40 protein-coding genes and 1 pseudogene are annotated in these 45,300 nt (G+C 73.0%); 17 read left to right on the top strand and 24 right to left on the bottom strand.

All coding sequences use genetic code 11. The features are described 5' to 3' along the window. The 10 genes from OO63_RS34740 to OO63_RS34785 all read right to left on the bottom strand — a co-directional run. The coding region (locus OO63_RS34740) for a serine/threonine-protein kinase (protein ID WP_033264746.1) at nt 1–1,052 on the bottom strand (1,052 nt) is incomplete at its 3' end. 453 nt (nt 1,053–1,505) lie between these two features. Further along, a complete protein-coding gene (locus tag OO63_RS34745; protein WP_030358851.1) occupies nt 1,506–2,735 on the bottom strand; it encodes a TerD family protein in 1,230 nt (409 codons plus the stop codon). 323 nt (nt 2,736–3,058) lie between these two features. Beyond that, nucleotides 3,059–3,280 (bottom strand): hypothetical protein, encoded by a 222-nt coding sequence (locus tag OO63_RS34750; protein WP_030358852.1) that lies wholly within the window; start codon nt 3,278–3,280, stop codon nt 3,059–3,061. Between the two features lie 122 nt (nt 3,281–3,402). Next, on the bottom strand, nt 3,403–4,392 hold the full coding sequence (locus tag OO63_RS34755; protein WP_030358853.1) for a zinc-dependent alcohol dehydrogenase family protein: 990 nt from the start codon (nt 4,390–4,392) through the stop codon (nt 3,403–3,405). Further along, complete coding sequence (locus tag OO63_RS34760; protein ID WP_234311190.1) at nt 4,389–5,297, bottom strand: carbohydrate ABC transporter permease; 909 nt, start codon at nt 5,295–5,297, stop codon at nt 4,389–4,391. Before OO63_RS34760 ends, OO63_RS34755 begins: the two co-directional genes overlap by 4 nt. After that, the gene (locus OO63_RS34765) at nt 5,294–6,244 is read right to left on the bottom strand and encodes a carbohydrate ABC transporter permease (RefSeq protein WP_030358855.1); all 951 of its coding nucleotides are present in this window, start codon (nt 6,242–6,244) and stop codon (nt 5,294–5,296) included. Before OO63_RS34765 ends, OO63_RS34760 begins: the two co-directional genes overlap by 4 nt. After that, nucleotides 6,241–7,611, bottom strand: coding sequence for an ABC transporter substrate-binding protein (locus tag OO63_RS34770; protein WP_030358856.1), 1,371 nt, complete (start codon nt 7,609–7,611; stop codon nt 6,241–6,243). Before OO63_RS34770 ends, OO63_RS34765 begins: the two co-directional genes overlap by 4 nt. A 194-nt stretch (nt 7,612–7,805) precedes the next feature. Then, on the bottom strand, nt 7,806–8,567 hold the full coding sequence (locus tag OO63_RS34775; protein WP_030358857.1) for a DeoR/GlpR family DNA-binding transcription regulator: 762 nt from the start codon (nt 8,565–8,567) through the stop codon (nt 7,806–7,808). A 350-nt stretch (nt 8,568–8,917) separates the two neighbouring features. Further along, entirely contained in the window at nt 8,918–10,171 is a 1,254-nt protein-coding gene (locus OO63_RS34780) for an alpha/beta hydrolase family protein (RefSeq protein ID WP_030358858.1), read from the bottom strand. Nucleotides 10,172–10,272: 101 nt separating this feature from the next. Beyond that, a complete protein-coding gene (locus OO63_RS34785) occupies nt 10,273–11,082 on the bottom strand; it encodes an NAD-dependent epimerase/dehydratase family protein (protein ID WP_030358859.1) in 810 nt (269 codons plus the stop codon). A gap of 213 nt (nt 11,083–11,295) precedes the next feature. On the opposite strand from OO63_RS34785, the gene OO63_RS34790 reads away from it, so the two are divergent. The 3 genes from OO63_RS34790 to OO63_RS34800 all read left to right on the top strand — a co-directional run bounded on the left by OO63_RS34790 (nt 11,296) and on the right by OO63_RS34800 (nt 14,859). Further along, nucleotides 11,296–12,237, top strand: coding sequence for a 5-dehydro-4-deoxyglucarate dehydratase (locus tag OO63_RS34790; protein ID WP_031192656.1), 942 nt, complete (start codon nt 11,296–11,298; stop codon nt 12,235–12,237). Next, nucleotides 12,234–13,400, top strand: coding sequence for a hypothetical protein (locus OO63_RS34795; RefSeq protein ID WP_030358861.1), 1,167 nt, complete (start codon nt 12,234–12,236; stop codon nt 13,398–13,400). Before OO63_RS34790 ends, OO63_RS34795 begins: the two co-directional genes overlap by 4 nt. Nucleotides 13,401–13,503: 103 nt before the next feature. Continuing rightward, complete coding sequence (locus OO63_RS34800) at nt 13,504–14,859, top strand: S28 family serine protease (protein WP_030358862.1); 1,356 nt, start codon at nt 13,504–13,506, stop codon at nt 14,857–14,859. On the opposite strand, the gene OO63_RS34805 is transcribed toward OO63_RS34800, so the two are convergent. Next, nucleotides 14,834–16,051: an MFS transporter gene (locus OO63_RS34805; RefSeq protein WP_030358863.1), complete on the bottom strand. Its 1,218-nt coding sequence runs from the start codon at nt 16,049–16,051 to the stop codon at nt 14,834–14,836. The two genes, OO63_RS34800 and OO63_RS34805, sit on opposite strands and share 26 nt — an antisense overlap. A 140-nt stretch (nt 16,052–16,191) precedes the next feature. On the opposite strand from OO63_RS34805, the gene OO63_RS34810 reads away from it, so the two are divergent. From OO63_RS34810 to OO63_RS34835, 6 genes are all read left to right on the top strand, one after another. Beyond that, nucleotides 16,192–16,794, top strand: a complete 603-nt coding sequence (locus OO63_RS34810; RefSeq protein ID WP_030358864.1) for a TIGR03086 family metal-binding protein — start codon at nt 16,192–16,194, stop codon at nt 16,792–16,794. 140 nt (nt 16,795–16,934) lie between these two features. Next, nucleotides 16,935–17,948, top strand: coding sequence for a dihydrodipicolinate synthase family protein (locus tag OO63_RS34815; protein WP_078619546.1), 1,014 nt, complete (start codon nt 16,935–16,937; stop codon nt 17,946–17,948). Nucleotides 17,949–18,043: 95 nt separating this feature from the next. Then, entirely contained in the window at nt 18,044–19,756 is a 1,713-nt protein-coding gene (araD, locus tag OO63_RS34820; RefSeq protein ID WP_030358866.1) for an L-arabinonate dehydratase, read from the top strand. A 72-nt stretch (nt 19,757–19,828) separates the two neighbouring features. Then, nucleotides 19,829–20,581: a CPBP family intramembrane glutamic endopeptidase gene (locus tag OO63_RS34825; RefSeq protein WP_030358867.1), complete on the top strand. Its 753-nt coding sequence runs from the start codon at nt 19,829–19,831 to the stop codon at nt 20,579–20,581. Continuing rightward, on the top strand, nt 20,578–20,916 hold the full coding sequence (locus OO63_RS34830; RefSeq protein WP_030358868.1) for a PadR family transcriptional regulator: 339 nt from the start codon (nt 20,578–20,580) through the stop codon (nt 20,914–20,916). Before OO63_RS34825 ends, OO63_RS34830 begins: the two co-directional genes overlap by 4 nt. A 1-nt stretch (nt 20,917) precedes the next feature. Continuing rightward, nucleotides 20,918–21,676 carry a hypothetical protein gene (locus tag OO63_RS34835; protein ID WP_051811464.1) on the top strand — a complete coding sequence of 253 codons (759 nt, stop codon included), beginning with the start codon at nt 20,918–20,920 and terminating at the stop codon, nt 21,674–21,676. A 180-nt stretch (nt 21,677–21,856) separates the two neighbouring features. Here OO63_RS34835 and OO63_RS34840 read toward each other — a convergent pair whose 3' ends face one another. The 5 genes from OO63_RS34840 to OO63_RS34860 all read right to left on the bottom strand — a co-directional run bounded on the left by OO63_RS34840 (nt 21,857) and on the right by OO63_RS34860 (nt 27,513). Further along, on the bottom strand, nt 21,857–23,302 hold the full coding sequence (locus OO63_RS34840; RefSeq protein ID WP_030358870.1) for a penicillin-binding transpeptidase domain-containing protein: 1,446 nt from the start codon (nt 23,300–23,302) through the stop codon (nt 21,857–21,859). Nucleotides 23,303–23,392: 90 nt separating this feature from the next. Further along, on the bottom strand, nt 23,393–24,058 hold the full coding sequence (locus OO63_RS34845) for a response regulator transcription factor (protein ID WP_030358871.1): 666 nt from the start codon (nt 24,056–24,058) through the stop codon (nt 23,393–23,395). A gap of 64 nt (nt 24,059–24,122) precedes the next feature. After that, the gene (locus OO63_RS34850; protein WP_030358889.1) at nt 24,123–25,460 is read right to left on the bottom strand and encodes a sensor histidine kinase; all 1,338 of its coding nucleotides are present in this window, start codon (nt 25,458–25,460) and stop codon (nt 24,123–24,125) included. 20 nt (nt 25,461–25,480) lie between these two features. Then, nucleotides 25,481–26,518, bottom strand: coding sequence for a hypothetical protein (locus tag OO63_RS34855; RefSeq protein ID WP_033264745.1), 1,038 nt, complete (start codon nt 26,516–26,518; stop codon nt 25,481–25,483). Between the two features lie 221 nt (nt 26,519–26,739). Continuing rightward, on the bottom strand, nt 26,740–27,513 hold the full coding sequence (locus OO63_RS34860; protein ID WP_030358873.1) for an IclR family transcriptional regulator: 774 nt from the start codon (nt 27,511–27,513) through the stop codon (nt 26,740–26,742). Nucleotides 27,514–27,697: 184 nt separating this feature from the next. On the opposite strand from OO63_RS34860, the gene OO63_RS34865 reads away from it, so the two are divergent. Both OO63_RS34865 and OO63_RS34870 read left to right on the top strand, forming a co-directional pair. Beyond that, nucleotides 27,698–29,239 (top strand): aldehyde dehydrogenase (NADP(+)), encoded by a 1,542-nt coding sequence (locus OO63_RS34865; protein WP_030358874.1) that lies wholly within the window; start codon nt 27,698–27,700, stop codon nt 29,237–29,239. 4 nt (nt 29,240–29,243) lie between these two features. Further along, nucleotides 29,244–29,870: a DUF1349 domain-containing protein gene (locus OO63_RS34870; protein WP_030358875.1), complete on the top strand. Its 627-nt coding sequence runs from the start codon at nt 29,244–29,246 to the stop codon at nt 29,868–29,870. An 18-nt stretch (nt 29,871–29,888) separates the two neighbouring features. Here OO63_RS34870 and OO63_RS34875 read toward each other — a convergent pair whose 3' ends face one another. Beyond that, on the bottom strand, nt 29,889–31,010 hold the full coding sequence (locus tag OO63_RS34875; RefSeq protein ID WP_030358876.1) for a Gfo/Idh/MocA family protein: 1,122 nt from the start codon (nt 31,008–31,010) through the stop codon (nt 29,889–29,891). 62 nt (nt 31,011–31,072) lie between these two features. On the opposite strand from OO63_RS34875, the gene OO63_RS34880 reads away from it, so the two are divergent. The 3 genes and pseudogenes from OO63_RS34880 (at nt 31,073) to OO63_RS41765 (ending at nt 33,543) form a co-directional block, all read left to right on the top strand. Further along, on the top strand, nt 31,073–31,456 hold the full coding sequence (locus tag OO63_RS34880; protein ID WP_030358877.1) for a winged helix-turn-helix transcriptional regulator: 384 nt from the start codon (nt 31,073–31,075) through the stop codon (nt 31,454–31,456). Between the two features lie 87 nt (nt 31,457–31,543). Next, complete coding sequence (locus OO63_RS34885) at nt 31,544–32,281, top strand: DsbA family oxidoreductase (protein ID WP_030358878.1); 738 nt, start codon at nt 31,544–31,546, stop codon at nt 32,279–32,281. Between the two features lie 76 nt (nt 32,282–32,357). Beyond that, nucleotides 32,358–33,543: pseudogene (locus OO63_RS41765) on the top strand (aminotransferase class V-fold PLP-dependent enzyme). A 64-nt stretch (nt 33,544–33,607) separates the two neighbouring features. Here OO63_RS41765 and OO63_RS34895 read toward each other — a convergent pair. Next, nucleotides 33,608–34,150, bottom strand: a complete 543-nt coding sequence (locus tag OO63_RS34895; protein ID WP_030358879.1) for a MarR family winged helix-turn-helix transcriptional regulator — start codon at nt 34,148–34,150, stop codon at nt 33,608–33,610. A 165-nt stretch (nt 34,151–34,315) separates the two neighbouring features. On the opposite strand from OO63_RS34895, the gene OO63_RS34900 reads away from it, so the two are divergent. Further along, complete coding sequence (locus tag OO63_RS34900) at nt 34,316–35,386, top strand: alkene reductase (protein ID WP_030358880.1); 1,071 nt, start codon at nt 34,316–34,318, stop codon at nt 35,384–35,386. Nucleotides 35,387–35,461: 75 nt separating this feature from the next. On the opposite strand, the gene thpD is transcribed toward OO63_RS34900, so the two are convergent. The 5 genes from thpD to OO63_RS34925 all read right to left on the bottom strand — a co-directional run bounded on the left by thpD (nt 35,462) and on the right by OO63_RS34925 (nt 40,318). Beyond that, nucleotides 35,462–36,361: an ectoine hydroxylase gene (gene thpD / locus OO63_RS34905; protein ID WP_030358881.1), complete on the bottom strand. Its 900-nt coding sequence runs from the start codon at nt 36,359–36,361 to the stop codon at nt 35,462–35,464. A gap of 64 nt (nt 36,362–36,425) precedes the next feature. Then, entirely contained in the window at nt 36,426–36,830 is a 405-nt protein-coding gene (locus OO63_RS34910) for an ectoine synthase (protein WP_030358882.1), read from the bottom strand. A 39-nt stretch (nt 36,831–36,869) separates the two neighbouring features. Then, nucleotides 36,870–38,141: a diaminobutyrate--2-oxoglutarate transaminase gene (gene ectB / locus OO63_RS34915; protein ID WP_030358883.1), complete on the bottom strand. Its 1,272-nt coding sequence runs from the start codon at nt 38,139–38,141 to the stop codon at nt 36,870–36,872. A gap of 109 nt (nt 38,142–38,250) precedes the next feature. Then, nucleotides 38,251–38,808: a diaminobutyrate acetyltransferase gene (gene ectA, locus OO63_RS34920; protein WP_078619547.1), complete on the bottom strand. Its 558-nt coding sequence runs from the start codon at nt 38,806–38,808 to the stop codon at nt 38,251–38,253. Nucleotides 38,809–39,217: 409 nt separating this feature from the next. Further along, nucleotides 39,218–40,318: a pyridoxal-phosphate-dependent aminotransferase family protein gene (locus tag OO63_RS34925; protein ID WP_030358885.1), complete on the bottom strand. Its 1,101-nt coding sequence runs from the start codon at nt 40,316–40,318 to the stop codon at nt 39,218–39,220. A 144-nt stretch (nt 40,319–40,462) separates the two neighbouring features. Here OO63_RS34925 and OO63_RS34930 point away from each other — a divergent pair, with 144 nt between their 5' ends. Beyond that, nucleotides 40,463–41,551: an amidohydrolase family protein gene (locus OO63_RS34930; RefSeq protein ID WP_030358886.1), complete on the top strand. Its 1,089-nt coding sequence runs from the start codon at nt 40,463–40,465 to the stop codon at nt 41,549–41,551. Between the two features lie 742 nt (nt 41,552–42,293). Here the strand turns inward: OO63_RS34930 and OO63_RS34935 are convergent. After that, on the bottom strand, nt 42,294–43,748 hold the full coding sequence (locus OO63_RS34935; protein WP_030358887.1) for an arylsulfatase: 1,455 nt from the start codon (nt 43,746–43,748) through the stop codon (nt 42,294–42,296). A gap of 349 nt (nt 43,749–44,097) precedes the next feature. Here OO63_RS34935 and OO63_RS34940 point away from each other — a divergent pair, with 349 nt between their 5' ends. Then, a complete protein-coding gene (locus tag OO63_RS34940; protein WP_030358888.1) occupies nt 44,098–45,030 on the top strand; it encodes an SCO1860 family LAETG-anchored protein in 933 nt (310 codons plus the stop codon). Nucleotides 45,031–45,300: the final 270 nt, after the last annotated feature.

The following is a 45,300-nucleotide window of genomic DNA, read 5'->3' on the forward strand; positions in this document are numbered from 1 at the left end:
GGGCCGGTGGGGGGAGGGGTGCTGGTGGGGCTGGGCGAGGTGCTGGGGGTGCTGGTGCGAGGGGTGTCGGCGGGGGTTGATGTGCCGCTGGGAGGCGGGGAGCCGACGAGGCCCTCCCCTTCCCCCTGCCCCTCCCCCTCGACCGCCCCGGAACCCCCCAACAGCCGCACCACATCATCCTCGTGACGCCGTATCAGCTCGGCGACGGCGCCCCGCTCCCACCACGGCGCTCCTGCCGTTCTCGCCGAGCACCGGTCAAGGACCTGCCGGACCGTCGGCCGGTCGGCCGGATCGCGGGTCAGGCAGCGGGCCAGGAAGGCGCGCAGGTCGGGGTCGGGTACGCCGTCGAGGTCCGGGTCCTCGTGGAGGGTGCGGTACAGGACGCGGGCCGCGCCGTCCGTGCCGAAGGGGGCGCGGCCCGTGACCGCGAGGGCGAGGAGGGCGCCGAGGGCGAACACGTCGGCGGGCGGCCCCGGGCGGGCGTCGTCGGCGCCGCGCGCGAGCTGTTCCGGGGCGATGAAGCCGGGGGAGCCGATGGCCTCGTCGGTGGCGGTCAGGCTGTCGTCGGCGGCGCCCTTGGCGATGCCGAAGTCGAGGACCTTGGGGCCGTCGCGGGTGACGACGACGTTGGACGGCTTGAGGTCGCGGTGGACGAGGCCCACCGCGTGCACGGCGGCGAGGGCCTCCGCGAGCCAGGCGCCGAGCGCGGCGAGGTCGGCGGCGGAGAGGGGGCCGTGCGCGGAGACGGCGTCGGTGAGGACGGGGCCCGCGCAGAACTCGGTGGCGAGCCAGGGCCGTTCGGCGTCCGGGTCGGCGTCGAGGACGGCGGCGGTGCAGGGTCCGGTGACGGCGCGGGCGGCGGCCGTCTCACGGCGGAAGCGCTCGCGGAACTCGGGTTCGGCGGCGAGGTGCGGGTGGACGGTCTTCACGGCGACGGGCCGCCCGGACGCGGAGCGCGCCAGGTGCACCTGCCCCATGCCGCCCGCCCCGAGCCGGGCCACGAGCCGGTACCCACCCACATCGACGGACCCCCCACGCCCGGCCCCAGCCATGCCCCGCGCACCCCCTCGTCCCCATCGGTCCCCGGACCCCCTCGCCCGGCCGAACTGTGCGACGCCTGTGGGGCATCGTACGGTTGCGCGGGTCGGTGGACCGGAGCCTCATCGGCTCACAGCCGAAGCCTCACCGGTTCACAGGTCGCCGCGTCCGTCGACGACGGCAAGGGTCCAGTGGGCGCCGCCTTCGGCGCTGATCGCCCACCGCTGCTTGCCGGGTGCCGTGTGGAACCGGCCCACGGTGAGGGGTTTGTCGCAGCAGACGGTTGTCGGGGCGCCCTGGCCGCGCCCCGACGACCGGCCCCCCCGCCTTGGCGCGCCCACGACGCCCCCCCGCCTCGGCGCCACGACGACGGCCCCCGCAGCGACTCGCGCCGCGGAGGCCGTCGTTCGGTGCCGACCACGCGGGTCGACCACGGGCCGGGGAGCCTGGTCGAGGCGCCCCGCCCGCTACAGCGCCTGCGCCGCAGGCTTCACCATCCCCCGCACCGTCCGCGACTTCACGAACTCGCCCATCGCCGTCATGTCCCACTCGCCCGTGAACTGGCGGATCAGCTTCGCCATCATCACGCCCGTCTGCGCCTCGGCGTTGGTCAGGTCGAAGCGGACCAGCTCCTCGCCCGTGGCGCCGTCGATCAGGCGGCAGTACGCCTTCGCGACCTCCGTGAACTTCTGGCCGGAGAAGGAGTTGACGGTGAAGACCAGGCCCGTGACCTCCTGGGGGAGCGCGCCGAGGTCGACCACGATCACCTCGTCGTCGCCGCCGCCCTCGCCCGTCAGGTTGTCGCCGGAGTGCTTCACGGCGCCCTTGAGGATCTTCAGCTTGCCGAAGTAGCAGCTGTCGATGTGGTTGCGCTGCGGGCCGTACGCGATGACCGACGCGTCCAAGTCGATGTCCTTGCCGCGGAACGCGGGCTCCCAGCCGAGGCCCATCTTGACCTGGGAGAGCAGCGGGCGGCCGCCCTTGACCAGGGACACCGTCTGGTTCTTCTGGAGGCTGACGCGGCCCTTGTCTAGGTTGATCTTCCCGGCGCCGGGGGTGGGGGCCGCCGGGGCGGCGGGCGCCGACGGGGCCGGGGGCTGCTGGGCCAGGCGCGGGTCCGCCGCCGGGGGCGGCGGCATCTGCACCGGAGGGCCGGTCGGCGGGGCCATGGGGGCCGCGGGCTGAACGGGGGCGGCCGGGGCCGGCTCCTCCACCGTCACGCCGAAGTCCGTCGCGATGCCCGCCAGGCCGTTGGAGTAGCCCTGGCCCACTGCTCGGGCCTTCCAGGCGCCGTTGCGCAGATAGACCTCGACGATCACCAGGGCCGTCTCCGCGCCCAGCTGGGGCGGGGTGAAGGTGGCGAGGACCGAGCCGTCGTCCGCGTTGCGGATCGTGGCCGTGGGCTCGACGCCCTGGAAGGACTGGCCCGCGGCGTCCGGGCTGGCCGTGACGACGATCTTCTCGATGCCCGGGGGGACGGCCGAGGTGTCGACCGTGATCGCGTCGGGGGACGTGCCACCGCCCGAGCGATAGGTCACGCCCGGGCCCGCGGGCTGGTTGTAGAAGATGAAGTCGTCGTCGGAGCGCACCTTGCCGTCGGCGGTGAGCAGCAGGCCCGATACGTCAAGACGCACGGGGGCGGTGACGTCCACCGTCACGCGGGCCGCGGTCAGGGGGATGTTCGAGCCAGGGGTCATAGCTGTCATGCCTGGGGTAACGAGCGAGGGGACTTTGCCGTTCCCTTACCCGGGGTGAATTTCGGTGGCGGGTGCGGTGGGCGGGTGCGCTGTCCTTCGCGGGGCGCCCCAGTCCCGCCCCTTCACCGAAACCGGGGTGCTGCGCCCCCTGGGCCCCAGCCTCGCGCCGATGTCCCGTTCGGGTGGGACCGCCTCCGCCGATCGGCCTGCGGCCTCGTCCTCAAACTCCCCCAAGCTCTTAAGGAGCAGGGGGGACCCCCACGACGGGCTGAAATCTTGCCGGGGCGGGCCGGAAAGTCCCGGGTGGACCGGGAGTACGCGGCTCAGCGGGCGTTTCGTGGGTGAGCCCGCGACACCCTCTCGTTGCCCCGCTTGTAGTTCCCCGTCCAGCGCGCCATCACCAGCTGCGCGTCGCCGGACCCCGCCTCCGCGAGGAACTGCTCGGCCCGGGGGCCGCGCAGGGTCGCGGCGGTGCGGGCGCCGTGGGTGATGACGACGGTGCCGTCGCCGCGCTGCTCGTACTGGAATCCATGTGGTCTGGGCATGACCGGGATGGTAGGTCCCGGTCATGCCGGGGCGGTACGGAATTTCGGTCCGGTGGCCCGGCGGTCCGGCCGAGTCCGGACAGGGTCAGCTCACGCCGCCCACGACCCCGGACGGGGCCCGCTCACGGGACCACGACGATCTTGCGGCCTTCGCCCGCGGCGAACTTGCTCAGGGCCTCGGGGTACTGGGCAAGGGACAGCCGGTCGCTGATGAAGACGTCGGGGTCGAGGACGCCCGCGGCGAACAGTTCGGCGGCGCGTTCGAAGCTGTGCAGGACGGCCATGGAGCCGGTGATGGTGATTTCCTGGTTGTAGATGCGGTACGGGTCGATGGTGACGCGGGTGGCGTAGTCGGCGACGCCGAACTGGAGGAACGTGCCCGCCTTGGCGACGCGGTCGAGGCCGTCCTGGATGGCGGCGGCGTTGCCCGTGGCGTCGATGACGACGTCCCAGCCGCGCGGGCGGTCAAGTTCGTCGGGGTTCGCCCCGGAGCCGCTCACGCCGAGGCGCTCGGCGGTGGCGAGCCGTTCGGGGTTGAGGTCGACGACGTCGACGCTCGCGGCGCCGGTGCGCTTGGCCAGCTCCAGCATCATCAGGCCCATCGTGCCGGAGCCGTAGATCAGGACGCGGGCGCCGAGCCGGGCGCGCAGCACGTCGTAGCCGCGGACCGCGCAGGACAGCGGCTCGATGAGGGCGGCGTCCTGGGTGCGGATGTGCTCGGGCAGGCGGACGCAGTTGGCGACCGGCGCCACCGCGTACTGGGCCGCGCCGCCCGCCGTGGTCACGCCGATCGCGGCCCACCGCTCGCACAGGTTGTTGTGGCCCTCGCGGCAGTAGCGGCACTCGTGGCAGTACAGGGAGGGGTCCACGGCGACCTGGTCGCCGATCGACACCTCGGTGACGCCCTTGCCCACGCCGACCACCTGGCCGGCGAACTCGTGCCCCGGCACCACCGGCAGCGTCGGCGCGAACTCGCCCTGCAGAATGTGCAGATCGGTGCCGCACAGGCCGCACGCGGCGACCTCCACGACCACGTCGCGCGGTCCGGGCGTGGGGTCGGGGACCTCGGCGACCACGGCCTTGCCGACGGACTCGATGATGGCGGCTTTCACTTGACGGCTCCCAACGACAGGCCCTGGACCAGTTTGTCCTGGGCGGCGAACCCCGCGGCGAGCACCGGCAGGGAGATCACGAGGGACGCGGCGCACACCTTCGCCAGGAACAGGCCCTGGCTGGTGATGAAACCGGTCAGGAAGACGGGCGCCGTCTGGGCGACCACACCCGTCAGGACCCTGGCGAAGAGCAGTTCGTTCCAGGAGAAGATGAAGCAGATCAGGGAGGTCGCGGCGATGCCGGGCAGGGCGATGGGGGCGACGACCCGGGTGAGGATCGTGGGCAGCCGCGCACCGTCGATCTGCGCCGCCTCGATGATCGCCACCGGCACCTCGGACAGGAACGACTGCATCATCCAGACGGCGATCGGCAGGTTCATCGACGTGTAGAGGATGACCAGGAGCCAGATGTTGTCCAGGAAGTCCGTGTTCTTGGCGAAGAGGTAGATGGGCAGGAGGCCCGCGACGACCGGCAGCATCTTCGTCGAGAGGAAGAAGAAGAGGACGTCCGTCCACTTCTTCACCGGCCGGATCGACAGGGCGTACGCCGCCGGCAGCGCCAGGACCAGGACGAGCAGCGTCGACGCCGTCGACGCCACGAACGAGTTGATGAGCGAGGGCCAGGGGCTCGCGCCGCCGCCCGCGCCGAAGAACTCCCGGTAGCCGTCCAGGGTGAGGGACGCCGCCACCGAGGGCGGGTTCGTCGCCGCGTCCTGTTCGGAGTGGAAGGACGTCAGCGCCATCCAGGCGATGGGCAGGAAGAACAGGAGCCCGGCCACCCAGGCGGCGAGCGCGAGGCCCGCGCCCCTGGCCCGTCCCGGCCGCCGGTCCCGGAGCGCCTTGGGCCGGGGGGCGTGCACGGCGGCGCCGCGCGTACGGATGTCGCTCACGCGGACGTCGCTCATGCGCGGGACACCTCCTCACGGAAGAGGGACGACACCACGCGGAGCGCGAAGGTCGCGATGATGATCGAGCCGATGACGACGAGCACACCGGCTGCGGACGCCAGGCCGTTCTCGTGGGCCTGGTAGAAGCTCTGGTAGACGGTGTAGGGCAGGTTCGCGGTGCCGAGGCCGCCCGAGGTGATCGTGAAGACCGCGTCGAAGTTCTGCACGATGTAGATCGAGCCGAGCAGCGCGCCCAGCTCCAGATAACGGCGCAGGTGCGGGAGCGTGAGGTGGCGGAACACCTGCCAGTTGTTCGCGCCGTCCATACGGGCCGCCTCGATCAGCTCGGTGTCGCGGCTCTGCAGCCCGGCGAGCAGGATCAGCATCATGAACGGCGTCCACTGCCAGATCAGCGACAGCTCGATGGCGATCAGCGGGGTGTTGGAGATCCAGTCGGGCTGCGTCGCGCCGTCGCCGCCCACCCAGTGCAGGATCCCGTTGAACAGCCCGTACTCGGGGTTGTAGAGCACGTGCTTCCACAGCAGCGCCGCCGCCACGGGCACCAGCAGGAACGGCGCGATGAGCAGGGTCCGCACCACACCCCGGCCGCGGAACTTCCGGTCCAGGAGCAGCGCGAGACCGAGGCCGATGACGAGGCTCGCGAGGACGACCGTCGCGGTGAGCAGGATCGTCGTCCACACGGACTTGCGCAGGTCGGCGTCCGTGAGGACCTCGTGGTAGTTGGAGAGGCCGGTGAAGCTGCGGGCGTCCGGGTAGAGCGCGTTCCAGTCGAAGAAGGAGATCACCAGGGTCGCCACGAACGGCAGTTGCGTCACGGCGATCATGAAGATCAGGGCGGGCAGGAGCGGGGCCCGGGTGGCCCAGGCGCGCAGCCGTCCCGGCGGGCGTGGCGCGGAGGTCCGTTCGGCCGCGCGCGGGAGCGGGGTGCTTGTCGTGGCGGTCATCGTCCCTCGTACTCCTCGGAGATCTTCTCGGCGAGATCCTGGGACTTGTCCAGCGCCGACTCGACGGACTGGCGTCCGGCGATGGCCGCGCTGATCTCCTGGGAGACCCGGGTGCCGAGGTCGGTGAACTCGGGGATGCCGACGAACTGGATGCCGGGCGCGGGCCGGGGCTGCACACCCGGGTCGCGCGGGCGGGCGTCGGCGATGGCGGCGCGCATGACGCCCTGGAAGGCCGCCGCCTCCTCGCGGTACTTCGGGTTCTCGTACGTCGAGGCGCGCTTGCCCGCGGGCACGTTGGACCAGCCGATCTTCTCGCCGACCAGTTCCTCGTACTCCTTGCTCGACGCCCAGGAGATGAACTTCCAGGCCTTGTCGGGGTTCCGCGAGGACTTCTGCAGGCCCCACGCCCAGGTGTAGAGCCAGCCGGAACTCTCCGTCTTCTCCACCGGCGCCGGTACGTAGCCGATCTTGCCCTTGACCGGGGACTTGGCGGCCTCCAGGGATCCTGCGGCGGCCGTGGCGTCGTACCACATGGCGGTCTTGCCCTGGGTGAGGTTGTTCAGGCACTCCGCGTACCCGGACTGGGCGGCCCCGGACTCGCCGTGCTCCCGGACGAGGTCCACGTAGAAGCGCGTCGCCTTCTCGAACTCCGGGGAGTCCAGGCGCGCCTTCCAGTCCTTGTCGAACCAGGTGCCCCCGAAGGTGTTGACGACCGTCGTCAGCGGCGCCATCACCTCGCCCCAGCCGGGCAGTCCGCGCAGACAGATGCCCTTCATGCCCTTCTCGGCGCCGTCCACCTTCGCGGCGAGGTCCGCGACCTGCTGCCAGGTGGGCTTCTTCGGCATGCTCAGGCCCGCCTTGTCGAAGACGTCCTTGCGGTACATCAGGAACGACGACTCGCCGTAGAAGGGCTGCCCGTAGAGCTTGCCGTTCTCGCCGGTCAGGGACTCGCGCATCGGCGGCAGGATGTCGTCCTGGTCGAAGGCCCTGTCCTTCTGGGTGTACGGGCCGAGCTCGCGCAGCCAGCCGTTCTTGGCGTAGATGGGGATCTCGTAGTTGCTGAGCGTCGCCACGTCGTACTGGCCCGCCTGGTTGGCGAAGTCCTGGCTGATCTTGTCCCGGACGTCGTTCTCGGGCAGCACGGTGAAGTTCACCTTGATGCCCGTCTTCTTCGTGAAGTGGGCGGCGGTGAGCTTCTGCAACTCCACCATCTGCGGGTTGTTCACCATCAGTACGTTGATGGAGTCGCCGCCGGACCCGGACCCGCCCGCCCCGGCCCAGCAGCCGGAGAGCAGCGGGGTGAGCAGCGTCCCTGCGGCGGCCGCGGCGAGCAGCCGCCGCGACCTCCGTCGGCTCTGGGTTCGCATGAATCGCTCCTGAACAAGGGGGACATGGGGGGAGGGCGTGGAGGGGGATGAGGGGAAGGGGGAAAGGGGGGAAGGGGACTGTCTGGGTTTTGGGTGTGCGGTGCCGCACCGGTGGCCGTGGGGTGGGCCGGGCCGGTGTGCGGGAGTGGGAAGTCAGTTGTCGGGCCGGTGGTCGGTGGCCCGGGGCCGGGTGGTCAGACGCGGATGACCTGCGGCCCGCGCAGCGAGTAGCGGTGCGCCTCGGACGCGGGCAGCTGCACGCCGGTGACGATGGACTCCAGGTCGCCCACGCCCGCGAAGCGGCAGAAGCTCGCCGCTCCGAACTTGGTGTGCACACCCGCGAACACGGTGCGCCGGGAGGCCCGCATGGCCTGTGCCTTCACCTCGCTGACCGCGGGGTCGGGCGTGGTCAGGCCGTGTTCGCGGGAGATGCCGTTGGCGCCGATGTACGCCAGGTCGATCACGAAGCCCGCGAGCATGCGGGTGGTCCAGTGGTCGACGGTGGCGAGCGTCCCCGCCCTGACCCGGCCGCCGAGCAGCAGGACGGTCACGTGCTCGGACGCGGCGAGTGTGCCCGCCGTCGAGAGCGAGGCCGTGATCACGGTCAGCGGGCGGTTCTTGGGCAGTGCCTCGGCGATGAGCTGCGGGGTGAAGCCCTCGTCGATGAAGACGGTCTCGGCGTCGCCGAGCTGCTCGGCCGCGGCGGCCGCGATCCGGCGCTTCTCGGGCACGTGCATGGTCGTACGGAAGGCGAGCGTCGTCTCGAAGCCGGCGCTCTCCACCGGGTAGGCGCCGCCGTGGGTGCGGCGGACCAGGCCGTGGTCCTCCAGGGCGCGCAGATCGCGGCGCACGGTCTCCTTGGCGACGCCGAGCTCGGCCGCGAGCACGGACACGTCGACGGATCCGGAGCGGCGTGCCGCGCGCACGATCTGCCGCTGACGTTCCTCCGCCGACATGGGTGCCACCTCTTCCCACAGACTCCACTGCGATGTGCTGCCCGTTCGGGCCCTGTGGGGAAGTTCTACAGCGCGGGGAAGTGGGTGACCAGGCGCGCAACGGCCACGATGATGCCCGGATCCGCCCGTTTACCCGGGCGATGTCCTGCGCGGCAACGTGATCATGTGCCCGTTGATCGGTTCGTCCCGCCCGTTTCCCGCCCGTTTGCAGCGCGGGCGGAGGGCGGGACGAGGTCCGGACGGCTGGAAATCAACGGTGGGAAATGAACGGTCGGGGGCCTGCCGTCGACCGGGCCCTGTCGGCCGACGGGACCCGGCCGACAAGACCCCGGCCGACGGGACCCCGGCCGTCAGGGCCGGTGGAAGCCGACCTCGGGGTGGGCGGGCGTCGGCCCGTCGAGCAGCGGCTGCTCGATCCCGCGCAGGTGCCGGTCGTAGAACGCGGCGATGTAGGCGCGGGTGATCTCCTCGGAGCGCCGCCCCGAGATCGGCGCCGCCGGGTCGTGCTCGCCGAGCTGCCCGAGGACGACCGGCACGTCGGTGAACGTGAAGTGCCCGGACCCGGCGACCGTCAGCCAGCGCTTCCAGCCCTCCAGGTGCGGCCAGGCGGCGCCCCAGTCGTAGGGGTCGCCGGCCTGGGTCGTGGTCGTGGTGCCGAGCAGCAGGAAGGGACGGTCCACGCTGTCGGGCCTGGTGTGGAAGCCGCCGTCCATGTTCATGCCCGCCCGCACCCGCGGGTCGGTGTCCATCAGGGCGGCCGTGGCCGCGCCGCCGATGGAGTGCCCGCCCACCCCGACCCGCCGGGCGTCGATCATCCCGGAGTGCCGCCAGGTCGCCTCGCCCGCCTCGCCTGCCTTGCCCGCCTCGCCTGCCCTGCCCGACTTGCCGCCGACGAGCCGGTCAAGGACGTACGACAGGTCCTTGGCCCGGTCGGCGGTGACGCGCGGCCCCGAGTCGCCCCCGCCGGCCGCACAGCCGACGCAGGGCAGCACGCGCCCGCCGCTGAACTCCGCGCCCGCCGCCTCATAGGCGTGGTCGACCGTCGCGACCACGTACCCCCGGCTCGCCAGGTCCTCGGCGAGGTGCGTCAGCGTCGAGCGCGGCGCGGTGAAGCCCGGGGAGAGCACGACCAGCGGGAAACGTCCCCGGGCGGGGTGCGCCGCGGTACGGGCGTAGGTGCGTGTGGAGCTGTAGTCGGCGGCGGAGACCCGGCCGTCGAGCTCGTTGTACGCGAGCAGTTCCTTGGCCGCCGCCTTCGAGGTGTACGCGGTGCCCCGGCCGCCCGTGCCGCGCGCCGGGTAGTACAGCGACAGCATCAGCTCCCGCGCCCCGGCCGAGGGCACCCACGGGTCCTCGCGGCTCTTGTCGACCAGGTGCAGGGTGTCGCGGCCGACGGTGAACCGGCCGGTGGGGCGGGGGAGTTCGGGCCGGACCGCGGGCGCGTCGGTGGCGCGGTGCTGCGCGGTGGCCAAGGGCTCGGGGGCGGCGGCGGGTGCGGCCTGGGCGCTCGCCGCGGCCGCGAGGGGCACGGCGAGCGCCAGCGCGAGCACGGCGGCGACGGCGCGCCCGCGCGGGATGTGCGGGGTCTTCAGGGTGCCAGTCATGACAACTCAAGCTAGCCAGCGGCGCGTTCGCGCACGTCGCCCCACGGGCTGACCCGCACCAGACCGCAGGCGTACGGAACCGTCAGCTCCAAGGACGAGCCTCAATACGGCCACACTGGCGGGTTCGTGCAGAAGTGGCCGCCCAGGTGCGCGTGGTCGGGGTTGGCGGGGTCGAGTTCGCCGTGCTCGGCGATCAGCTTCTCCGCGTACTGCTCGGAGTCGTCCTGCGGCTCGTACCCGAGCGCGCGGGCGGGCCCGAGGTCCCACCAGAGCCGGGTGTTGGCCGACGAGCCGTACACGACGGAGTGCTTGACGTGCGGCGCGGTGAGCGCGGCGTGGAAAAGGCGGGCCCCGTCGCCGGGCGACATCCACACCGACATCATCCGGACGTTGACGGGCTCCAGGAAGCAGGCGCCGATGCGCACGGACACCGTCTCGATGCCGTACTTGTCCCAGTACAGCTGGGCCAGGTCCTCGCCGAAGGACTTCGAGAGGCCGTAGAAGGTGTCGGGCCTGCGCGGGGTGTCGACGGGGATCAGCGGGTCGTCGCCGACGGGGCGCGGGGTGAAGCCCACCGCGTGGTTGGAGGAGGCGAAGACGACCCGCGGGACGCCCTCCTCGCGCACGGCTTCGTAGAGGTGGTGCACGCCCTCGACGTTCGCCTTGAGGATCTTGTCGAAGGTGGACTCCAGGGAGATCCCCGCGAGGTGCAGGACGGCGTCGACTCCGCGCACCGCCTCGCGCAGGGCGGCCCGGTCGGCGAGGTCCACCGTGAGGGCGTCGGGCTCGCCGTCGACGGGACGCATGTCGAGCAGCCTCAGGTCGTATCCGTACGCGGGCAGGAGCCCCCGCATCAGGGTGCCGAGACCGCCGGCTGCGCCGGTGAGCAGGACGGTGCGGGGAGCGGGCATGCGGTGATCTCCTCGTACGCGTTCATGTATGAGATTCACATTCATGGACACGCTAGGGAGCGGCGGCCCCCGCCGTCAAGTGCCGCGCGGAGTCCGTGAATCCGGTCCTGAGTTGCGGGTTTGCGCGCTTGACCGGCCCGGCGCGGCGGCTTAGCGTGGGCGCGTTCAGGGATATGGATATGAATCAGAAACGTGCACGCTTAGGGAGAGCCCGTGACGTCAGCCCCCCTCGCCGCCAGGCTCCGCGTTCCCAGCGGGCCGCTGTTCTTCCCGGTCACGCCGTACGGGGCCGAAGGCTCCGTCGACATCGAGGCCTTCCGCGCGCATGTGCGCGGGGGCGTGGAGGCGGGCGCCGCCGCGGTGTTCGCGTGCTGCGGCACGGGTGAGTTCCACGCGCTCACCCCCGAGGAGTTCCAGCTGCTCGTCACGGCCGCCGTCGAGGAGACCGCGGGCCGCGTCCCCGTGATCGCGGGCGCCGGGTACGGCACCGCGCTCGCCGTCAGGTACGCGCGCCTCGCCGAGGCCGCGGGCGCCGACGGACTCCTCGCCATGCCGCCGTACCTGGTGGTCGCCGCCCAGGAGGGCCTGCTCCGGCACTACACCGAACTGGCCGCCGCCACCTCCCTGGACGTCATCGTCTACCAGCGCGACAACGCCGTCTTCACCCCTGAGACGGTCGTCGAGTTCGCCCGCGCGGACGGCATCATCGGCTTCAAGGACGGCCTCGGCGACCTCGACCTGATGCAGCGCGTCGTCAGCGCCGTGCGCGCGGAGGCCCCGGGCGAGTTCCTGTACTTCAACGGCCTGCCCACCGCCGAGCTGACCGGCCTCGCCTACCGGGGCATCGGCGTCAGCCTCTACTCGTCGGCCGTCTTCTGCTTCGCGCCCGACCTCGCGCTCGCCTTCCACAAGGCCCTGAACTCCGGCGACGACGAGACGGCCGAGCGCCTCATCGACGGCTTCTACCGGCCCTTCGTCGAACTGCGCAAGGAGGGCCGCGGCTACGCGGTCTCGCTCGTCAAAGCCGGGGTGCGGCTTGCGGGACTCGACGTCGGCGGGGTGCGCCCGCCGCTGCACGAGCCGTCCGACGAGCACGTCAAGCGGCTCGCCGAACTGATCGAGCGCGGCCGGGCGCTGCTGCGGGAGGGCGTGTGAGAGCGTCCGCGTTCCTCTACCCCTGGGACGTCGTCGGCGACCCCCGGGCCGCCGCGCGGATCGCCGACCTCGGCGTCCAGCAGGTCACCCTCGCCGCCGCCTACCACTCCACCCGCGCCCTCACCCCCCGCCACCCCCGCCACCGCGTCGTCACCGCCGAGCACGCCGCCGTCCTGTACGAGCCGGACGGCCGCTGGGCGTCCCGCACCCTGCGGCCGTACCCGGCCGGAGCCTGGGCCCCGGGCGACACCTACCAGGAGGCCGCCGACGCCCTCGCCGCCGCCGGGCTCGACGTGCACACCTGGGTGGTCCTCGCGCACAACTCCCGCATGGGCGCCGAACACCCGGACACCTCCGTCGTGAACGCCTACGGCGACCGCTACCCGTGGGCGCCCTGCGTCGCCCAGCCCGCCACCCGCGCCTACCTGACGGACCTCGCCGCCGAGGCCGCCACGAGGCCCGGCGCGGGCGGCACCGAACTGGAGTCGTGCGGCTGGTACGGCCTCGCGCACCTGCACGCCCACGACAAGATCGCGGGCGTGGGCCTCGGCGAGGCCGGGCAGTACCTGATGTCGCTGTGCTTCTGCGGCGGCTGCCGCGCCGGGTACGCCGGGCACGGCCACGACCCCGACGAACTGGCCGCCGCCGTGCGCCTGGCCCTGGATCCTGTGTGGCGGGGCGCGGCCACCGACCCCGGCTGGGCGGGCGTGGAGAAGCTCCTCGGCGCCGGGGCGGCGGCGGTCACCCGGGCCTGGCGCGAGGGGTGCGCCCGCGCGCTCCAGGAGGCGGCGGTCGGCGCGGTGCGCGCGGCGGCTCCCGACGGCTTCCGGGTGCTGCTGCACGCCGACCCGGTGGCGCACCGCTGCGGGGCCAACGCCGGAGTGGACCCCCGGCACATTCTGTCCGTGGCCGACGGCGTGGTCGTGCCCTGCACGTCGGGCCCCGCACCGCTCGCCCCGTTCGCCGCGCACGCCGGACCCGACACCGTCCTCGCGGCCAACCTCACGGTCGTCGCGGGCATGGGCGGCAGCCCCGGGACCCTCGCTGCCGACGCCCGCGCCGCGGCCCGGCTCGGCGCCACTGAACTGCGGCTTTACCACGCCGGTTTGGCCTCGGACGACGATCTGGCGCTGGTCGGGACGGCCCTGTCGCAGATCGCCTGACAACGGCTACGATCCGCGCACCACACGCCGCGAACGGGCGAGAACAGGGGTGAACCCACCCGCTCTCCGCGCGGCGCGACTGATCGTCAGACGAGGAGACAAGGTGCGCAACAAGGGGATATCCGCGCTGGTCTGTGCCGGCCTCACGGCGGGCGCGGCGGTGCTCGCGACCACCGCGCCCGCGGTGGCGCAGACCGAGCAGACCGGCCCCCGCCCCACCGGCACGGCCGACATCCGCGAACAGCTGGAGAACATCCCGGGCATGACGGTCGTCTCCGTCACGGAGAAGGAGGGCCACCCCCTCTACTCCCTGACGTACCGCCAGCCCGTCGACCACCACCGCCCCGGAGCCTCCGGGACCTTCACCCAGCGCCTGACCCTGTGGCACAAGGCCACCGACAAGCCGACCGTCCTGTACACCGGCGGCTACACCCTCGCCTCCGGCACCACCGCCCTCACCAAGCTGATCGACGCCAACCAGGTCAGCCTGGAGCACCGCTACTTCGAGCAGTCCCGCCCCGGCGGCGCCGCGGGCAAGGACTGGTCCAAGCTGACCGTCCAGCAGGAGGCGGCCGACGAGCACCGCATCACCAAGGCCCTGCGCACCATCGAGAAGGGCAAGTGGCTCGGCACGGGCGCCAGCAAGGGCGGCATGACCGCCACGTACCACGAGCGCTTCTACCCGGGCGACCTGGACGCCGTCGTCGCCTTCGTCGCGCCCAACGACGCGAACAACAAGGACGACAGCACCTACGAGCGCTTCTTCAGGACCGTCGGCACCAAGGAGTGCCGCACCGCCCTGAACGCCGTGCAGCGCGAGATGCTGGTGCGCCGCGACACCCTCCTGCCCAAGTTCGAGGCGGACGCGAAGGCGGGCGGCCAGACTTTCCACGAGACGCTCGGCACCACCGACCGCGCGTACGAGTTCGCCGTCCTCGACCAGGTCTGGAACTTCTGGCAGTCCGGCACCGCCGCCGACTGCCCGACCGTGCCCGACGCGAAGAAGGCGAGCGACGACGAGCTGTACGACTGGTCGAAGAAGCACGGCCTGAGCGTCTACCACGACGCCGAGCTCGGCGAGAACGGCACCGGCCCCTACTACCGCCAGGCCGCCACCCAACTCGGCTGGGCCGACCTGAAGTTCAAGCACCTCAAGGGCGTGCGCCACTACCCGGACATCTACCAGCCGAACTCGGTGCTCCCGCCCGCCATGCGCGGCTCGTACAACAACAGCACCATCGCCGACGTCGACCGCTGGGTGAAGACCCGCGGCCAGCGCATGATGTTCGTCTACGGAGAGAACGACCCGTGGAGCGCGGAGCGGTTCAAGCCGAGCAAGCGTGACTCCTACCTGTACGAGGTGCCGGGCGCCAACCACGGCGCGAGCATCGCGAAGCTGCCCGAGCCGCAGCAGTCGCGGGCCGTCGCCACCATCAAGCGCTGGGCCGGTGTGAAGTAGCGCGCCCGGCCGCGGACCGGAGCAGGGGCGCGGCGATCATGAGCCGCGCCCCCGCGACGACGGCCAACGGCAGCCGGTGGTCGACGAGTTCGACGAGCGCCGCGCCGAGGGCGATGCCCGCGGCCGTGGGCGCGAACATCAGCGTGCCCGCGGTCGCGGCCATCCGCCCCACCAGCTCCGGCGGCGCCTCACGCTGCACGGCCGTGAGCGCGGCGACGAGCACGCACGGCAACCCCGCGCCGTTCGTGAAGCTCCCCGCGAGCACCACCGCGTCCCACGGCGACGCGAGCAGCACCGCCGACAGCGCGGTCAGCGCGATCCCGGCGCCCGCGAACCGCCGCTCGCCCACGCGCCGCATCAGGGCGCCCGAGGCGATCCCGACGGCGACGGACCCGGCGCCCTGCGCGACGTACAGGGTGCCCGCGTACGCGGGGGAGTGGCCGAGGGCCTCCACGATCGCGTACACCAGTGACCCGCTGACGCCCGACGACAGCATGGTGAGCCCGCCCGCGACGACCAGCGGCCGCAGCCGCGCGTCGCCCCACAGCGCCCGGGCGCCCCGCGCGGTGCCCGCCCGCCATCCCTCGGGGTCCGGCGCCGGACGGGCCTCCGCCACCCGGAGCAGCGCGAAGAGCCCTCCGGCCAGGACGAACGTGACGGCGTCGAGCAGTGCGACGCGCGGCCCGCCCCAGGCGGTGAACACCGCGGCCCCGGCCACGGGCGCCAGCAGCTTCATGCCCTCGTTCGCGGACATCCGCAGCCCGTTGAGGTCAGCAAGGAGGTCCTTCCCGACGGCGCCCGCGACCAGGGCGGCCTCCGCCGCGTCGGTGACGACGCCGCACGCCCCGTACACCACGAGCACGGCGAACAGCAGCCCGAGGCCCGCCGCCCCGCCCACGCGGTCCACCCACAGCAGGGGCAGGAGCAGCACCCCGAGGCCCACGTTCACGGCGACCAGCAGGGGCCGGCGCCGGGTGCGGTCGGCGAGGGTGCCGAGCAGGGGGCCGAGGAGCAGCGGGGCCCACAGGGCCAGGGTGCACAGGGCGGCCAGGCCGTCGGAGCCGGTCAGCTCCTTCACCCAGATGCCCGACACCAGCGCCATCGCGGAACTCCCGAACCCGGAGACCACGACCGCCGTCAGGTAGAGGCCCGCGTTGCGGTCCCGCAGGACACGTCCGATCGTCGTTGCCATGCGCCCGATGCTGGTTCTGAGGCCGCGCGCGGGGCATCGGGCAGATGCCCTACACGGCGGCGATGAGTTCGGCGCGCCCGAGGAGTCGACCTGAGGAGGGGGCCTTACCGAGGCCCCGCACGCGGACGAAGGAGAAACCCATGCCGGACGACACCGAGGCCCTGCTGCCGGACTTCGGACCGCAGACACGGCTCATGGCGCGGGTCGCCGAAGCCGTCAAGGACGACCAGCTCGACGGGCCCACCCCCTGCCCCGACTATGCGGTACGCCACCTCATCGGCCACATCGTCGGCCTCACCGTCGCCTTCACCGACGCGGGCCGCAAACAGCTCGGGCCGACCACGGACACCGACCCGGGCAGCACCCTGCCCGACCTCGCCGACGGCTGGCGGGAGGAACTTCCCGGGCAGCTCGCCCGGCTCGCCGAGGTGTGGCGGGACCCGGCGGCGTGGACCGGGGACACCAGGGCGGGCGGCGTCGAGCTGCCCGGCGACATCGCGGGCACCGTCGCCATGAACGAACTCGTCGTGCACGGCTGGGACCTGGCGCGCGCCACGGGCCAGGAGTACGGCCCCGACGAGGTCAGCCTCGCCGTCTCCTACGCCATGGTGTCCGCGACCGCCGCCGAGTCACCCGAGGCGCGGGGCACCCTCTTCGGGCCGCCGCAGCCGGTCCCCGAGGGGGCCTCGCTCCTGGACCAGGTGGTGGCCCTGAGCGGACGCGACCCGTCCTGGCGGCCCTGACAGCGGCCACCGGGCCGACGGGGAGGCGCAACGACCGGTCGCCGCGAGGCCGTTGACGCGGCCCGCGCGGCACGCCTAGCTTCATCGCGTCGTACTTCATGCGTCATATATGAGACGCGATACGCGAGAGGCGCGCGCCCATGACTCCAGCGACCTCAGGAACACCGGCGAACGCAGGGCCTTCGACGGACTCGGGGACCGCGGCCACCCTGGACAGGGCGGGGTGGGACTCCTCGGACCGGGCGGGGTGGGACTCCTCGGACCCGCGCCGCGCCGCCCTCGCCGACGTCGTGGCCATCCCCGTGACCCCGTTCGCCGCGGACGGCTCCCTCGACCGCCCGGCCCACCGCGCCCTGCTGCGCCGCCTCCTCGACACCGGCATCCGCACGCTCACGCCGAACGGCAACACCGGCGAGTTCCACGCCCTCAGCCCCGGCGAGCGGCGCGCCGTCACCGAGCTGACCGTCGCCGAGGCCGGGGAGCGGGCCACCGTCGTCGTCGGCGTCGGCCACGACCTGGCGACCGCGACGGCCGACGCCCGGCACGCCGCCGAGGCCGGCGCGCGCCTGGTGATGGTGCACCAGCCCGCGCACCCGTACGTCTCCGGCGCGGGCTGGGTCGCCTACCACCGGGCCGTCGCCGAGGCCGTGCCGGAACTCGGCGTCGTGCCGTACGTGCGCGACCCGCGGCTGCCCGGGTCCCGGCTCGCCGAACTCGCCGACGTCTGCCCGAACGTGACCGGCGTGAAGTACGCGGTGCCGGACGCGGCGCGCTTCGCGGCGTTCGCGCGGGACGCGGGCGCCGAGCGGTTCGTGTGGGTGGCGGGCCTCGCGGAGCCGTACGCGCCCGCGTACTTCTCGGCCGGGGCGACCGGCTTCACCTCGGGCCTGGTCAATGTGGCGCCGCTGCTCTCGCTCGCGATGCTGGGGGCGCTGCGGGAGGGGGACCACGGCACGGCGATGGCGGTCTGGGGGCGGATCCGCCGCTTCGAGGAGCTGCGGGCCGCCGACGGCTCCGCGGCCAACGTGTCGGTGGTGAAGGAGGCGCTCGCGGTCCTCGGCCTGTGCCGACGCGACGTACGCCCGCCGAGCAGTGTGCTGCCGGAGCCGGTGCGCGCGGAGGTCGCTCAGATCGTGGCGGGGTGGGGGCGGTGAGGGGCGGCATACGGGACGCCGGGGGCGCACCGGAGGCCGGGGGCGGCGGGGCCGCGCCCGCGCCGGACCCCACGCACAGCCCCTCCCCACCCGTCCTGCGCAGCCAGCAGTGGTACGGATCCGGTGTCGCCGCAGGACTGCGGTCCTTCTCGCACCGCGCCCGCACCCGCCAGCTCGGCTACCTCCCCGAGGAGCACCTGGGCAAGCCCGTCATCGCGATCCTCAACACCTGGTCGGACATCAACCCCTGCCACGTCCATCTGCGCGAGCGTGCCCAGGCCGTCAAGCGCGGGGTCTGGCAGGCGGGCGGCTTCCCCCTGGAGTTCCCGGTCTCCACGCTCAGCGAGACGTTCCAGAAGCCCACGCCCATGCTCTACCGCAACCTCCTGTCCATGGAGACCGAGGAACTGCTCCGCTCCTATCCCGTGGACGGCGCGGTGCTGCTCGGCGGCTGCGACAAGTCGACGCCCGCGCTCCTGATGGGCGCCGCGTCCGTCGACCTGCCCACGGTCTTCGTGCCCGCCGGGCCGATGCTGCCGGGCCACTGGCGCGGCGAGGTGCTCGGCTCCGGCACGGACATGTGGAAGTACTGGGACGAGCGGCGTGCCGGTCTGATCGGCGACTGCGATCTTGCCGAGCTGGAGAGCGGCCTGGCGCGCTCCCCGGGGCACTGCATGACGATGGGCACCGCCTCCACGCTCACCGCGGCCGCCGAGGTCCTCGGCGTGACCCTGCCCGGCGCCTCGTCGATCCCGGCCGTCGACTCCGCGCACGACCGCATGGCCGCAGCGTCCGGGCTGCGCGTCGTCGAACTCGTGCGCAGGGGCCGGGTGTTGTCGCAGCTGCTCACCCCGAACGCCTTCCAGGACGCGGTGACGACGGTCCTCGGGCTCGGCGGCTCCACCAACGCCGTCATCCACCTCGTCGCCATGGCCGCCCGCGCCGGGGTCCGCCTCACCCTCGACGACTTCGACCGCACGGCGCGGCGGGTGCCGGTGCTGGCCGACGTGCGTCCCGGCGGCTCGACACACCTCATGGAGGACTTCCACTTCGCGGGCGGCCTGCCCGGCTTCCTCACCCGCATCCCCGACCTGCTGCACCTGGACCGCCCGACCGTCGCCCACGACACCCTGCGCGACCAGCTGAAGCCCGCCCGGGTCCACAACGACGACGTCATCCGCACCCGCGACAACCCCGTGGCCCCCGAGGGCGGCGTCGCCGTCCTGCGCGGCAACCTCTGCCCCGACGGCGCCGTCATCAAGCACATCGCCGCCGACCCCCGGCTGCTGCGGCACACCGGCCCCGCCGTGGTCTTCGACGACTACCGCACCCTGCGGCGCACCATCGACGACCCGTCCCTCGGCATCACCGCCGACCACGTCCTCGTGCTGCGCGGCAGCGGCCCCCTGGGCGGCCCCGGCATGCCCGAGTACGGCATGCTGCCGCTCCCCGAACGCCTCCTGAAGCAGGGCGTGCGGGACATGGTGCGGATCTCCGACGCGCGGATGAGCGGCACCTCGTACGGCACCTGTGTGCTGCACGTCGCGCCCGAGTCGCACGTCGGCGGCCCCCTCGCCCTGGTCCGCACCGGCGACACGATCACCCTCGACGTGCCCGCTCGGACGCTTCGACTCAACGTCCCTGACGAGGAGTTGGCCCGACGCCGCGCCGCCTGGACGCCACCCCCCGTCCGCCACGAACGCGGCTACGGCGCCCTGTACGCCGCGCACGTCACCCAGGCCGACACCGGCTGCGACTTCGACTTCCTCGCCAGGCCGGGAGCGGTCCCCGATCCCTACGCAGGCTAGCTGGCTAGGTTGCATTCCTAACTAGCTGGCTCTACGGTCTAGGTAGTTCACAAGACCAGGGGGAGCACGACCATGTCACCCATCCTCACGACGGACTTCGCACCGGAGTTCTCCGGTGCCGCGACGGCCGTCGCGGGCGCGCTCGGCGCCTACCTCCTGCTCGTCGAGCCATGGCTCGGCCGCCGGATGTACGCGTCACTGGCGCGCCGCCGCGCCACCGAACCGCGCGCGCTCGTGCGCTACTTCACGCTCTCGATCACGCTCTGGTGGGCGTTCGCGGCCCTCGCGGCGAGCACGCTGCTGCTCTCGCCGGGAGCGAAGGCGAAGGACCTGGGCCTGGCCCTCCCGAAAGACCCGGCCTTCTTCCTCCCCGTGGTGCTCCTCTTCGCCGTGATCGCCGTCGCCTCCGGCAGGTCCTTCCGGGAGCTGGCCAAGGAGGGCAAGCACATCCCCGGCCGGGCGGCCATCGAGGCGATGCTGCCGCGCACCGACGCGGAGCGGCGGCTCGCGATCGCGGCCGCCGTGACCGACGGCATCTGCGCGGAACTGGTCTACCGCGGCCTGCTCATCGCCTTCGGCGTCGGCGCCCTCGGCCTCGACCCCTACCTGGCGGCGGCGCTCTCGCTCGCCGTGTACGCCCTCGCCGGCTGGTACCAGGGCGGCACCGGAGTCGTCGTCCTCGCCCTCTTCGGCGCGCTCCTCACCGGCCTGTACCTGGCCACGGGGAGCCTGCTCCTGCCCATCGCCGTGCACGCCATGATCAGCGTCCGCGACCTGCTGATCCCCGCGCCCGAACTCCCGCACGCCCAGGGCGGCGCGGCGTGACCGCGGACCGGCGCGCCAGCTGGTTCAAGGGCGTCCTTGACCTCCTCGTCCTCGCCTCCCTCACCGACGGCGAGAGCTACGGCTACGAGATCGCCAAGCAGCTCGGCGCGGCGGGCTTCGGGCAGATCAAGGGCGGCACGCTGTACCCGGTCCTGAACCGCCTTGAGGAGGCGGGCCTGGTGGCGGCGGAGTTCCGGGCGACGGAGAAGGGGCCCGGCAGGCGCTACTACTCCCTCACCGCGGCCGGACGTGAAGTCCTTTCCGAACAGGGCGAGTTGTGGCTGGCGTTCGACGGCTCGGTACGTGACGTACTGGCGAAGGCGGGAGTGAAGTGAGATGAGCTCGACGAACACGGCGGGGGCGGCTTCGGCGTACTGGGACGACCTCGGCGCGCGGCTGCGTGAGCTGGGGCTGCCCGCCGGGCACGTCCGGACGACCGTCGCGGACCTCGCGGCGCACCTCGCGGAGAGCGGGGGCACTGCGGAGGAGGAGTTCGGGCCGGTCGAGGAGTTCGCGCGGGAGCTGGTGCCCGGGTCGATGGGGGAGGACCCGCTTCCGGCCGCCGAGGGGGACTCGCGGGTGGAGGTGTGGCGGTGGACCGCCGACACTTTCGTCGACGAGGAATTGCTCGGCCGGTTCGGCGACGAGGGCTGGGAGATGCGGCGGGTCGACGGCCTCGGCCGGTTCGTCTGCCACCGGGACCTGGACCGCCCCCAGCGGTGGGAGTACCGGCGGGAGCTGGTCACGCGGGGCCGTGAAGGGCTCGACGAGCGGTTGGCGCCCGAGGGCTGGGAGGCCTGCGGCGACTGGGTGATCTACGCCTGGTTCAAACGCCCCCGAGCGGCGAGCCTCGGCCCCGCGGCGGAACTCTCGACGGTGCCGTCGGCACCCTCCCGCCGGCACTTCCTGAGCCGCCGCTTCTACGCGCTGCTGGGTCTCCTGGCGACCGCCCTCGCCGCGTCCGGCGTCACCGTGGCCCTCCGGGACGGCGACGCGGCCTCCGGCCTGGGCTACGTCACGGGGCTCCTGGCGGGGGCGGCGGTGCCGGTGGCGGGGTTCCTGGCGTGGCGCCGGTGGAGAAACCGCCGTCCATAGGCCGCACCGGTCCGTGCCCACCCGGCAGACCGGCGGCAGACGCCGGACGGCCTGCCGTGGCACAGGCGGCCAGAAGCCCGCGGTGGGCTGGAAACGGGATGGGGGTCCCCCCTGCTCTTTAAGAGCTTGGGGGAGGGTGGGAGAGATCCGCCGCGAAGCGGCGGCACTGAATCCGCACAGCTAGCGCAGCGCCGCCCGCATCATCGCGGCAGCGATCGGCGCCGCCAGCCCGTTCCCGCTGACCTCCGACCGCGCGGCGTCGGACGACTCCACGATCACAGCGACAGCGACCTCCTTGCCGTCACCGCCCTTGGCGTACGAGGTGAACCAGGCGTACGGCGTCTTGGAGTTGTTCTCGCCGTGCTGAGCGGTACCGGTCTTGCCGCCCACGACGGCCCCGTCGATCTTCGCGTTGGTCCCCGTGCCCTCCTCGACGACCGTCTTCATGGCGGACTGCAACCCCTCGGCGGTCCCGGCGCTCATCACCCGCTCGGAGCCCTCGTCACCGAAGTCCCGCAGCACGTTCCCGTCCGCGTCGGTCACCTTGGACACCATGTGCGGGGAGGCCAGCTCCCCGCCGTTGGAGATCGCGGCGGACACGAGCGCCATCTGCAGCGGCGTGGCGGTGACGTCGAACTGCCCGATGCCGGTGAGCGCGGTCTGTGCCTTGTCCATCCCGGACGGGTAGGAGCTCTTCGCCGCCCGCACGGGCACGTCCAGCTTGTCGGTGTTGAAGCCGAACTTCTCGGCCTGGGACTTGACCTTGTCCTGCCCGAGGTCGACGGCCATCTTGGCGAAGACGTTGTTGCAGGAGTACCGCAGGGCGGTGCGGATGGTCGCGTCCTCGCAGGGCGCGGAGGAGTTCTCGTTCTTGAGGACGGTCCGGGTCCCGGGCAGCGTGTACGGGTTGGGGCTCGCGGTCTTCTCGTCGACCGAACCGTAGAGCCCGCTCTCCAGCGCCGCCGCCGCGACGACCAGCTTGAACGTCGAGCCGGGCGGCAGCGGCTGGCGCAGCGCGCGGTTCACCATCGGCTTGTCCTCGTCTGAGGTGAGCGCCTTCCAGGCGTCGCCGTCGGTGGAACCGCTGATCCTCGACGGGTCGTAGGACGGCGTGGAGACCATGCCGAGGATCTTCCCGGTCTTCGGGTCGACGGCGACGGCCGCGCCCTTCTTGTCGCCGAGGGCCTTGTACGCGGCCTTCTGCACGGCCGGGTCGATGGTCGTGAGGACGTCACCGGGGTCGGCACGCTTGTTGGTGAGCGTGTCGAGGGGGTTCTTGAGACGGTTGTCGGTGCCGTCGAGGAGGTCCTTGTAGATGCCCTCCAGCTGGGTGGCCCCGTACACCTGTGAGCTGTAGCCGGTGACGGCGGAGTACAGCGGGCCGTCCTTGTAGGTGCGCTTGTACGCCAGGTCACCGCCCTTCGTGCGCTTCGACCCTGTGACGGCCTCCCCGCCCACGATGATGTCGCCCAGCGGGTACGCGTACTGCTCGATCGCGTTGCGCCGGTTCAGCTGGTCGTCCGCGAGTGCCTTCGAGTCGTGGAACTGCACCCAGGTCGCCCGCACAAGCAGGGCGAGTACCAGGAGCAGCACGAACACCGAGGTATGCCTGATCGTCTTGTTCATCCCACAGAAGGACGAGCACGCCTCCGCTTTCCGTTCCCCTCTTGCGGCGATGTGTCCGTTTTCTCAGGAGCTCTTCATGAAGCGTGCCGCTCACGCGCTCTTCATGAAGCCCGCCTCGTACGCCGCGATCACCGCCTGTGTGCGGTCCCGCGCCCCCGTCTTCGCGAGGACCGCCGCCACATGCGTCTTCACCGTCGCCGGGCCGACCTCCATCCGCTCGGCGATCTCCGCGTTGGTGAGCCCGGCCGCCATCAGCCGAAGGACCTCGCTCTCGCGCCCGGTGAGCCGCGTGATCCAGGGCGCCTGCGCGGTCTCGGCGCGCCCGTGCTCGGCGGCGAGCGCCCGCACGGCCGCCGGGAACAGCAGCGAGTCGCTGCGCGCGACCAGGCGCACCGCCTGCACCAGCGCCTCCGCCTCGGCCCGCTTCAGGAGGAAGCCGGACGCCCCGGCGCGCAGCGCCTCGTACACGTACGAGTCGTTCTCGAAGGTCGTGACGACGACGATGCGGGGCGGCTCGGGCATCGTCTGGAGGATCTGCTCGGTGGCACGGATGCCGTCGATCTCCGGCATGCGTACGTCCATGAGCACCACGTCGGGCCTCAGCTCGCGCACCACGGACACCGCCTCGGCGCCGGTCGCCGCCTCGCCGACGATCTCCAGGTCGGGCTCGGCGGCGAGGATGGCGCGCAGCGCGGTGCGCACCATGCGCTCGTCGTCGGCGAGGACGATGCGCAGCGGGGCGGCGGGGTCGGTCATGGGGGTCCCTTCGTGCGGGTCGTTCAGGCGGTGCGGGGCGTCCGGTTCGTCCGGGGCGTGCGGGTCATGCGGGCCCCTGCAGGGGCAGTCGTACGTGGAGTCGCCAGGTGGTGGCGGCCGCGCCGTCGGCCGGGGCGGCGGTGTCGGGCGGTCCTGTGACGGGTCCGGCCTGCGCGGTGCCGCCGAGGAGGCGGGCCCGGTCGGCGATGCCGCTGAGGCCGTGGCCGCCGCCCGGGCGGGTGGACGCGGGCCCGGCGGCGGGCAGCGGGTTCTCGGCGACGATCTCCAGGCCGGAGCCGTCCAGGGCGACGCGCAGCGTCACGACGGTGTCCGCTCCGGCGTGCTTGAGGGCGTTGCTGAGGGCCTCCTGCACGATGCGGTAGCCCTCGCGGGACACCATCGGCGGCAGCGCCTCGGCGTACCCGGAGTACCCGGACCCCGAGGTGCCGAGCACCTCGGGGCCGATGTCCGCGTCGACGCGCAGGCCGCCCGCCCGGGTGCGGTCGAGGAGCCCGGCGAGGTCGCCGCCGAGCGTGGGCGCCGGCGCCGTCGAGCCGCGTTCGCCGCCCTCGCGCAGCACGCCGAGGACGGTGTCCAGCTCGCCGACGGTCCGCCGGGTGGTCTCCTCGATGGCGGCCAGGGCCTCGCGGACGAACTCCGGGTCCCGGTCGAGCAGTTTGCGGGCCGCGCTCGCCTGGAGCGTGACGGCGCTCAGCGCGTGGCCCACCGAGTCGTGCAGCTCGCGGGCGAGCCGGTTGCGCACGGCGAGGTCGGCGGCGCGGCGCTCGGCGTCGGCGAGGCGGTCGGCGGGCGTCGGCCCGAGCAGCAGCGGCGCCCAGCGGGCGAGCAGGGCGCCCGCCCCCGCCACGCACCCGGCGAGCGCGACGAGGAACAGGGTGCCCGTGACCGGCCCGATCGCGAGCACCCAGGGCTCCCGCAGGTGCTCGGGCAGCCCGAGCCAGGAGCCCCCGAGGGCCACAAAGACCGGCAGCAGGATCTGGAAGGTCGCGAACGGCACGAGCCCGAGCGTCATCCCGCTGAGGACCCCGCCGAAGCCGAGGTGCAGCGTGAACCAGGCCACGGTGCGCCCCCGCGCGGCCCGTGACCGCGGCGGCCCGTCGGCAAGGGACGCCTCCGGCACCCCGCACAGCGCCCGCACCGCCGCCACCGACATGGGCCGAGTCAGCGGGAACAGCGCGGTGATCGCGGCGAGGGGGAGCCCGAAGGCGAACGCCAGGAGCTGGGAGGCGAACGACCCGAACATCATGTTCTCGCCGAGCAGCGGGCCGGACATCATCGACCCGACGAACACGTACGGCATGGCGAGCGCGCCGCCGAGGATCAGATGGATCCACCGCCGCCGCGCCCGCCGCCCGGCCAGGGCCGTGGCGAACCGCCGCACCCCGTCCGGGGGGAGCTGTCTCACGCGGCGCCCGTCCGCCCCGTGTTCTCGGCGCGCGAGGCCGCCCGCTCCTTGAGGAAGCGTGCCCCCATGACGGCCACGAGCGTTCCGATGATCATCTGCACAGCGTAGGACAGGAGCATCGCGGACGTGGGCCGGTCGGCGGCGTCCGTGGTGCCCGCGAACGACGTCACGAACATCCAGGCGCCCCAGCACGCCACCGCCGCCGACCCGGCGAGGGCGAGCGCGAGCGGCACCTTCACGGGCAGCGCGGGCAGCCGCCGGAACGCAAGGACCAGGGCGCCCGCCACGGCCGCGGCGAGGTAGCCGAAGTCCAGGGCGGACAGGACGTGGAAGTCGGACGTGCGCTCGTCGGCGCGCGACGCGTTCAGGCCGAGCGTCGAACCGCCCGCCCACAGCAGCCGCAGCCCGGCCGGGTACAGGGCGAGCAGCGCGGCCGTCACCGCGCACAACCGCGTCGCGCGCCCGCCCGGGCCCGCCGTCGGCAGGTCCCCCACGCGGCCCTGCCACAGGTGCCCCCACCGGTCGCGGGCGTACAGGACGAACAGCAGCCCCAGGCTGAGGCCTTGGAGGATGAACCCGCCGTACACCACCCCGAACACCCACTCGTGGAGGAAGGCGTCGCGGCCGGTGTCCTCGGCGTTGTTCACCGATCCGCCGAACGCCCGCACGGCGAGCTGCGCCGGGAACCCGGCCATGATCGGCAGGAGAAGCCCGGTCGCGGCCCACATGGGCAGGCCGAGCAGCCAGGCCGGTACGCGCCTGCCCCAGGGCCGGGTCAGGAGCAGGGCGATGACGATGACGGCGCCGTCCATGAGGACGGTGACGCTGTTGGCGACGGCCATCAGGCCGCGGTGGTCGAGGAGGGTGCTGCCCTCCGGGATGCCGATGTGGCTCCCGGCGATCCAGGCGACCTTCAGCGAGAGGTAGGGGAGGCAGGCGGCCACGGCGACGGCGCGCAGCAGCGGCCGGAGCCTGCCGGGGGCGGGGTGCGCGCCGCGGCCGGCGGCCGGGGTGGGGACGAGTGTCTGGCTCATGCCTCCACGCTCCCGCCGCGGCCCCGCCCACCACCTCCTGCCTGCCGGTGAACCGCCTCCGCCGCACGGGGGAGGGGGCACCGGCCCGCGAGGAGGGGACGGGGGAGCCGCGCGGCGGGGCGGGTGGGCCGCGCGGCGGGGCGGGTGGGCCTCAGCGCCCCCGCGTGACCGGCGTGCCGGTGGATGTCGGAGCCCGCGCGCGGCCTGTGCGCCGCTCGGCCTCAGAGCCGCCGCGTGGCCAGCGTCAGCCGGTCCCGCGCGTCGAACAGCGCGTCCTTGACCATCTGCTCGTGGGCGGGCGTGAGCCGGGCCACCGGCACCGAGCAACTGATGGCGTCGCGCGCGGGCGTGCGGTACGGGATGGCCACGCCGAAGCAGCGCAGGCCCAGGGTGTTCTCCTCGCGGTCCACGGCGAAGCCCTGCTCGCGCACCGCGTGCAGCTCCTCGATCAGCTTCTCGCGGTCGGTGATCGTGTTCTCGGTCAGCGACGGCAGCGTCTCGGGGAGCATCTTGCGGACCTGCTCGTCGGTGTGGGAGGCGAGCAGCGCCTTGCCGAGCGAGGTGGAGTGGGCGGGCAGGCGCCGGCCGACGCGCGTGAAGGGGCGCAGGTAGTGCTGGGACTGGCGGGTGGCCAGGTACACCACGTTCGTGCCGTCGAGGCGGGCGAGGTGGATCGTCTCCGTGGTGTCGTCCGAGAGCCGGTCCAGCGTCGGGCGGGCCGCGGCGACCACCTCGTCGCCGTCGATGTACGACGTGCCGACGAGCAGCGCCCGCACCCCGATGCCGTACCGCGTACCGGTCGCGTCCGTCTCGATCCAGCCCAGCTCGACCAGGGTGCGAAGCAGCATGTAGAGGCTGGACTTCGGGTACCCGACGGCCTCCTGGACGTCGGCGAGGGCGTGCATCCCGGGCCGCCCCGCGAAGAACTCCAGCAACTCCACCGTCCGCACCGCGGACTTGACCTGCGCGCCCCCGCCCGTCTCCCCAGCCGACATCGCCCTTGACCCCTCACGTCCGACAGGAAATAGTCTCCACTGTCCCCGGCGATTCATCATCGGGGACGGCGTTCAGCATATCGAACGCCCCTGGTGAGTGGCAGCAGATCCGACGCACGGTGAACGGCTCGTGACATCCGGGCCGCGGACACCGGCTCGCACGGCAACCCTGGAGGAACCCGCGGTGGCAGCAGCACCAGTCTGGAGTGTGGACCCCCGAACCGGGAAGCGGCGCGCACAGGTCGCCGCCGAGGCCACCGCGCAGGACGTCGACCACGCCGTCACGGCCGCGCACGCGGCCCGCGCCGCCCTCGCCGACCGCACCGTCCGCGCGGCCTTCCTGCGCACCGCGGCCGACCTCCTGGACGCCGCCCAGGACGACCTGGTCGCGACCGCCGACGCCGAGACGGCCCTCGGCGCCGCCCGCCTCACCGGCGAACTGGCCCGCACCCGCTACCAGTTGCGGGCCTTCGCGGACCTCGTCGACGAGGGCGCCTACCTCGGCGTCGTCATCGACCACCCCGACAGCGCCGCCACACCCCCCGTCCCCGACCTGCGCCGCTACAAGATCCCGCTCGGCGTCGTCGCCGTCTACGCCGCCTCCAACTTCCCCTTCGCCTTCTCCGTGCCCGGCGGCGACACCGCCAGCGCCCTCGCCGCGGGCTGCCCCGTCGTCGTCAAGGCGCACCCCGACCACCCCGACACCTCCGAGCGCGTCGCCGCCGTCCTGCGCGCGGCCGCCGGGCGCCACGGCCTGTCCGAGGCCGTCGTCGGCCTGGTGCACGGCTTCGACGCGGGCGTCGACCTGGTCCGCCACCCGCTGGTCGCGGCGGCGGGCTTCACCGGTTCGGTACGCGGCGGGCGCGCCCTGTTCGACGCGGCGGCCGCGCGCCCCGTGCCGATCCCCTTCCACGGCGAACTCGGCTCCCTCAACCCCGTCGTCGTCACCGAGGCCGCCGCCGCCGAGCGCGGCGAGCAGATCGGCACCGGACTCGCGGGCTCCATGACCCTCGGCACCGGCCAGTTCTGCGTGAAGCCAGGACTGGTCCTCGCCCCCGAGGGCGCGGGCGGCGACCGCCTCCTGAAGTCCCTGACGGAAGGCCTCGGCGCCACCGACGCCGGGGTGCTCCTCGACCACCGCATGCGCGACACCTTCGTCGCCGGGGTCGTCGAGCGCGCCCAACTGCCCGACGTGAGCGCCCCGGTGGCGCCCGGCGCGGCCGACGAGCACACCGTCACCGCCGGGTTCCTCACCCTCCCGGCCGCCCGCCTCACCGCCGAGGGCCCCCACGACCTGCTCCTGGAGGAGTGCTTCGGCCCGGTCACCGTCGTCGCCCGGTACGCGGACGAGGCCGAGATCTCGGCGGTGCTCGCCCGGCTCCCCGGCAACCTCACCGCGACCGTGCACCTGTCCGCCGAGGAGGCCGCGGGCGACCCGGCCACCGACGGCCGCGGCACCCGGCTCCTGGCCGAACTCACCCCGCTGGCCGGGCGCGTCCTCGTCGACGGCTGGCCCACCGGCGTCGCCGTCGCCCCCGCCCAGCAGCACGGCGGCCCCTACCCCGCCACCACCAGCACCTCCACGTCCGTCGGCGGCACCGCCATCGAGCGCTGGCTGCGCCCCGTCGCGTACCAGAACACCCCCGAGGCGCTCCTGCCGCCGGAACTCCACGACGCCAATCCCCTCGGTCTGCCGCGCCGCTACGACGGTCGCCTGGAACACTGACGGCATGAACGCCAAGCAGACCGGAAGCCTCACCCTGCCCGAACTCCCCTTCCCCTTGCGGCCGTACGGCCCCGAGGGCGACTGGGCCTACGAGAACGGCGCCCTCACCGGCTGGGCGGGACCCCGCCAGGACCGCTTCGTGCCGCCCACCGGCGAGGCCCTGGACCCGGCGTCCGACGCGCCGCGGCTGCTCGGCGCGCCCGAGGGGGACTTCCAGCTGATCGCCCGCGTCACCGTCGGCTTCGCCGCCGCGTTCGACGCGGGCGTGCTCTACCTGCACGTGGGGGAGCGCGAGTGGGCCAAGCTCTGCTTCGAGCGCTCCCCGGACCGTCCCACCATCTGCACGGTGGTCACCCGGGGCCGCTCGGACGACGCCAACGCCTTCGTCGTGGACGGCTCCAGCGTCTGGCTGCGGATCAGCCGCACGGGCACGGCGTTTGCCTTCCACGCGTCGACGGACGGCGAGCACTGGACGTTCGTCCGCATCTTCCAGCTCGGCGACGAGCAGGCCGCCGCCGCGGCGCTCGTCGGCTTCCTCGCGCAGTCGCCGCAGGGCGAGGGGTGCGTGGTGACGTTCGAGGAGATCGAGTTCCGCCCGAACTGGCCCAAGGGCCTGCGCGACGGTTCCTGAGCCGGTCCGGTCCCGCCGTCAGAGCGTGACGCGCGTCCCCGTCGCCGCGGCCCGCTCGACCGCGTCGAGCAGCCGCTGGCGCCGGGCGGCGTGCGCGAAGTCCGGCACGGCGGCGGTGCCTTCGCGCAGGTCGTGCTCGATGCGGGCGTACTGGATCCCGACGTTGTACGCGGGCTCCGCACGCAGGTCGTCCAGCTCGGGGACGTCGAAGTACCGTCCGGGGACGGGCAGTTCGGCGAGGTCGGCGTCCGTGCCGCGGGCGCCCCGCACCGTCAGCCGGGCCTGCTGCAGATGCCCGTGGTCCCCGGTCACGACCAGGTCGCCGTCCGTGCCGTTGATCTCCCAGTGGAAGTCGGTGCCGCGCGAGAGCCCGCCCCGGAAGTGCACGGAGGCGACGGCGCCGGAGGCGAGCCGCCCGCTGACCGCGACCTGGTCCGGGGCGGTCATCGGGACGGCGCGCCCGCTGCCCTCCTCCCGTACGACCGGCCGCCGGGTGGCCGTGGTCGCCGACACCTGAGTGAACTCGCCGAGCACCAGGGCCAGCGCGTCCACGGTGTGGCCGAACGGGATGGTGAGCATCGTGCCGCCGTTGTCCTTGTCCAGGAGGTAGGCGCCGCCCGGCTCGAAGGTCGGGCCCCAGCGGCGGCCCGACGCGACGAGGCTCGTGGACAGGACCTCACCGACGTATCCGTCGGCGACGAGGTCGCGCAGGTGCCGCACGGCGGGCGCCGAACGCGCCTGCAACCCGGTGAAGGTCCGCACCCCGGCGCGGGCCGCCGCCGCGGCCAGCTCCTCGGCCTCCACCACGCCGTTGCCCAGCGGCCACTCCGACAGGACGTGCTTCCCGGCCGCGAGCGCCGCCAGGATCACCTCCCGGTGCCGGGGCACGCGGACGCTCACCACGACCAGGTCCACGGCCGGGTCCGCGGCCAGCTCGGCGGCGGAGGCGTGGGCGCGGTCGATCCCGTACTTCTCGCCCGCGGCGCGGGCCGACTCCGGCGTCGACGCGGCCAGGGCGCGCAGGGCGTAGCCGGTCAGGCGGGTGAGGGCGGGGAGGTGGGAGTGAGGGGCCCAGCCGGAGCGGGCGGAGAGGCCGACGATGCCGACGCCGACGGCGGGGTTACCGGTGTTCTCGATCATGCCCGGACCGTATGTCCCGGGGCCTGATCACCCGCAAGGGCACCAACTATATTCTGGAAACCATGACAGCTCAGAGCCGCTTCACTCCGCCCTCCACGGCCGCGGAGCACCGGCACGACATCTACGGGCTGCTGTGCCCGGGCCGAGAGATCTTCGAACTGCTCGCCACCAAGTGGGTGGGCCTGGCGATCACCGCCCTGGAGGACGGCCCCCACCGCTTCGGCGAACTCCGCACCCGCCTGGAGGGCGTCAGCCCCAAGGTCCTCACCCAGACCCTGCGCCGCCTGGAGGACCACGGCCTGGTGCACCGCACGGTCTTCGCGGAGGTCCCGCCTCGCGTGGAGTACGAACTGACGCCCCTCGGCCGGAGCGCGCTGGAGCCCCTGTCCCACCTGCGCACGTGGATCCGCGCGAACACACACCGCTTCGGCAGCCGTACGGAGTGAGCCAGGCGGCGGGAATGCAAACGCCCGGCCCCGGGTTGCACAGACGCGGAGGACGTCTCCGTTTCGTACGACCCGAGGAAGAACCACATGCGCGTCGAGATCTGGAGCGACATCGCCTGCCCCTGGTGCTACGTGGGCAAGGCCCGCTTCGAGAAGGCCCTGGCGGCCTTCCCGCACCAGGACGCCGTAGAGGTGATCCACCGCTCCTTCGAGCTGGACCCGAACCGCCCGAAGGGCGACACGGCCGCCGTGATCCCGATGCTGGCGCAGAAGTACGGCATGACCGAGGACCAGGCGAAGGACGCCGAGCGCCGCCTCGGCGACAACGCGGCGGCCGAGGGCCTCGCGTACCGCACCGAGGGCCGCGACCACGGCAACACCTTCGACATGCACCGCCTCCTCCACTTCGCGAAGGAGAAGGGCGGCCAGGACGCCCAGGACCGCCTCATCGGCGCGTTCTACCGCGCCAACTTCGCCGAGGAGCGCTCGGTCTTCGACGACGACGAGCGCCTGATCGCCCTCGCGGCCGACGCGGGCCTGGACGCGGACGCGGCGCGCGCGGTCCTCGCCGACCCCGACGCGTACGCCGAAGCCGTCCGCGCGGACGAGCGCGAGGCGGCCGAGCTGGGCGCGAACGGCGTGCCGTTCTTCGTCCTCGACCGGAAGTTCGGCGTCTCCGGCGCCCAGCCCGCGGAGGTCTTCACGCAGGCCCTGGAGCAGGCGTGGGGCGCGCGTTCGCCGCTGACGGTGCTCGCCGAGGGTGCCGCTGACACCACCGACGGCGATGCCTGCGGTCCGGACGGCTGCGCGGTGCCGGGCGCCTGACCCGAGCCGGACGACATCCCCCCTGGTCGGAGGCCATGAGTAAGCGTCGCTAAGCGGTACGGGTCAGGCATCCGCAATGGACCGGGCCCGGCCGAGGCGGCACAGTGACCCCATGGAGACTTCCGGCCAGGGCCCCGTCCAGACCGTCCAGACCGCTTCGAGTCCCGCCACGACACCGGCGGCCTTCGAGAAGCTCGTACGCTCCGAGTTCACCCCCCCGCACCACCTACCTGAACAGCGCGAGCACCGGCCTCCTGCCGGGCCGCGCCGTCCGGGCGATGCACGAGGCGACCCTGTCCGTGGCGGAGGGCCGCCCCGCCGACATGTTCGCGGACGTGGAGGCCGCCCGCGCCGCCTTCGCGCGCCTGGTCGGGGTGGCGCCGAGCCGGGTCGCGGCGGGCGCGTCCGTCGCCGTGTACAGCGGCCTGGTCGCCGCCTCGCTGCCCGCGGGCGCCGAAGTCCTCACCGCCGAGGGCGACTTCAGCTCGACGGTGAACCCCTTCCACATGCGCGCCGACCTCAAGGTCCGCGCCGTCCCGCTGGAGCGGATCGCGGAGTCCGTGCGCCCGGGCACCGCCCTGGTCGCGGTTTCGGCGGCGCAGTCGGCGGACGGCCGGATCGCCGACCTGCCCGCGCTGCGCGCCGCGACCCGCGCGCACGGCGCCCGCCTCTACCTGGACGCCTCGCAGGCGACGGGCTGGCTCGACCTCGTCGAGCACATCGCCGACGTGGACTTCTTGTCGTCGGTGGCCTTCAAGTGGCTCACGTGCCCGCGGGGCGTGGCGTTCTTCGTGGTCCCCGACGGCCCCGAGGACCCCGACGCCCCCGGGGCCTTCGGCGGGGTGCCCGCGCTGCTCGCGGGCTGGGTCGCGGGCGAGCGCCCCTGGGACAGCTGCTACGGCCCGGTCACCGAGCTCGCCCGCTCCGCGCGGCGGTTCGACGAGAGCCCGAGCCTGTTCGCGTACGCGGGCGCGCGGCACTCCCTCGCCGTGATCGAGGAGCTGGGTGTGGCCGCGATCCGCGCCCACGACCTGGCGCTCGCGGACCGCTTCCGGAGCGGCCTCGCGGCGCGCGGCCACGAGCCGGTGGCCGCGCCGGGCTCGCCCATCGTGTCGGTGCCCGGACTCGGCGTCCGCCAGGCCGAGTTGAGCGCCGCGGGCATCGAGGTGTCGGACCGCGCGGGGCAGTTGCGGGCGGCCTTCCACCTGTACAACACGGAGGCCGACGTGGACCGGCTCCTGGAGGCTCTGGGCGACAGCTGAGGAGCCGGGGCGGGCCGCACGGCCGGGGCGGGGCCGAGGCCGCGCCGCCCCGGAAAGCCCCGCCCTACCTGCGCAGCGCCGCCCGCCGCGCCGCCTCTTCCGGGCAGTCCGCCGTCTCCACGCAGAGGTTGGTCTCGACCCGGCCGAGCAGCCGGGCCAGCTCCGCCCGCTCGGCGGGGTCGAGCCCGGCGAGGGTGTGGTCCTCCAAGTCGCCCCAGGAGCGCCGTACTTCGGTGAGCAGGCCGCAGCTGGCGTCGGTCGCCTCCACGAGCACGGCCCGGCGGTCGTCCGGGTCGGGGCGCCGCCGTACGTGCCCGGCCTGCTCCAGGCGCTGGAGCATCTTGGTGACCGTCGACGGGTCGAGGTCGACGGCCTTGATGAGGTCGGACTGGCGCACCGGGCCCGCGTCCCACAGGTGCATCATCACGAATTCCTGGCCGGGGTAGAGGCCGAGGCCCTTCAGGACCTTGCCCGCCGCGATCCGGTGCAGCCGGGCCACCCGGCTGATCGTCATGCTGACCGGCCCGTCCTGGGCGGCCAGAGGCAGCCGCTCGCTACACGCGGGGTCGGCCTGCGCGGCCCCCGCCGTCCCTGTCTCGGCCTTCATCGCAGCTCCTGCCCTTCGCCGGCCCGGCCCTGTCCGCCGTCGCCATCCTCCACCAGTGTCGTCCTGGTTCCCCTCCGAGATTAACTTGGTCGGCCAAGGAATGCGCTACAGTGGCTCTCGGTTGAATTACTTGGCCGACCAATCTTCGTACGCCCTGGAGCTGTGATGACCACCGCATTCGACCCGATCGACCTGCACGGCGTGTCCCTCGCGAACCGCATCGCCCTGGCGCCCATGACCCGCAGCCGGGCGGGCGCGGGCGGCGTCCCCACCGACCTCGTCGTCGAGTACTACGCCCAGCGCGCGAGCGCGGGCCTCGTGATCACCGAAGGCGTGCAGCCCTCCCTGGTGGGCCAGGGCTACCCGGACACCCCGGGCCTGCACAGCGCCGAGCAGGTCGAGGGCTGGCGCAAGGTCACCGACGCCGTGCACGCCAAGGGCGGCCGGATCTTCGCCCAGCTCATGCACGCGGGCCGCATCGGCCACCCCTCGCTGCTCCCGGACGGCCTGATCAACGTCGGCCCCTCGCCGATCGCCGCAGCCGGGCAGGTCTACACGCACGAGGGACCGAAGGACTTCATCACGCCCCGCGAGCTGTCCGGGGACGAGGTGCGCGCCACCATCGGCGAGTTCGTCGAGGCCGCCCGCAACGCGATCGACGCGGGCTTCGACGGCGTCGAGCTGCACGGCGCCAACGGCTATCTGATCCACCAGTTCCTCGCGCCGGGCTCCAACCAGCGCGACGACGAGTGGGGCGGCTCCCCGGAGAAGCGCATCCGCTTCGCCGTCGAGGTGTCCCGCGCCGTCGCGGCCGAGATCGGCGCCGCGCGCACGGCCATCCGCCTGTCGCCCGGCAATGAGCTCAACGGCATCCACGAGCCCGACCCGGACGAGGCCTACATCGCCCTCGCGAAGGAGCTCGGCGCCCTGAACCTGGCGTACGTGCACGTCATGGAGGTCGGCCCGATCCGCGACCTGGTCCAGCGGGTGCGCAAGGAGTTCGGTGGCGTGTTCATCCTGAACCCCTCGACCGAGGAGCCCACGGGACCCGACGACCTGGGCCTGATCGAGGACGGCACCGCCGACATCGTGTCCTTCGGCGCCCTGTTCCTCGCCAACCCGGACCTGCCCGCGCGCCTGAAGGCGGGCGGCCCGTACAACACGCCCGACAAGGCGACGTTCTTCGGCGGCGACGCCACGGGCTACACGGACTACCCGGCGCTGCCGACGGCGTAGCCGACCCGGAGCACACGCGCATGAGTCGGCCCGGCATCCTGTGGGATGCCGGGCCGACTCATGTGTGAGGCACGGTCACTTCACCGGCGTGAAGTCCCGCGCCCCGATGTACTCGGGCCGCCGCACCGGCGCCGCGAACGGCTCGACCGCGGTGTTCTCCACGCTGTTGAAGACGAGGAAGACGTTCGAGCGCGGGTAGGGCGTGATGTTGTCGCCGGAGCCGTGCATGGCGTTGCAGTCGAACCAGGTCGCCGAGCCCGCCTCGCCGGTGAACAGACGGATGCCGTACTCCCCGGCGAGCTTGGTCAGCGCCTCGTCGGACGGCGTGCCCGCGTCCTGCATCTGCAGGGACTTCTTGTAGTTGTCCCGCGGCGTCTCGCCCGCGCAGCCGAGGAACGTCCGGTGCGAGCCGGGCATGATCATGAGCCCGCCGTTGGTGTCGTGGTTCTTGGTGAGCGCGATCGACACCGACACGGTCCGCATGTTCGCGAGGCCGTCCTCCGCGTGCCAGGTCTCGAAGTCCGAGTGCCAGTAGAAGCCCGACGCCCCGAACCCCGGCTTGACGTTGATCCGGGACTGGTGGACGTACACGTCGGAGCCGAGGATCTGGCGGGCCCTGCCGACCACGCGCGGGTCGGCGGCGAGGCGGGCGAAGACCTCGCTGATCCGGTGCACCTCGAAGATGGACCGGACCTCCTGGGAGCGCGGCTCGACGATGGAGCGCTCGTCCGCGCGCATCACCGGGTCGCTCACGAGCCGCTCCAACTCCGCGTGGTACTCCGTGACTTCCGCGGGAGTGAGCAGCTGCTCGACGGCCCGGAAGCCGTCACGTTCGAACCCCGCCAGGTCCTCGCCGGTGAAGGGCCCCGGCGTACCCGGCGTGGACCACACCACGGGGTCCTTGCGCTCGATGAGGACCTCTTCGGCGCCTCGGGTCGGGTACAGGTCGGCGGTGCGTCCGGGTGCGGTGGTCATGGTGTTGCCTGCCTCTCCTCTCTCGTACGGCCCTGTGCGGGATTGCCTTGCCGCAGCGTGCGGTTCAGACCGTCTCCGGCTCCGTGAGCAGCGGGTACACGCCGTTCTCGTCGTGGTCCTCGCGGCCCGTCACCGGCGGGTTGAACACGCACAGGCAGCGGAAGTCCTTCTTGATGCGCATGGTGTGCTTCTCGTGCCCGTCGAGCAGATACATCGTTCCCGGCGTGATGGTGAACTTCTCGCCGGTCTCGTCGTTGGTCAGCTCGGCCTCGCCCTCGGTGCAGACGACGGCCTCGATGTGGTTGGCGTACCACATGGAGGTCTCCGTACCGGCGTAGAGCACGGTCTCGTGCAGCGAGAAGCCGACGCGCTCCTTGGCGAGCACGATGCGCTTGCTCTCCCAGGTGCCCGACGCGGCCTTGACGTGCCGGTCGGTGCCTTCAATGTCCTTGAACGAGCGGACGATCACGGTGAGTCGTTTCCTTGTCTGTGCGTGCGGTGTGCGTGGTCAGGCGGTCTCGCGGACCGCGCGGGCGAGCGTGCGCAGGCCCTCGTCGAGCTCCTCGGCCGTGATGGTGAGGGCCGGGAGCAGCTTGACGACCTCGCTCTCGGGTCCCGATGTCTCGATGAGCAGGCCGAGCTCGAAGGCGCGCTTGGCGATGGCGCCCGCGCGCGGCTTGTCACGGAACTCGATGCCCCAGACCAGGCCGCGGCCGCGGTACTCCACGATGGCGTCGCCGTTCTCGTCGGCGATCGCGACCAGGGCCTGCTCGATCTGCTCACCGCGGGCCTGGGTCTGCTTCTCCATGGCCGAGCCGTCGGCCCAGTACGTCTCCAGGGCGGCGGCCGCCGTGACGAACGCCGGGTTGTTGCCGCGGAAGGTGCCGTTGTGCTCGCCCGGCTCCCACACGTCAAGCTCGGGCTTGAACAGGCAGAGCGACATGGGCAGGCCGTAGCCGCTGATGGACTTGGACACCGTCACGATGTCCGGCACGATGCCCGCCTCCTCGAAGGAGAAGAAGGGGCCGGTGCGGCCGCAGCCCATCTGGATGTCGTCGACGATCAGCAGCATGTCCCAGCGCTTGCAGACGTCGGCGAGCTGCCGCAGCCACTCGGCGCGCGCGACATTGATGCCGCCCTCGCCCTGGACCGTCTCCACGATCACGGCGGCGGGCTGGTTCAGGCCCGACCCTGAGTCCTCCAGGAGGCGCTCGAACCAGATGAAGTCGGGGGTGCGCCCGTCCAGGTAGTTGTCGAACGGCATCGGCGTGCCGTGCACCAGCGGGATGCCCGCGCCCGCCCGCTTGAAGGCGTTGCCGGTCACCGCGAGCGAGCCGAGCGACATGCCGTGGAAGGCGTTGGTGAAGGACACGATCGACTCGCGGCCCTTGACCTTGCGGGCCAGCTTCAGCGCGGACTCCACCGCGTTGGTGCCCGTCGGGCCCGGGAACATGACCTTGTACGGCAGGTCGCGCGGGCGCAGGATGACGTTCTGGAACGTCTCGAGGAAGGCGCGCTTGGCGGTCGTCGACATGTCGAGGCCGTGGGTGACGCCGTCCCGCTCGATGTAGTCGATCAGGGCGCGTTTCAGCACGGGGTTGTTGTGGCCGTAGTTGAGCGAGCCGGCCCCCGCGAAGAAGTCGAGGTACTCATGACCGTCCTCGTCGAACATGCGGCTGCCCTGCGCGCGGTCGAAGACAGTGGGCCAACCGCGGCAGTAGCTGCGCACCTCCGACTCCAGGGTCTCGAAGACGCTCAGGTCGGGCTGGGTGATGGTCACAGCGGATCTCCTGGGAGATGGATTGATCGTGAGGGGCTTGAGTGGACTGGGATCGTGCCGGGGGCATGTGACGGTGCGTCGGGCCTCCGGCGGCGCGGCTGCCGGCCGGTCAGCGGAACAGTGGGGCGATGTCGTACAGGACCTCGGGCTCGTGCCCGCCGTCGTCGCCGGGAAACAGGGCCGCGTCGAACAGCACGGTCCGCTCGACGCGGGCGCCGTGGCGCTCGGCGAACGAGGTGAACAGGCGCTCGGAGGCGGTGTTGCCCGGGGAGATGGTCGTCTCCAGGGCGTCGAACCCGGGGCGGGCGGCGACCTTCGCGGCGAGCCCGTCGAGCAGCGCACCGGCGAGGCCGCGGCCACGCTGCGCGTGGTCGACGGCCACCTGCCAGACCACCAGGGTGCGCGGCTTGTCGGGGCGGAGGTAGCCGGTCATGAACCCGACGGGCTCGCCGCCCGCGTCCCTGGCCACGACGGAGGTCGCCGCGAAGTCGCGGCACCACAGCAGGTAGCTGTACGAGGAGTTCAGGTCGAGGACCTTCGAGTCGCGGGCGATCCGCCAGATCGCGGCGCCGTCGGCGACGTCGGGGCTGTCGAGCCGCAGGCCCTCGGGCATTTCTCGGAATTTCGCTTGCAGGTCGGTCGGTAGATCGGCTTGTGCAGCGGTCATGCGGATTGAATTTACCGAGCAATTTCTGGGATTGCATCGGGGGAAGGGGTTACGCGCGGCGCTTCCATGTGTTATCACGCAGGCGCGGGCGCCCGCACGAAAAGCCAGGGTTTTGTGGCGGTATTGCCTGATTTATTTCCGACAAAACGGGCTTGCTGTGGAGTGCGTCACAGTGGCGTAATCCCGATGAGACGTGCCCGAATTACGGCGCTTGGTGCTGGCGAAACCTTAGTGTTTAGGGTCTCGGAAACCGGGCAGAAGAATACGGGAAGCTGCACTCATAAAGAATTCATGAAAGCGCACGGGGTAATTGCCCTGGAGCGCTTTATCGCGGTGCGTGAATCGCGATTCCCGGCGGTGCCGGACGGGCCGTCCCGGAGGGAAGAGCCCGACCGGCGCTCACCCAGGCCTACGCCCAGATCTCCGTGACGGCACGCCGGGCCGCCTCCAGGTCAACGCCGAGTCCCGCCTCACCCATCGCCGCACCGAGCGCCGCAAGGGACGCGTGCACCACGCCCCGCGTCGCGTCCGGGCCGTAGTGGTTGACCCGGATCATCTCCTTGGCCAGCGCGCCCCCGCCCGCCACCAGCGGAAGCACCGGGTCGGCCGCCAGCGCCCGCGCCACCAGGTCGGAGGCGTCCACGCCCCGCGGCGCCCGCAGCGTCGTCGCGACCGGCGCGGCGTCCGCGGCCTCGTACACGTACGGCTCCAGACCGCCGCCGAGCGCGAGGGCGCCCGCGCGCGTCGCCGTCGCCGCCGTCGCGTGCCGCACCGTCAGCGCGGCCAGGCCCTCCGCCTCGATGCGCTCCACACACGCCTCCAGGGCCAGCATCTCCAGCTGCGCCGGGGCGTGCAGAAGCGCCTTGCGGCCGCCGTCGATCCACCGCTCCTTCCAGTCCAGGAGGGAGAGGTACGAGCGGCGCGGGGCCTCGGGGTTGGCGGCCATGCGCTGCCAGGCGCGCTCGCTCACCGACACCGCCGACACACCCGCGGGACCGCCCATGGCCTTCTGCGCGCCGATCACGCACAGGTCCACGCCCCACGCGTCAGGGAGCAGCGGCTCGGCGGCCACCGACGCCACCGCGTCCAGCATGAACAGCGCGCCGTGCGCCCGTACGACCTCCCCGATCTCCGCCACCGGATTGGTGTTGCCGGTCGCCGCCTCCGCGTGCACCAGGGACACGAAGTCGATGTCCGGGTGCTCCGCGAAGGCCGCCTCGACCTGCGCGGCCGTCACGGCGGTGTGGAACGGCACCGCGAGGTCCACGACGCTCGCGCCGCAGTCCCGCAGCCAGTTCCCGAAGGTCTGCCCGTACGGACCGGTGATCACGTTCAGGGCCTTCGTGCCGGGCCGGGCGGCGCCCCTGATGCAGCCCTCCAGGGGCAGCAGCGCCTCGCCCTGCATGATCACGACGTCCTGCTCGGTGTCCAGGAGCCGGGCCACCCGGTCCTCGATGGCGGCGAAATGCGCGGCGCCGAGCGGCGCCAGGTCAAGGAAGGGGTGGGTCACGCTGCTGCTCGCTTCGGTAACGGGGTCTCTACGGCGGGTCGGTGAGGCGGCCGCGGGGCTCGGCCCCCGGTCTCTCGCCGTCGAGCGTACCCACCGCCCCCGTCAGCCCTGTCGCCTCCCACGCTGCTGTCTAAGCTGACGCACATGAGCGAACGCGCGGTGCTGCACGTGAAGGGGCGGGTGCTCGTAGGGCCCGAGGACGTACGCGACGAGCTGTGGGTGGTCGGCGGGCGGGTGACCTACCGGCGGCCCGCCGCCGGGGACGTGCTCACCGTCCGGGGGTGGGCGCTGCCCGGCCTCGTCGACGCGCACTGCCACGTCGGCCTCGACGCCCACGGGCCCGTCGCGCCGGACGTCGCCGAGAAGCAGGCCCTCACCGACCGCGACGCGGGCGCCCTGCTCCTGCGCGACGCGGGCTCGCCCTCCGACACCCGCTGGATCGACGACCGCGAGGACCTGCCGAAGATCATCCGGGCCGGGCGGCACATCGCGCGGACCCGGCGCTACATCCGCAACTACGCCCACGAGATCGAGCCCGACGACCTCGTCGCCTACGTCGCCCGTGAGGCGCGGCGCGGTGACGGGTGGGTCAAGCTCGTCGGTGACTGGATCGACCGTGACGCCGGGGACCTCACCGCCTGCTGGCCGCGTGGTGCCGTCGAGGCCGCCATCGCCGAGGCCCATCGGCTCGGGGCCCGGGTCACCGCCCACTGCTTCGCCGAGGACTCCCTCCGGGATCTCGTCGAGGCCGGCATCGACTGCGTCGAGCACGCCACCGGGCTCACCGATGACACCATCCCCCTCTTCGCCTCCCGCGGTGTCGCCATCGTGCCCACCCTCGTCAACATCGCGACCTTCCCGCGCCTCGCCGACGGTGGCGAGGCGAAGTTTCCCCGCTGGTCCGCCCATATGCGGCGGCTCCACGCCCGCCGCTACGACACCGTCCGTGCCGCCTACGACGCCGGAGTCCCCGTCTACGCCGGCACCGACGCCGGCGGGGCCCTCGCCCACGGCCTCATCGCCGGGGAGGTCGCCGAGCTCACCAAGGCCGGGATTCCGGCCGTCGAGGCGCTGTCCTCCGCCGTGTGGCGTGCGCGGGCCTGGCTGGGGCGCCCCGGGCTCGTCGAGGGCGCTCCGGCGGACCTCGTCGTGTACGCGGACGATCCCCGGGCCGACGTCCGGGTCCTCGCCGCGCCCTCCGCGGTGGTGGTGAACGGGCGGGTGGTGGGCTGAGGCGGCGCCCTGCCGGGGGCTCCCCAACCCCACCCCTTCCCGAACCCGGGGCTCCGCCCCGGACCCCGTATCGACGCTCCGCGCCTCGTCCTCAAACGCCGGACGGGCTGGAAGGGGTGGGGGTTCCGTGCGGGTGGGACGGGCCCCCGCCGAAGTCGGCGCTGCGCGCCTCGTCCTCAAGCGCCGGACGGGCTGGAAATAGCGCCGGGGTGGGCTGGAGGGCTCCCTGGGTGGGCGGGGAATGTCGCCGGGGTGGTCGGGGAACGTCGCCGGGGTGGTCGGAAACTTCCCCGGGGTGGTCGGAAACTTCCCTGGGGTGGGCGGAGACGTCCCCGGGGCGGTCGGAACCTCTCCGGGGTGGGGGAGAAGTCCCCCGGGTGGTCGGAAACTTCTCCGGAGTGGGCGGGAACTTCCCCTGGGCGGGCGGGAACGTCGCCGGGACGGCCGGGAGCATCCCGGGGCGGTCGGGAGCATCCCGGGGGTGGGCGGAAGCATCCCGGGTCGGCCGGGACATCCGGGGGTGGCCGGGAGCATCGCGGAGCGGCGGGAGCATCCGGGGGTGGCCGGGAACATCCCGGGTCGGCCGGGAGTATCCGGGGCCGGGTGGGAGCATCCAGAGGTGGGCGGGAAGTGTGGGGGCCTGAGGGTGCCGGGCTGTTGGTTAGTCGGGGGGAGTTGGGGCGGGTGGGTGGGGGAGAGCCCCTCCGGCGTTTGAGGAGCGGGGTCTGGGGCGGAGCCCCAGTTACGGGAAGGGGCGGGGTTGGGGAGCCTCCGGCAGGACCTCCAACGGCGGGCGGCCCGGGACCAGGGTGCCGTCCGTGACGTAGCCCTCGGGGCGGCCGCTGAGTTCGGCGGTGAGGCGGGCTCGCCAGAGGGCCGCCGAGTCCGGGCGGGAGAGGGCCAGGTCACGGCGCTCCTGGGGATCGGAGGCCAGGTCGAAGAGCTGCTCGCGGCCGCTGCCGGAGAACCACACGTACTTCTCGCCCCCGTCGGTGACCCACTGCATGGACTCCCCGAAGAGGGCATGCTCGCCGTGCAGCCAGGGCCGGGGCGAGGGAAGAGGCTCACCCCGAGCCGCGGGAAGCAGGCTGTACCCGTCGAGACCGCCCGGCACGGGAAGACCCGCACAGTCGAGCAACGTCGGCATGACGTCCCGCAGTTCGGCGAGGGAGTCGGGGACGACCCCGCCGGGGGGCAGCGCGCCGGGCGGCCCGGCGAGCAGCAGGGGCACCCGGGCGGACCCCTCGTACGGATAGGCCTTCCGCCACAGCCGGTGCTCACCGAGCATCTCGCCGTGGTCGGAGGTGAAGCACACCCACGTGTCGTCCCCGAGCCCGAACTCGGCGAGCACGGTGAGGAAGCGCTGGATCTGCTGGTCGATGTGGGCCATGTGGCCGTAGTAGCCGGCGCGGGCGCGCCGGACGGTCTCGGCGTCGTACGTCGCGTAGTTGGCGTCGGCCCGGCTGTCGTCGCGCCAGTGGGCGAGGGAGTCGGCCCAGTCGCCCACGACGGGATCCTCCTGGGGCACGCCGAGGAACTGCTCGAAGGCCCAGGCGGGCGGATCGTAGGGCGGATGGGGCCGGTGGAAGGAGAGGTGGAGGAGGAAGGGCGAGGTGACGTCGCGGCGGTAGAGGAAGTCGACGGCCTCGGTCACCACCCAGTTGGTGGGGTGCAGCGGCTCGGCCCGGGGCCAGGGGCGGGCCACGACGCTGTTGCAGTCGAGGCCGGTGTCGGCGTAGTCGGCGCCGGCGTGCTCGCCGGGCTGCCGTTCGAGCCAGGACAGGTAGTCGTCGTGGAAGCGCGGGTCGACCCGCCGGTCCCGGGCGGCGTGCAGGTACCCGTCGTGCAGGGTCACTTCGTCGAACCCGATGCGGTTGCGCTCCGGGAAAGCGTGCAACTTGCCGATGGCACGCGTCTGGTACCCGTGCCGCCCGAACTCGGAGGCCAGCGTGACCGGGTACTCCCACGGCACGCCGTCCCGGTAGCCGGTGCGGCGGTGCGAGGTCTGCGCGAGTCCGGTGTGCAGGGCGGCGCGGGCCGGGATGCACGACGGCACCGCGGAGTACGCCTTGGCGAACCGGGCGCCCCGCCCCGCCAGTTGGTCCAGGTACGGCGTGCGGACCACGGGGTGCCCGGCGGCGGACAGGCAGTCGCCGCGCCACTGGTCTGCGGTGATCAGGACGACGTTGCGAGGCATGCGGCTCCTGTTGACGGAGGGTGACGCGACGGGGTCCGGCTCGTTGTACGTAACTTTGCCCCGGCCCCGGCTGTCAACGTGCCGATCACGCTTGTCACCGGCACGTGCGGGATGCGAGAGGCCTGAGGGAACGCCCGTGCCGACGGATTCGAATACATCGGCGGAAACCTCTCCTTGGGGTGAACTCACGCCGCGTTGCTGACTGTTCACTCTCAGTGCGTAAAGATTCCGGGAGTCGGGAGGGCGCCGCCAGGCGCATTCCCGGCGTCCCTGGTGCCGCGCGCACGCGATGTCCCCGTGTGGCGTGCGCGGTCGGTACTTCCGTGACTCAAGTGAGGGTTCCACCACCTTGACCAGCAACGCCTTCCGCAGACTGCCCGGGCGCCGCATCGGCGCGCTCACCGCCGCCACCGTCGTCGCCGCGGCCCTCGCCACCGCGGGCACCGCGCACGCCACCGACGACCACCGCGGCGGCCGCGCCGACGCCGTCGTCCTGCGCACCGGCCTCAACGTCTCCCTGCTCAACAAGACCGTGAACCTCCCGCTGAACGCCGTCCTCAACGAGGTGTCCGCGCCCGCGAGCGCCCAGAAGACCGCGCTCACCGTGAAGCTGGACGGCGTCGACGGGGGCCGTCCCGTCAGCGTGCTGCGCGCGGACGTCGCGACCGCGCGCGCCACCGTGAAGGGCGGCACGGCCCAGGGCTACAGCAACATCGCCCGCGCGAAGGTGCACCTGCCCGGCCTGCCCGTGCTGCCCCTCGTCGAGGTCGACCAGGTGACCTCCAAGGCCCTGTGCGTGTCCGGCAAGCGGCCCGTCGCCGAGTCCAAGCTGCTCGGCGGGGTCACCGTGCTCGGCAAGCGCGTCGCCGTAAAGGCCTCTGGCACCACCCAGGTGTCCGTCCCCGGCGTCGGCGACGTCCGCCTCGACCTGTCATCGGCCCGCACCACGTCCCGTACGGCCGCCGCGGTCGCCCTGCGGCTCAAGGTGTCCGTCGACCCGCTGAAGCTCGGCGTCGCGGCTGTCGACGGCACGGTCACCCTGGCCGGCGCCAACTGCACCACCCCCGGTCCCGGGCCCAAGCCCCTGCCCGAGCCGCAGAAGGCCGACCCCGCTCCCCAGGGCAAGCCCGCCCAGCCGGTCGCCGCCAAGAAGGAGGCCCCCGACGACAACCTCGCCGAGACCGGGGGCAGTTCCTCCACCCCGTACGTGGCCGGGGGAGCGGCAGCCCTGGTCCTCGTCGGGGGCGGCGCCCTGGTCGTGACGCGCCGCCGCCGAGGCTGAGGCCGGGTCCCTGCCGGGGGCTCCCCAATCCCACCCCTTCCCGAAACTGGGGGCGCTGCCCCCAGACCCCCGCTCCTCAAACGCCGGAGGGGCTATATATCTCGCCGCTGCGGCAAGGTTTCAGCCCGCCCCGGCAAGGTTTTAGCCCGTCCGGCGATTGAGGACGAGGCGCGGAGCGCCGATCAGCGGGGGTCCGGGGGCGCGGCCCCCGGTTTCGGGAAGGGGTGGGATTGGGGAAAGCCCCGCAGGGCCCACCCACCCCCTCACTCC

It is taken from the genome of Streptomyces alboflavus, from assembly GCF_000716675.1.
In the GTDB taxonomy this organism is placed as follows: Bacteria; Actinomycetota; Actinomycetes; order Streptomycetales; family Streptomycetaceae; genus Streptomyces; species Streptomyces alboflavus.

Coding starts and splice junctions, on each gene's coding strand:
- OO63_RS34900 (WP_030358880.1), top strand. CDS start 34,316: ATGACCACCGCATTCGACCCGATCGACCTGCACGGCGTGTCCCTCGCG.
- OO63_RS34770 (WP_030358856.1), bottom strand. CDS start 7,611: ATGCGAACCCAGAGCCGACGGAGGTCGCGGCGGCTGCTCGCCGCGGCC.
- OO63_RS34855 (WP_033264745.1), bottom strand. CDS start 26,518: ATGAGCCAGACACTCGTCCCCACCCCGGCCGCCGGCCGCGGCGCGCAC.
- OO63_RS34885 (WP_030358878.1), top strand. CDS start 31,544: ATGCGCGTCGAGATCTGGAGCGACATCGCCTGCCCCTGGTGCTACGTG.
- OO63_RS34935 (WP_030358887.1), bottom strand. CDS start 43,748: ATGCCTCGCAACGTCGTCCTGATCACCGCAGACCAGTGGCGCGGCGAC.
- OO63_RS34880 (WP_030358877.1), top strand. CDS start 31,073: ATGACAGCTCAGAGCCGCTTCACTCCGCCCTCCACGGCCGCGGAGCAC.
- OO63_RS34815 (WP_078619546.1), top strand. CDS start 16,935: ATGACTCCAGCGACCTCAGGAACACCGGCGAACGCAGGGCCTTCGACG.
- ectA (WP_078619547.1), bottom strand. CDS start 38,808: ATGACCGCTGCACAAGCCGATCTACCGACCGACCTGCAAGCGAAATTC.
- OO63_RS34930 (WP_030358886.1), top strand. CDS start 40,463: ATGAGCGAACGCGCGGTGCTGCACGTGAAGGGGCGGGTGCTCGTAGGG.
- OO63_RS34805 (WP_030358863.1), bottom strand. CDS start 16,051: ATGGCAACGACGATCGGACGTGTCCTGCGGGACCGCAACGCGGGCCTC.
- OO63_RS34775 (WP_030358857.1), bottom strand. CDS start 8,567: ATGTCGGCGGAGGAACGTCAGCGGCAGATCGTGCGCGCGGCACGCCGC.
- OO63_RS34840 (WP_030358870.1), bottom strand. CDS start 23,302: ATGAACAAGACGATCAGGCATACCTCGGTGTTCGTGCTGCTCCTGGTA.
- OO63_RS34765 (WP_030358855.1), bottom strand. CDS start 6,244: ATGACCGCCACGACAAGCACCCCGCTCCCGCGCGCGGCCGAACGGACC.
- OO63_RS34870 (WP_030358875.1), top strand. CDS start 29,244: ATGAACGCCAAGCAGACCGGAAGCCTCACCCTGCCCGAACTCCCCTTC.
- OO63_RS34750 (WP_030358852.1), bottom strand. CDS start 3,280: ATGCCCAGACCACATGGATTCCAGTACGAGCAGCGCGGCGACGGCACC.
- OO63_RS34760 (WP_234311190.1), bottom strand. CDS start 5,297: ATGAGCGACGTCCGCGTGAGCGACATCCGTACGCGCGGCGCCGCCGTG.
- OO63_RS34860 (WP_030358873.1), bottom strand. CDS start 27,513: ATGTCGGCTGGGGAGACGGGCGGGGGCGCGCAGGTCAAGTCCGCGGTG.
- thpD (WP_030358881.1), bottom strand. CDS start 36,361: ATGACCACCGCACCCGGACGCACCGCCGACCTGTACCCGACCCGAGGC.
- OO63_RS34785 (WP_030358859.1), bottom strand. CDS start 11,082: ATGCCCGCTCCCCGCACCGTCCTGCTCACCGGCGCAGCCGGCGGTCTC.
- OO63_RS34745 (WP_030358851.1), bottom strand. CDS start 2,735: ATGACCCCTGGCTCGAACATCCCCCTGACCGCGGCCCGCGTGACGGTG.
- OO63_RS34835 (WP_051811464.1), top strand. CDS start 20,918: ATGAGCTCGACGAACACGGCGGGGGCGGCTTCGGCGTACTGGGACGAC.
- OO63_RS34875 (WP_030358876.1), bottom strand. CDS start 31,010: ATGATCGAGAACACCGGTAACCCCGCCGTCGGCGTCGGCATCGTCGGC.
- OO63_RS34895 (WP_030358879.1), bottom strand. CDS start 34,150: ATGAAGGCCGAGACAGGGACGGCGGGGGCCGCGCAGGCCGACCCCGCG.
- OO63_RS34845 (WP_030358871.1), bottom strand. CDS start 24,058: ATGACCGACCCCGCCGCCCCGCTGCGCATCGTCCTCGCCGACGACGAG.
- OO63_RS34780 (WP_030358858.1), bottom strand. CDS start 10,171: ATGACTGGCACCCTGAAGACCCCGCACATCCCGCGCGGGCGCGCCGTC.
- OO63_RS34825 (WP_030358867.1), top strand. CDS start 19,829: ATGTCACCCATCCTCACGACGGACTTCGCACCGGAGTTCTCCGGTGCC.
- OO63_RS34810 (WP_030358864.1), top strand. CDS start 16,192: ATGCCGGACGACACCGAGGCCCTGCTGCCGGACTTCGGACCGCAGACA.